This is a genomic window from Sphingobacterium sp. SYP-B4668 (assembly GCF_027627455.1).
GTDB lineage: Bacteria > Bacteroidota > Bacteroidia > Sphingobacteriales > Sphingobacteriaceae > Sphingobacterium.
The window spans coordinates 3,460,288-3,517,958 of sequence record NZ_CP115483.1; the positions used below are offsets into that span (position 1 = coordinate 3,460,288).

Below are 57,671 nucleotides of genomic sequence, written 5' to 3' on the forward strand. Positions count from 1 at the left end.
GTCATGGCCAAAGCAGGGTGCCCTTCCTTGCCCATTCCGAACGTCATATCTAAATATGGCTTAGTAGGTCGCGTCACTGCATCGACCTCTGCACTCACCTTACCATCATTGGAATTACTTATTTCGTAGTCTTTATAGACGAAAGGTTCATAGAGATCCCAGGTTACTTCAAATGTACTCATCCAAAAAGGATTAATCTTCACCTCATGTACAGGCATCTCGTCCTCCTTCCCGTTGGCACTGCCTTGTTTAAAGGTCCCTCCTGGAATCGCTTCCATTGTAAAATTCAACTTAGTTCCCTTTACATCTTGGGTGTATTTTTCAAATTTAGTTTGTGCACTCCCGTAGGACGCACACATTAAAAGTCCTAATGATAACAATATTCGCATATGACTACAAAGAAATAACTAGACAGATTCTAGGCTTAAATTAATTTGGAAAAACCTCAAAACTTACTTTTTCCGAAGAATAAAGTTACACTAATTGTACTTATTACACACACACAGGCCATAACAAATCTGTTACAGACTTTTGGAGCATTAAAAATCAAATAAATACTGTAGGATATAGAACCAAACAGTAGATGTCAATAGACCAATTATTATACTGACACCTATGGTTAGATTGGCAATTTTACTGTCCAACTTGAATTGATCAATAAGTATACTTGTCGAAACCAAGCAAGGCATAGACATTTCGAAAATACTGACGACACCGTAAGCATTCTCTCCTTTCATAAAAAAAACGAAACCTAAGACCAATACGGGTGCGATCAAAAGTTTATATAACAGCGATAGGGAAATACTTTGGATCTCTTCCTTCCACCCTTTGAATGTTAACTGTAATCCAACCGAGAATAAGGCTAGTGGAGAAACGGTAGCAGCAAGCTTATCAAACAAAGGGTCTAAAGGCTTCATATCAATGAAATGCGGTAATGACAAAGCACAAACGCATCCGATAAAGGGTGGAAAAGTAAGCAAGCGTCTCCCTGCCTCACGTACTCGCACAGCTAATGACGAATTTCGACCTTCCCGCCCAGCGATGTAGACGCCTAAGGTTGACAATAAAAAAAAGGTGGCCTGATCACAAATAATAGCGATAGCAAGATACTGCTCACCAAAGAAACTGGCGACCAATGGAAACCCTACGAAAGAGGTATTACTAAACCCAGAGACTAGTATCAACGTAAGCTTGGTCTTAGTCGTGTATTGTTTAAAAAAACCTACTACACGAAAGCAAATGATACTACCTAACAATACGATAAAAGGGCTAAATACTGGGAACACCATATCTTGCCCCCAAGAGATGTGGGGTAAATATTTAAAAGATACTGCGGGCAGAGCGAGATAGAGTACCCACGTGTTGATTCCTTTGTGCGCCTCCTGATGGATGAGCTTGGTCTGCCTTAAAGCATACCCGGCTCCCATACAGATGATTATCAAAACAAAATTTACCAAAATAACTTTAGCTTTTATTTGCAAAGGTAATTTTCTTTGTGATTACCTGCTAATCTCTCTTACATTTAACCAAGGGATGAAATGGCGGCTTAATATTTCGTCAATCAAAAGTCTATTTCAGATAAAATACATATTTTTGCACGACAACAACATTGGGCGCTTACTTTTATAATTTACTAGGAGATTGAAAAATATTTTTACACTTTTTATTTTGTACACCATTAGCACTTTTGCTATGGCGCAAGAGATCCAATACGCTGGATCTACCGATAGTGTATCTGTCCGTAAGGTGAGAAACCCGATAGTAATAGAGATTGAAGCCGAAAACGGTGGAATATTAGCAGAAAAGGATATTAGAAATACGACTTTCGAGGATGCCTACTACAGTGGCTTCAATCTGAGGGTGGGCTGGCAGACCCAAAAGTCCAAAGATGTTTATCATCAATTATACAATTACCCCATATACGGCATCGGAGCCTACACCAGTACATTTAAAACCAATGTATTAGGAAGTCCATATGCGATATATGGATTTATCCTCGTGCCAATACACCCAAAGGAAAATAGGCGTTGGTCTTATGAGTATCGAATTGCACTAGGACTATCTGGAAATTTCAAACCTTATGATGAGGAGAAAAATCCACTTAATCTAGTAATTGGCTCTAAAAACAATGTTTTTATAGATTTGGGATTTCGAGCAAAGTATAAATTGCACGAAAAATTCGATGTGGGTATCGGAGCGGCATTTCATCACTTTTCCAATGGTGCACTGAGATTACCAAATAAGGGTGTAAACTTACTCCCTATTACCGCATCTCTTTCCTATACTCCCAATCCCAAAAATGTAGATTTTTCGAGAGTCGAAGTCCCTCCGTTCGAAAGTAGCTTTTTATACCATATAAATATTGCTGGTGGTGTAAAACAAGTGGACAAAGAAAGTGATAAACGTTATTACAAATCCACATTAGGCGCATATATGAGCAGGCATGTGTCCTATAAATGGCGTATAGGAGCTGGCTTTGACCTATTTTATTCGGCATCGGGTAATGCTGTGGAAATTGCGGGTGATGAAAAAGGTAAACTGGGTTCGGTACTTTCAGGTGGTCCCGCATTTTATCTTGCCCATGTCCTGAACGAAAGACTGGTATTGAACGGCAATGTGGGCTACTATCTGCATAGAAATGCATTCAACGGCGAGATAAAAAAAGTGTACTTGAGAGCGGGAGCACGTTATTATGTTTATAAAAACCTAAATATGGGCGTGTCGATTAAAGCGCATATGGGAAAGGCTGACTACATCGAGTGGACAACAGGTTACACCTTTGGTAGAAAAACAAAATAAAAATCTATTCAATACTACACAGTATGTTCACTTTACTGCAAAAAAGTCCGTGATTCGACATCTATTTGAATCCATACTTTCTTGCAGCACAAGTAGATTTTATTGTAATCAAAGAATGACAGTGTAGCGTCCCGCTTAGAACAACAGCTTACGACTTACTTCTTTATCAATGGTAATGTAACCTGGATAATAAAAAGTTTGTCCAGCAATCGTTATAGCAGGTTTAATCTTTAAGGTCAACACACCCTTTGAATCTTGATTCCTAGATAGTGATTGGATAAAATCTTGAATTCCCGCGCCTTTCATGGATTCGTACAAATTTGTTCGAATTTTAATCGGCACTATAGCCGACTCATTTGGAGCTATATCTAATTTTTGAATTACCTCTCCTTCTGCCAAATCTGTATTTTGAAATGCAATCTTATATTGAAACTTATTAATGGCAGCTTTCTTCCCTGTTGGATTCGTAACCTTTAAACGGACGTTGGCATCCATAGGCACATCTTTTCTAAGCATCGCGATCGCTAATCCAGGAAGTGCGGATAAATCCACCTCTCCATCCTTAAATACTTGCTTGAAATTAGCTCCTGCCAATCTCAAACTATCAATCGACTCCAATTCATACTTACATTTACTCAGATTTTCGATTTCCCTTTTTTGACGATTCACGCCGCAACCCACCGTCAACAATACGAGTAGGCAAATTACCAAACCTTTAATTCTATTCATCATTTCTTATTTTTCCCAAAATTATAACTCACGCCAAGGGTAAATACAGCATTTCCTGCTTTCAAATATTCATTGCTCACCACACCGATATTAAAGCCGGTGGTATATTGAAGCTGCCAATTTTTATTTAAAGCCAAACGTGTAAAGAAAACTGGCTCAACAAAGATATTATCTTCTTGGGGAGCAGCAACATTATCTATTGAAAAATCTTTCATCGCAATCCTACTTAGACGAATGGCAGTACCGTAATTCAATTCTCTTCTAGCACCAAAGAGGTTGATTTTATCTTTTTTTATAGAGGAGTAATTGACCTGTACAAACATTTTTTCGAAATCCATATCCCTCACTTCAACGGGTATCATTCCTGAAGTTGAGGAACGTAAATCGGTCTCCAAGGTATTACCTATACCATATCCCGCATATACCTCAAAAACCTGCCGCTTTGATTTACCCAAAGGAGTAAAATATCCTATCCCACCTTCATAAAGGTATTGCTTAAACTCTTCATTCTGTCTTTTGTTGTTGACATAGGATCCATTTGCAATAAAACCGATGTGCTTAGTAATAGCAACACCTGCATTTCCACTGATATTACCTTTAAGATTGATATGTCCCGACAAATAGCCTTCTCCTTGCTTTGTAAACATCGGCGTTGCGGGGACATTGGGCATATACATAGACGAGCAACTCTCTAGGGAAAAGGCAATTAGGACTAAAAAAAAACTGGTAAAAATGTATCTATCCATACAGAAGATATTATTGTATAACTAACGACTGCTATATGTATAAATATTGTACCAAACATTCCTTAAAGCCCGTCAAAATTTTTCCGATAATATTTTCATGCCTCTTTTGGTTATACTTTCATTATGTTTTTTGGAGGTATTATGTACCGCTATCGCTCCAAATCGTGGCAGATGGCACAGAATGCGCAAAGAACGAAGAATAAACATCACACCTGGCTTAAGAATCGCTCACAATACAAATTTAAAGCGAGTTGTAATAGTCAAAAACAGAGTGAGATCAAAAGTATTTATTTGGATTAAAAAGAACTGGATGTAGATGAAGCATCGGTAATGAACTGAAATACCATTTACGCCTATGAGGTGAGGCATTAGTAGGCCGTCACTTAAATAGTACTGTGCTTTTACAAAAAATGCTATTTCCCACAATGATTTCAGATAAAGGTATTGGTAGCCTAGAAGATATGCTTAAAAAAAGGTTCGATCATAAAATGACCGAACCTTCGGGAGCCTCCTATCGGAATCGAACCAATGACCTACTGATTACAAGTCAGTTGCTCTACCAGCTGAGCTAAGGAGGCTTTTCAAACAAGTATATCCTTGTTTTTTGGTGAGGCAAATATCGCTATCAAAATTGTGTTTTGCAAAAACATCAACTATTTTCTCCTCGTACTAGGAGCAAATATCTGAAAACCAACGAGATTAATTTGGACATAATTTCAGGTCGATTGAGATTAAACTGTAATTATGTCTTTATTTTTTAATTATTAGCGACATTTTTTCCGAAAAAAACTCAAAAACCGCAAAGGCATAATGATTGTTGTCTTTATAGAAAAATCAATTAGAACATGAACTTTAATAACTATACAATCAAAGCACAGGAAGCCATACAAAAGGCTTCTGAAATCGCTTCTGGTAATCAACAGCAAGCGATTGAGCCGACCCATATCCTTAAAGCCTTGTTGACCGTTGATGAAAACATCATTGGCCATTTGTTAAAAAAACTAAACGTCAACATCTCTTATTTAGAAAGTGAGGTCGACAAACAGATACAAGCCTATCCAAAAGTAAGTGGCAGCAACGTGTACTTAAGTAGCGATGCAAACACGGTGCTCCAAAAAGCACAGTCGTTTTTAAAGGAATTCAACGATGAATTTATCTCGATTGAACATGTGCTATTGGGTATATTGACCAGCAGTAACAAAGCGGCTTCATTACTAAAAGATCAAGGCGTCAATGAGAAAGATTTAAAATTGGCAATTAAGGAACTGAGGGGAAATAATAGAGTGACCGATCAAAATGCGGAAGCCACCTTCAACGCCCTTAATAAATATGCCCGTAATCTTAACGAATTTGCCGAGTCGGGCAAATTGGATCCCGTAATCGGGCGAGATGAAGAAATTCGTAGAGTGATGCAAATATTGTCAAGGCGCACAAAGAACAACCCCATCTTAGTAGGTGAACCAGGCGTAGGTAAAACTGCTATAGCTGAAGGAATTGCTCACCGAATCATCAAAGGAGATGCACCAGAAAATCTAAAATCGAAGACGGTATTCTCCTTGGATATGGGGGCATTGATTGCCGGTGCTAAATATAAGGGAGAATTTGAAGAGCGCTTAAAAGCCGTAGTGAAAGAGGTGACTGATAGTGATGGTGATATTATTCTATTTATCGACGAAATCCACACATTAGTGGGCGCAGGAGGTGGAGAAGGTGCAATGGATGCTGCCAACATTTTGAAACCAGCATTAGCCCGTGGTGAATTACGAGCGATAGGCGCCACTACACTAAACGAGTATCAAAAATACTTCGAGAAGGATAAAGCGTTAGAGCGTCGTTTTCAAAAGGTAATGGTGGGAGAGCCAGATACCCAAGATGCAATTTCCATCTTACGGGGGTTAAAGGAAAGATACGAAACCCACCACAAGGTCAGGATTTTGGATGAATCAATAATTGCAGCAGTAGAGCTCTCCCAACGGTATATTACAGATCGATTTCTTCCGGATAAAGCGATTGACCTGATTGATGAAGCGGCATCTAAACTGCGCCTGGAAATGGATTCGGTACCCGAGGCTGTGGACGAATTGGAACGTCGCATTATGCAATTGGAGATTGAACGAGAAGCGATCAAAAGAGAACATGACGAAAGAAAAGTGAATGAGCTGTCGGAAACTATTGCTAATCTATCTGTGGAGCGAGACTCGTTAAAAGCAGCTTGGCAGTCAGAAAAGTCATTGGTGGACCGAGTCAATCAAGAAATTGCAAATATCGAGAACTACAAACTGGAAGCAGCGCAGGCCGAACGAGCGGGAGATTACGGTAAGGTTGCCGAACTACGATATGGTAAGATCAAAGAAGCCCAGGATAAAGTAGAGGTCCTCAAGACCGAATTGGCGGAGAAGCAAGCAAGTAGCCGCATGCTTAAAGAGGAGGTTACCTCTGAAGACATTGCTGATGTAGTGTCTCGCTGGACTGGAATACCTGTGAATAAAATGGTTCAATCTGAACGCGAAAAGTTGCTTACTCTTGAAGAAGAGCTACATAAAAGAGTGGCAGGGCAACATGAAGCCATCGAAGCAATCTCTGATGCGATTCGTAGATCACGAGCTGGACTAAGTGATGCCAAACGTCCAATTGGATCATTCATCTTCTTAGGCACGACAGGAGTAGGTAAGACTGAATTGGCGAAAGCCTTAGCAGAGTTTCTCTTTGATGACGAACAAGCTATGATTCGTATCGACATGTCGGAGTATCAAGAGAGACATGCCGTATCTAGACTTATTGGAGCGCCTCCAGGATATGTAGGCTATGATGAAGGTGGACAATTGACAGAGGCTGTGAGACGTCGTCCATACTCGGTAGTACTATTGGATGAAATTGAGAAAGCACACCCGGATGTATTTAACATCTTGCTTCAGGTATTAGATGACGGGCATCTAACTGATAACAAGGGCCGGGTGGTAAACTTCAAGAACACCATCATCATCATGACATCCAATACTGGTTCGCATATTATACAAGAGAACTTTTCAAGTCTTAATGATGAAAATAGGGAGGAAGTTATTGCGAGAACAAGAAGTGAGGTTTTTGATCTTCTTCAAAAGTCAATCCGACCGGAGTTTCTCAACAGGATAGACGAAGTGATTATGTTTACGCCATTAAGCCGAGAAGAGATTGGAGACATCGTACGTCTACAATTCAATAAGGTAAGGCATCAACTAGCGGAACAAAATATCTTTATATCGGCGACAGACGAAGCCCTGGATTGGTTGGCTCAGTTGGGATACGATCCAACATATGGAGCTAGGCCTTTGAAGCGTGTGATTCAAAAACGGATTCTCAATGAACTATCCAAAGAAATACTGTCTGGCAGGGTAGCTCGTGATACCGTGATACAATTAGATGTATTTGACGGTCAATTTGTCTTCCTAAACAAGGATAATTTAGAGCAAGGCAAATAACCGTACACAATAAAGCCCTTCTTAGTTCATAGGAAGGGCTTTATCACGTCTATTGATGACAAGTGCTACATAAGCAAATTCAACATTCGTCGTTCATCAATTTTGAAAATTTAAGATAGCCAATGTGTAGCGAGTCCGCATCCTGTTGTACAGTTGGACGGATGTTCAATTGGTATTTTGATTTAAAATCATCGGATAACAAATCTTCCACATCGTAGACATCATCAACATCTAAGCCGTATTTATCATCGATGTGGGAAGAGATATGGTGCTTCCAAAACACAGTTTTTTTGGCTTGTGCTATCGCTTCTGCTATTTCCTCTGCTACGACCAATTGTTTATAATGAAATTCGTCAAATTGGTCAGGCTTATACCCGCCTAAATTCACAAAGAACAATTTCCACCGTCTTTTCTCAGGCGATACTGTATATGAACTGACACTGATTTCATAACCATCTACGTAGTTTACTTCCCGCCAAACATCAACATGCATCTTTCCATTGGCTTCCTTCCAAAAATTTTCCATAGCCGGTACGAGTTCGGGCAATGTCGCGGCAATACCAAAGTAAATATCATGCTGCTCCACCTGTCTACCTACAGGCTTACAGCCTAAGAGAATCATAAATAATTTCATCGTCTTCATCGTTAATACTGATTAAGAATATTTTTGAAAATCTTTTTTCAACAGCTTTCTATGTAATAATAGCTAAAAAAGATTAAAATCTATCTATATGGAAACCTAACGAAAAAGCTGCTGCCTTCTCCAAGCCTACTGTTGAACCATATTTCTCCATTCTGCTCAACAGTATATTGTTTACATAGATAAAGACCTAATCCTACTCCTTTTTCATTTGAAGTACCATAGGTAGGACCAATATCTAACGAAAATAGTTGACTATACTTTTCTTCTCCCATGCCTTGTCCATTATCTTTTACTTCAATCAATGCGCCACTGGGCCCATCGACCAGCGAAAGTTGGACAGTACCTCCCCTTTCCGTAAATTTCAGAGCGTTCGCGATTAAATTGCGAATGATAATCCTGAGCATACCGATGTTGACTGTTGCTTTAACATGATCATCTATATTGGAGATGTACCGAATACCTTTGCGTGCTGCCTCCTGCCTGAACAAATCAAAAGTCTCTCCTACTGTGACACTTATGTTCTGATAGTCAAGAAGAATCTCTCCCTGATGAAGCTGGCCCTTTGACCAATGTAATATATTAGAAAGCATCTCCTGTATGTTGTATACTGAAGAAGAAAGTAAACTCTCCATCAGTTTACGTTCTTGATCAGTGATGGAATCCGATTTAATGATTTCTAAGTAAGCATTAATTGAATGGAGTGGTGTTTGAATATCATGCGAAAGCACTGAAAATAATTTTGTCTTCTTATCATTGAGGTCCTTCAATGCTACTGTATTCCGATTTGATTTAAGCCTCTCGCGGTAATATTCTTTCTTCAGATAGATCAACGATAAAGCAATGACGATGATATTAATGGAGACTGTAGAGCCCATATCGATAATCGTCTTCTGGACATTGCTATAGGTATGCAGCACTGATTCGGGATATAGATATTCGTACATCATGATAATCCAGACCGTTAAAAATATAAGCAAAACCCAAAATATATACAACCTCTTTGGAGAAATGATAATAATTAAAAAAATTAGCAGCGTGAAAGACAATAGAGAAGCTCCTGACACACCATCTGCATAAAAGTAGTTGATAGCAAATAACACGTTGAGTAATACTCCACATGCCAAGACACTATATTTGTATTGGCTTTTAAACCTAGAGAGGTAGTAAAGAAAACTCAAGAATCCTGTAATTAAGATGAATATGAAGGCTGTGACCTTTAATCCGACAATAAAATTAAAGGGTATATTATAAAAAGTTATAATAATCCCTAATAAGCACATTGCATTAAAAATTCTCATTTCAAGCGCAGTTTCATCATTCTCGCCGATAAGCCACCTCATCCGAGAACGGCACTTCTTTAAAAACTCCATATTGCTCTTAACATTTAGATAGCCTTCTTTTTCAAGGTCGGCACACTCACGTTTATTCATTAGATAGCACTGCAGGATAGATACAGTAATTAAGTATTGTATACGTAATGTTAGAAAATAATTTTGCAAATTACATCTAATTACGAAACGAAAATTAAAATCCAACCATGAAAACCTACCTTACTTTAGTACTTCTCGGCTTTTTGAGCATCTCCATTCCAACACTTGCTCAGAAAAACGACGATAAACTCACCAAGAAATTGACAGAAGCAATTGCCGAGTTCAAAGGCGAGGTAGGCATATATGTCAAAAAAATAAATAGCGACAAAGAGGTTGCTATTCATGCTGATGAAATATTTCCAACGGCAAGTATAGTGAAAGTCCCGATACTTGTTGGCCTATTCGATAAGATAAATAATGGCGAACTTAAGTACAAACAAAAATTCATATATCGCAAAGATCGAATATATGGAGGATCAGGTCTCATGCAGTTTTTTAAAGACAGTGTAGAAACGGACCTCGCAACCATGGCGTCACTAATGATCAGCTACAGTGACAACATAACTTCCATATGGTGTCAAGAATTGGCCGAAGGAACAAAAATCAACAACATCATGGATAAGCTAGGATTGAAAAATACGAAAGTCAATTCCCGAACTCCCGGTCGCGAGGCTGCATGGAAAGAATATGGATGGGGCAATACCACCCCAAGAGAAATGGCCAGTCTATTGATCATGATTCGCGAGGGACAGGTCATCAGCCCTTCCATATCGGACAAAATGTACCGTGTCTTAGGAAATGTATTTTATAATGAACGATCACTATCCCAAGTCCCTGCCCATATAAAAACCGCTTCCAAAAGCGGCTCGTTGGATGATGTCAGAAGTGAAGTAGTACTGGTGAATGCTCCAAGCGGAGACTATGTATTTAGCATCTTTACGAAAAATAACCTAGATAGAAGCTGGGAACAAACCAATGAAGCCGAGAATCTGACTCGGAGGATATCTAATCTACTTTGGAATTATTTTGAGCCTAAGCATCCCTTTCCTTTTCAATCCTTGCTAAACTAGAAAAAAGATTATAAAAAAGGCTGAATTAAAATCCAGCCTTTTTTATAATCTTTTTTCTATAAGATCGCCTGCCTAATACGGACCAGTTTGGTCAATAACCCCTCCAATAAATCTAAGTGCAACATGTTGGCTCCATCAGACTTAGCATGGGCAGGATCCGGGTGTGTTTCGATAAATAGACCATCGGCACCTACCGCGATTGCAGCTTTGGCAATGGTCTCGATTAATTGAGGCTTGCCACCGGTGACACCAGATGTCTGATTGGGTTGTTGGAGTGAATGTGTACAATCCATCACCGTAGGTACATCAAAAGATTTCATCTCAGGAATCCCTCTAAAATCAACAATCAAATCTTGATACCCAAATGTATTACCACGATCGGTCAAGAATACCTTATCATTACCTGAGTCTTTTACTTTATCTACTGCAAATTTCATAGAATCTGCCGAAAGAAATTGTCCTTTCTTAATGTTAACGACTTTTCCTGTCTCCGCTGCTGCAACCAGTAACTCAGTCTGACGACAAAGAAAAGCTGGAATCTGCAACACATCAACATAAGCTGCAGCCATTGCAGCTTCATGACTTTCATGGATATCTGTAACGGTGGGTACACCAAACGTCTGTCCCACTTTTTCAAGAATCTTAAGCGCTTTTTCATCACCTATACCTGTAAATGAATCTACTCGTGAGCGGTTTGCTTTACGGTAAGAGCCTTTAAAAATATAAGGGATATTCAATTTATCTGTTATGGTAACTATTTTTTCAGCAATACGAAGCGCGATTTCTTCACCTTCGATTGCACAAGGACCCGCCATTAAGAAAAAATTCTCGGACTGTCCATTTTTGATATTCGGTAAATATGACTGTATCATCTTCTAATAAAAATTCAATTTCTCTAATTTCCCAGCTCAGACATAAACTTAATGCGCATCAATTGAATATCCTCATAAGTATAGTCTTCCTCTCCTAACTCTTTCAAAGCCTCTTCGATAGCGTCTATCTCCGCCGTTCTAAAATAATCATATACCTCATCCTGACGATCTTGATCAATCATTTCATCAACAAAATAACCCAAATTTAATTTCGTACCTGAATTAACGATGGATTCCACCTCCTTTAGTAAATCTTCATAAGAAATCCCTTTTGAAGAAGCAATATCATCCAATCCAATCTTACGATCTATATTTTGGATAATAGATACTTTCAGAGCAGACTTGTTGGCCGTACTTTTGATAACCAAATCCTGTGGACGATCGATACCATGATCTTCAACATATTGCTTAATCAATTCAACAAAGGGAGCACCGAATTTGAGAGCTTTTCCAGACCCTACTCCATGGATTTGTCTCATTTCATCCATCGTAATTGGATAGCAGGTACACATTTCATCCAGTGATGGATCCTGAAAGATAACAAATGGAGGTAAAGATTTTTGCTTGGCAATCTTCTTTCTTAAATCCTTGAGCATCTTCAAAAGTTCGGCATCTAACGCACTGGCAGCTTGCGTAGGCTCTTCACTACCGTCTTCATCGGCCTTCTCCATAGGTCTATTCAAGATAAACTTAATTGCATAAGGATTCTCAATATAGCGACGGCCACCTTCTGTCAACATCAATAAACCGTAGTGGTCAATATCTTTCTTCAAGAAATTGGCTAATTCTGCCTGTCTAATAACGGATTTCCAGTATATTACTCCTTGTTCTTTTCCTTTACCAAACAAAGGATGTTCATCATGTTTATAAGCCGCTACAGGTTGATTGGTCTGTCCCATCAAGACATTTATGATGTGTTGATCGTCAAACTTCCCCCCTTGCTCTTGAATAAATTTCAAAATCATAATCAATGATTCCTCGGCCTCAAAGTAAGTCTTTTTTGTACGACAATTGTCGCACATACTATTACACCCCGCTTCGTCAAAATTTTCCCCAAAATAATGCAAGATTTGCTTTCTTCGACATACCGCTGATTCGGAATAATCGATAACCTCTTTTAATATTTGTGTACCAATTTCACGCTCCGAAACCGGCTTATCTTTCATGAACTTGGTCAGTTTCTCAATATCTTTTTCAGAATAAAAGGTCACGCATACGCCTTCTCCTCCGTCACGTCCAGCACGTCCTGTCTCTTGATAATACCCTTCCATAGATTTAGGGATATCATGATGAATAACGTAGCGCACGTCAGGTTTATCAATTCCCATCCCAAAAGCAATGGTAGCAACAATTACCTCGACATCTTCCATCAAGAACTTATCTTGAGTATCAGCCCTTGTCTTTGCATCCAAGCCAGCATGGTAAGGTAGTGCTTTAATCCCATTGATATTAAGTACCTCTGCAATTTCTTCTACTTTTTTGCGACTCAAACAATATATAATCCCTGTCTTTCCAGTGTTATTCTTGATAAAACGAACTATTTCCTTTACGACATTACGCTTCGGACGCACTTCATAAAAGAGATTGGTTCGGTTGAAGGAAGATTTGAACAGAGTTGCATCGTTCATCTGTAAATTTTTACGGATATCCGACTGCACTTTGGGTGTTGCTGTAGCCGTCAGAGCAATTATGGAAATACCTTCTCCTATACCATTGATGATTTGTCTTATTTTGCGGTACTCTGGCCTAAAATCGTGTCCCCATTCTGAAATACAATGCGCTTCGTCAACAGCAACGAAAGAAACGACAATATGCTTTAGGAATTCGATATTCTCTTCCTTGGATAAAGATTCTGGTGCGACATACAATAATTTAGTTTTGCCTTCGACCACATCCTGTTTGACTTTTGTGATTTCTCCTTTATTAAGAGACGAATTTAAAAAATGTGCTATACTATCGCTTCCGCCGAACGCTCGCAACTGATCGACTTGATTTTTCATCAGCGCAATAAGCGGTGATATCACGATAGCCGTCCCCTCACTCATAAGTGCGGGTAATTGATAACATATGGACTTTCCTCCTCCTGTGGGCATAATTACAAAAGTGTCTTTTTTATTGAGCACGTTAGTAATGATGGCCTCCTGATCTCCTTTGAACGTGTCAAAACCAAAAAAATCCTGAAGATTATCAAATAATGATTTTTCTATTTCCATTTATTAGGGAATAAAATATAAGATGGACTACAACCTTTTTTTAAGTTAAATAATAACTTATTTTTGTATAATAATGAACATATAAAAATAGACATAATTTTTGTGAAAAACAATACTGAAATTAAAAACATAGCGGTCCAAGCTATCGAACTTGAAGCACAATCGGTACAGAATCTAATAGGCCGTATCAATGATGATTTTGTGGATGTTATTCATGAAATATTAGCCCTCAAAGGACGAGTAATCGTCACTGGAATTGGAAAAAGCGCCATTATTGCGCAGAAAATAGTGGCTACACTCAATTCAACCGGCACCCCATCCATCTTCCTGCATGCTGCAGATGCGATACACGGTGATTTGGGAATTGTTCAACAAAATGACCTCATCATCGCCATCTCCAAAAGTGGTAATACGCCCGAGATCAAAGTGCTTGTCCCATTCTTAAAACAATCTGAAAACAAATTAGTGGCTATTGTCGGAAACACCACATCCTTCCTTGCGCAACATGCTGACTATATCCTAGACACCACGGTTAAGCGAGAGGCTTGCCCCAATAACTTGGCTCCAACATCCAGCACTACTGCACAGTTGGTAATGGGTGATGCGCTCGCAGTAGTATTACAGGAATGTCGAGAATTCTCAGACCGTGACTTTGCAAAATATCACCCTGGAGGTGCATTAGGCAAGCAACTGTATCTAAAAGTAGGCGATCTTTCTGAACTGAACGGTAGACCTGCGGTAGGCGCTGATACCCCAGTAAGGCAAATCATCATTGCAATAACGCAAGACAGGCTGGGCGCAACAGCAGTCATCGAGCAAGAACACATCATAGGAATCATAACCGATGGAGATATCAGAAGGATGTTAGAGTCATACGACGACCTATCTCACATTACGGCTAAAGACATCATGGGGAAAAACCCAAAATCCATTGACAAACTAGAACTTGCGGTGAATGCTTTATCGATTATGCGTACGCACAACATCACTCAACTGCTGGTGACCAACGAGGACAAATATGTAGGAATAATACACATACAAGATTTGCTAAAAGAAGGGATTATTTAAGGATAGACCGGCCAAAGTTTCGCTTTTTCAGCTCCTGATTTGTTGATATTTACGCTGTGCAGGTACTACTAAAATACAGTCAGTAGCTACACAAAACAAATTTAAGACATGGATACACCCCCTTTTCGTAATATTATTGTTAGAAACAGACCCTATCCCCTATTTTTAAGGATAGATGAGTTAAATTTGGTACATAGATTGATAATTAAGAATACACAACTAAAACAATTGAAATATGAAAAATTTCTTCGCCATGATAGCAGTCGTGATTGCATTTGTTGGATTTACCTCAATGCAAACAGGTAAGGGTGAGTTTAAATTCGAAAAAGAGACCCATGATTTTGGAAGCATCCCTGTAGGGAAACCCGTATCCTATGAATTTAAGTTTACGAATGGAGGTTCAGAACCTGTTATTATCTCAGATGTAAAACCAGCATGTGGTTGTTCTGTTGCGGAGTTCACAAAAACACCGATTAAACCAGGAGAGTCAGGTGTTGTAAAAGTGACTTACAATGCTGCTTCAAAAGGCCCTTTTACAAAAAGCTTTACAGTGACTTCCAATACAAAGACACCTGTCAAAACGCTTTATATCAAAGGAATCGTGGAATAAAAAAAATCAAAATAACGCAAAAAGGCACCTTAATTAGGTGCCTTTTTGCGTTATTCCCCACTATCTTCATGTCAGGAATCTACAGTCGCACATATAAAAATTGATATATTGATTAACCTATCTTGACCATCTATATCTAAATATGGAATACTAATCGCTAAACAGCAAAAAATTTGTAGATTTGACCATCAAATTTTAGAATAGCTTTACTATGCCAGTAATTTCACAGAAAGGCATCCATATGCCCGCGTCACCAATTCGCAAACTTACTCCATTTGCAGATAAGGCAAAAAAAGAAGGGAAGAAAATCTATCATCTCAACATTGGTCAGCCAGATATAGAGACTCCGCAAATCATGCTCGATGCAATCAAAAACATTGATTTCAAAGTATGGGCCTACACTCCATCGGAAGGAACTGCAACTTATCGAAATAAACTAGCAGAATATTACAACAAGTTGAACTATAATATTTCGGCTTCGGATATCCTAGTGACCAATGGTGGTTCTGAAGCGATTACGATTGCTATGCAGGCTTGTCTGAATCCTGGAGAGGAAATCATTATCCCTGAACCTTTTTACGCGAATTACAATGGTTTTGCCAATTCCTCAGATATTGTTATTACCCCTATCATGTCATATATTGACAACGGATTTGCCCTCCCCCCCATTGCTGAGTTTGAAAAGCTGATTACAGAAAAAACAAAGGCGATTGCCATATGTAATCCCAATAATCCGACAGGCTACCTTTACGCTCGAGAAGAACTGGAGGCATTGAAAGCACTATGCTTAAAATATGACCTATTTCTTTTTTCAGATGAGGCCTATCGCGAATTTTGTTATGACGGAAAAGAATTCATCTCACCCATGCACTTAGAAGGATTGGAACAACATGTCGTTGTATTCGATACTGTCTCTAAACGTTACTCTGCCTGCGGAGCACGTTTAGGTTGTTTACTGACTAAAAATAAAGAACTCTATAATGTAGCCTTGAAATTTGCGCAGGCGCGTTTGAGCCCACCTGCAGTAGCCCAAATCGCAGCAACTGCGGCCGTGGATACACCAGATAGTTATTTTGAAGCAGTTTCCAAAGAATATACCGCACGTCGTGACACCTTGGTGAGCGGTTTAAACAAAATAAGCGGTGTATACTGTCCCAATCCGGGAGGGGCTTTTTATGTGGTAGCCAAATTACCCATCGACAATGCTGATAAGTTTTGCCAGTGGATGTTAGAATCATTCTCCTATGAGAATCAAACGGTAATGTTGGCACCGGCAACAGGCTTCTATAGTACACCAGGAGCAGGTATCAATGAAGTACGCATGGCATATGTGCTGAATCAGTCCGATTTAAAAAGTGCAATACGCTGCTTGGAAGAAGCATTGTCTCAATATCCGGATAGAACTACCTAAGCTGATCAGAATAGAAACTATTGAATCCTGTGATTTTATCCATCACGGGATTTTTTTATTTAAACAAACCAATTTATCAGAATCGACACGCTTCATCCCCTGCAATTTCCAGCGCAGAGAGAAAAGAAAAAAAGCACTCCGAGCACAAAACACAACATACTCAAAATCAAAACACTACAAGATGAAAAACACCTATTTGCATACGTGCGATGAACTCACGATAAAACAATTCACAAGTTAATACGTTATATTTTGTAGTTGTAACGATTTAAATTAGATAGTATGGATAAATTGAAGAAATTTGAGTTGATGGAAAAAATTGTACGCGAGCTAGATGGTGTGCGCAACAGTCAACAAGCTGTATTAGAGAAAATCGGCAAAATTGAAGTTGATAATATAGAACTTGGGGATAAAAATTTGGAAAAGATACTTCCTGAAATCTATCAACGAACCGCAGATAATTCGGACGCTATTCGAGATCTTTTAACGTCATTTCAAGAAAAAACGGACGAGTTTGGAGAGCAGAATAACGTGGAAAAACTAAAAGAACAGCAACAAATCAATAGTCTTAAATAGACTATGCTTTTAATACTTATGGAATACAAGATGGGCTGTACATAATGTACAGCCCATCTTGTATTCCATATTTCTGACAAAAAATTAGATAGCGCTTTTTGAAGCTTTTCTTTGTTCGTATTCTTTGATTACAAAAGCAAGCTGCTCCTCCTGATTCATATCTGAATTATCCAATACAACTGCATCTTCCGCTTGACGTAGTGGACTCTCAGCGCGTGTGCTGTCAATATGATCACGGTGGGCCAGATTCTCGATTACTTCCGCCATAGTCACCTGCTCACCTTTTGCACTTAATTCAAGATATCGGCGCTCGGCACGTACAGATGGATCCGCTGTCATGAAAATCTTCAAATCTGCATCCGGAAATACAGTTGTTCCAATATCCCGTCCGTCCATAATAATGTTCCGTCGTTTGCCTAGCTTTTGCTGCTGCGCCACCATTGCACTGCGCACCGTTTTCAAGGCACTCACTTCACTCACCATATCGGAGATATACATCTGTCTAATTTCATCCGAGATATCTTCGTTATTGAGATGAATTTCAGTTTTTTCGGTATTGGGTATAAAATCAATGTGAATGTCTACCAATGCCTGTTCTATGGCGGCATCGTCTTCTAAGCCGATTTGATTTTTTAAAAAATACAACGTCACCGCACGGTACATTGCTCCGCTATCAATAAAAGCAAATTTTAAGCGTTTAGCTAACGCTTTTGCTAAGGTACTTTTTCCACAAGAGGAGAATCCATCAATAGCAATAATAAAATTATGGCGACCGGTCATTGTTTAAACGTTCCCTCCTATTATTACACCTGGCTTATTTACAAAAGATACTTTGGACAGGTTTGAGTCTACAATACTTTCGGGTAAAAAAATATACTTTTTATCATATATCACCCCATCGATGTAATAACTCACCCAATACTCATTTGTCAATCCGAAGACTTCTTTATCAATCGCTTCAATCTTTGCAAAGGACAGGGGGGCCACTTCGCCAACAAAATGTCTTAAAGTAGTAGTCTTTACATCCCGTCCATCTTTCACCCCGTATCCCTTGGAGCTGACCAATACATTACTTAATGGGACAGCCTTCTCATTTATCAGATACACTTTCCAATCCTGTGATGTTGGGGTATCTCCTTCTAAGACTACTGAAATCAATATATCTTCAACAATATTATCTGGGAGGTCTTTTTTCATCAGAATATTATTTTTTAAACGTTAATGGGCGACTAAAAACAGATGTCTAAATATGAAGAATTCACCAACTAGCAAATCACATTTTTCATTGTTTTTAGGCATTCTGTCCCTATTTTTTTGTTGCTGTTTTTTTCGCCTTTGCAGTTGTAGCCTTTTTAGGAGCAGCTTTCTTTGTGCCCGCTTTGGCAGCCTTACCCTTCGGGGCATCTGCCTCAGCCCATTTCAGCACATCCTCATAAGTAATAGACTCTACAGCAGTGCCTTTAGGTATCTTAAGATTTTGCTTTCCGAAACGCACAAAAGGTCCCCATCTGCCATTTTCAATTTTTGCTTCTGGATTTTCGTCAAATATTCGAATCACCTTCTCTTTATCCTTTTGGCGCTTATCTTTTATAATCTCAACAGCTTCCGATTCAGTCACATCGTGTGGGTCTTTCCCTTTAGGCAAGGAATAGAACGCACCGTCATGACGAATATATGGTCCAAATCGCCCTATGGCCACCGTCATATCTTTTTCTTCATATTCACCTACTTTTTTGGGTAACTTGAACAGCTCCAAAGCATCTTCAAAAGTAATGGTTTCAATCATTTGCCCCTTTCGCAAAGATGCAAAGCGAGGCTTTTCCTCATCATCGGCACTGCCGATCTGGACTAATGGTCCAAACCGACCGACACGCACAGTCACGGGTTTACCTGTTTCAGGATCGACTCCAAGTTCGCGTTCGTGTGTTGCACGTTCTGCATTTTCTAATGTGTCCTGCACCTCACTATGAAACGGAACATAAAATGTCTTCATCATTTCGGTCCATTCGGTCAATCCTTGCGCGATATCATCAAATTCCTTCTCTACCTTTGCGGTGAAGTGATAATCCACGATTCCCTTGAAATGTTCGACCAAAAAATCATTTACCAACACACCAATATCCGTCGGAAACATTTTAGACTTTTCGGCTCCCGTTACTTCTGTTTTGGTAACCGTACTCACCTCACCATGTTCCAATGTCAAAAATTGATAGCTCCGAACCCTTCCATCACGATCTTCCTTCACGACATATCCTCTATTTTGGATTGTAGAAATCGTCGGTGCATAGGTAGATGGTCGTCCAATACCCAATTCTTCTAATTTTTTAACCAATGATGCTTCAGTATAGCGTGCTGGCGGTCTTGAAAACCGTTGAATGGCATTCATCGTCCTCAATTGCAATTGCTGTCCATTCTCTAAAGGAGGGAGCAATGCGTTTGAAGCGTCATCATCCAGACTAACATCATTATCATCGTCAATAGACTCCATATATACCTTTAAAAAGCCATCGAATTTCATCACCTCGCCTGAAGCCACTAGCAATTCCTGCCGCGTGGACACTGAAATCTTGCCGGTTGTTTTTTCAAACTCTGCCTCACTCATTTGAGAAGCAATGGCACGCTTCCAAATTAATTCATACAGTCTAGTTTCGGAAGAATCGCCATCGATAGTATGTTCCGAAAAATAAGTCGGACGAATAGCTTCGTGAGCCTCCTGAGCTCCTGCCGCTTTAGTCTTATACTTTCTTAACTTATGATATTTAGCACCATAAGCTTGGGTAATTTCAGTCTCCGCTGCTTGTATGGCCGTATCACTTAGATTTACCGAATCGGTACGCATATAAGTAATCCGTCCAGCTTCATAGAGCCGTTGGGCCACTTGCATAGTTCTTGCTACTGAAAAACCTAGCTTACGACTGGCCTCTTGCTGTAACGTTGAAGTTGTAAAGGGCGCTGAAGGACTTCGTTTGGTAGGACGTTTATCTAAGGAAGCTACAGAAAACGAAGCGCCAATACAGTCCCTTAAAAATTTTTCTGCATCAACCTCTTGTTCAAAACGCTGAGGTAATTCAGCCTTAAACTGCTCCTTTCCTTTTCCAGTCACAAAAATTGCAACAATTTTAAAAGATGCCTCTGCCTCAAATTTATTGATATCGCGTTCTCTCTCCACAATCAACCTTACAGCAACAGACTGTACACGCCCCGCGGAAAGAGATGGTTTTACCTTGCGCCACAATACGGGCGACAATTCAAAACCTACCAAACGATCTAATACACGGCGCGCTTGCTGAGCATTGACTAGATTATAATCTATGGAACGGGGTGTTTCAATAGCCTTTAGTATAGCGGGCTTGGTAATTTCATGAAAAACAATCCGTTTCGTATTCTGTTCTTTTAATCCTAAAGTTTCATATAGATGCCAAGATATAGCTTCCCCCTCACGGTCCTCATCGGACGCTAACCACACCATTTCTGCTTCTTTTGCTAATTTCTTCAACTCACTGACAACCGCCTTTTTATCTGAAGGCACCTCATACTTTTGTTTGAAATTATCTTCGGTATCAATCGCGTCATCTGTCTTCACCAAATCCCGGATATGCCCATAACTGGACTTTACCAAAAAGTCTTTACCCAAATAACCTTCAATTGTTTTTGCCTTTGCAGGCGACTCTACTATGAGCAAATTTTTAGCCATCTATATTTATTGATTTCTGCAAATAAAAGTATTTCTTTAAGAACTGACAACTGTTCTCGATATTATATTGGAGCAAACTTATAAAAAAATATGATTCTATTATTGTAAAAATAATACATCTAAGAGGTAAAATGCAGCAAATATGACTGAAGCAACGCCATTTGTGGTCATAAAAGCTCGTCCTACTCTACTTAAATCAGTAGGGCTTACAATGCGATGCTGAAAGATAAGCAGGGCTGCATAAAATGCCAGACCAGCGTAGTAAAACCAGCTGACGTTCATGTATAAAACAGGCAACAGCACAAATACAAAAGATAGGACATGTAATACTTCGGATATTCGCAGGGCACCTCTTGTTCCAAAACGTACAGGAATGGACTTCAATTGATTCGCTCTGTCGAATGCTTCATCTTGCAAAGCATAGATGATATCAAATCCGCCAGCCCAAGTCATCACAGCAATGCCGTAAAAGACAGGAACTATATGAAATTGCCCGGTAACAACAAGATATGCGCCTATAGGAGCTAATCCCAACCCGGCTCCGAGCACTAGATGACACAATGGCGTTACCCTTTTTGTATAACTATAAAATAAAACCACAAAAAGTGCAATTGGAGACAAATAGAAACATAAAGAATTGATGAAAAATGTAGCTCCAACAAAAATTAGGCTATTCACAATGGTGAATATCAAGGCCTGATTGGCAGTAATTCGCCCAGCAGGGATATCACGTGTAACCGTTCGGGGGTTATCGGCGTCGATGTACCGATCAAGATATCTATTAAAAGCCATCGCAGCATTCCTTGCAGTCACCATACAGACCAACATCAAGATCAATTTGATCCATTCAAATGAATGTGAGGTGGTCTTGACGGCTAAGAAAAAACCAATCAAAGCAAAAGGAAGAGCAAATACACTATGTGCAAATAAGACTAACGAAAAATACTTTTTCATATAGGGATTAAGGCAAGGTATCGATTTCAGGAATCACAAATCTACCGTTGATATCATCAATAACGGCAAGAATATCCTCGCATCCTGTCTTGTACTCAGCAGATGTCAAAAAATGAGGAGGCACCTCTTCAAACCATTCCAAGAGCGCCTTTCTGAATTTAGCTATATTGACATCCGACTTGACTGCGGACTGCTTATCTGATTTTGTAAAAACCAACATAAAAGGAATACCACACTCACCTAACCAACAACAAAATTCTAAATCTATTTTCTGTGGTTCCAATCGGCTATCTACCAACACAAATACACATTGAAGATTCTCCCGACGGGTTAAATATCTGCGGATAAATTTTTCCCACTCTGACCGATTACTTTTGGAGGTTTTGGCAAAACCATATCCCGGCAAATCCACCAAATACCAATCGTCATTGATAATAAAGTGGTTGATTAGCTGTGTCTTTCCTGGCTTTTGAGACGTCTTAGCGAGTCCCTTTTTATTTACCATGGCATTTATCAAGGAGGATTTACCGACATTCGAACGTCCAATGAAAGCGTATTCAGGAATCTTAGGCTCTGGAAGTTTGTCTACTCTTGTATTACTACAAATGAATTCAGCTTTTTTTACTTGCATAACGCAAAGGTATGATTAATTGCTTGGAAAATTAAACACCGCTAATTATCAAAAATCTCCTAAACATTTTTAGTTTGTGAGATTAATTAGCTTAATTTAGCGGACATAAATAAATTAACATGCTTGACATTCAAAACATAGTCAAACAATATGCTGACCACAAAGCCTTAGATAACGTATCCTTATTTATACCTGCTGGTAAAATATTTGGTCTCTTGGGGCCAAATGGAGCTGGCAAAACGTCCCTTATCCGAATCATAAATCAAATCACTGCTCCTGACCAAGGGCAGATTCTATTTAATGGTGAAATCCTCAATCCCAACCATATTGGACAAATTGGGTATCTACCGGAAGAGAGAGGCCTTTACAAAAAAATGAAGATAGGAGACCAAATGCTCTATCTCGCTCAACTGAAAGGCTTAACAAGATCAGAAGCGTCGCACCAAATTAAATATTGGTTTGAAAAGTTACATATTGAATCTTGGTGGGACAAAAAAGTGGAGGATTTAAGTAAGGGAATGCAACAAAAGGTACAATTTGTAGCTACTGTAGTACATCAACCCGCGCTCATCATCCTGGATGAACCATTTTCAGGGTTTGACCCCGTAAATGCGCAGATTATTCAAAATGAAATCTTAGAACTCAATAAAAAGGGGGCAACTATTATCTATTCTACACATCGAATGGAGACAGTGGAAGAGCTATGCGATAATATCGCGTTGATTAATCAATCAAAAAAAATCTTAGATGGTTCGGTTAAAGAAATTAAAGAAAAATATAGAAATCAGACCTATACTATCCAATATGATACCCCCAATGGCCCATTGGATAATGACCACCTCTACCAGATTGTCAATCATTTGGAGCGGGAAGAACCAGCTATGAAAATGACAATAAAACTAAACCATGGTATCAAATTGAATGACACGCTTTCCTATTTAATCCCTCGCATTAATATCCACCAAATCATCGAAAAAATCCCTTCTATGCACGACATCTTCATTGAGAAGGTCACGCTTTCTCCACAAATCGCCGTCACACATGAATAAAGTCTTACTAATCATTAAACGTGAGTATTTCTCTAGGGTAAAGAAAAAAAGCTTTTTGTTACTCACCTTCCTAGTACCCTTGTTCTTTATTGGCATGTATGTTTTGATATTTTATCTAACAAAGAAAAGTTTTGACGATTCACATGCTACAGTATATATAATCGATCAAGAGAACCATACAGGGGAACTATTAAAGAGCAATAAGAATATCACCTTTATTGCTTCTTCGGTATCGCTCGAAGAACAGCGAAAAGGCCTAGACGCAGACAAGGACAACACTGGAATCTTAGTGATTCCAAAAGATTTTTATCAGAGCTCTCGTATAGAATACCTGACTGTTGGCAAGTCGGGGATAGCAACCCAATCGGAAATAGAAAGTCAGCTTAAGCAAATAGTCAGAAATTATGAATACAAAAAAGCAGGAATAAACATCCAGACACTGGACAGCATAAATCCTCAAATCCATCTAATAGCGAAAGAGTTGACCCAAACGGGGAATGACAAAGCAAGTCACACCGAGGTGGCTATGGGCATCGCTATGGCATTGTCTATCTTAATCTATATTTCACTCTTCCTTTATGGTGCACAAGTGATGCGTGGCATCATCGAAGAAAAAAGCAACCGGATAGTAGAAGTCATTATATCCAGTGTAAAGCCATTTCAATTGATGCTCGGAAAAATCATCGGCATTGGCATGGTGGGGCTCACCCAATTTATTCTATGGCTATTGCTCACGGTTTCGTTGACTGCCATCGCTACATCTACCATTATGACGAAAGAAGACCTAAGCAGTGCTGTCGGCAATCAACCGAATACCCAACAGACCTCTGCTTTAAGTCAGTCTGGTTTTGATTTACAAGATGCGATGCAATCGATTAATTTCACAGAGCTCATTATTTGCTTCTTCATCTTCTTCATAGGTGGTTATCTATTGTATAGCGCCCTCTTTGCAGCAGCAGGATCTGCTGTAGAAAGTGAGACAGAAGCTTCACAATTTACCATGCCAATCACTATGCCATTATTGCTGACATACATTCTCTCTTTTGGGGTATTGGTCAACGATCCAAATGGTCCTGTAGCTACTTGGCTAAGTTTCATTCCGCTTACCTCACCGATTGCTATGCTTGTACGTATTCCATTCGGAGTACCGCTCTGGCATATTATAGTCTCCGCACTATTACTCATTGGCGGTTTTCTCTTTACTACTTGGGTAGCTGCCCGTATCTATAGAGTGGGTATATTGATGTATGGAAAGAAAGCAAGTTTTAAAGAAATGATTAAATGGTTCAACTACAAAAGATAAAGGGTATAAGGGGGGATTGGAATAGTAATCCCCTCACACTAGAATCGAATATTGTACCCCAGTGAAATCCGAGCAAAAGGATAAGTTTTATCCAAATCTGGGTAGTCTTTAAATTCACCTTCCAACCTATAATAGCCCGAATTGACATTCAGGGAGAGGTCCTCATAGAAACGAATTCCAAAATCGGCAGCAAAGGTATGCAGGTAGTAAGTAGAAGCGTTTCCACTTTTCTCCCAAGTATATGAATAGCCGCCATTATACGCAGCGGCTATCCTGAATCTTCCGAATAGATTTAACTCGGAGTCAAACTTGACCGAAAACCCTGACCCATAATTATAATTTCGGCTTTCCCCGTAAAGAAGATGCGGATCGGGAATAGCAGATAGTAAGACAAAACCCGCACCCAGAGATGTTTTCAATAAATTCTTTCGTCCTAAAACAAAAGTAGAAAGTACGTTGTAATTGACGCTTTGTCCTCCATAGAAAAAAGCTTCATTATAAATAAAATCATAGTTGGCCGTAATAGTCCCGTAATGTTTTCCAGGCAACTTGATAACAAGAGGTTCACCATATAAGACACCATAAGCATTGACAGCGTTAACAAATGAACTATCATCGCTGCCCACTTCTAGGTTGACAAAAAACTCCTCAAATGGCTTTTTATATTCACTGTCACCTGCTGAATAAAGAATCCTTAACCTTCCATAAGCAGCATTCTTCCCTTTTTCCAAAAGACTAGACACTTTGCTGTCAAATCTTCTAATCCCCATATCTACTTCGGCGGTAACGACAGAAGAATCGGCTAGATTTCGTCTATCGTATTTCCCCCATTTTCCATCAATCAATCTATTCAACCCATTGATGGGATTAATCAAAAAAGCTAAGGCTTCATTGACATGCTTATGAAATCCATCGGCAGGTTTTGCCAAAATATTATTGGCAATTCGGTGCGTCATTTCCCCCAATACAATTCCGCCTGTAGTCGTATTCACCAAGTCGTTAATAGACGGTGCTTGAGTCTCGCCCCCCGTTTCCCATATGTAACTACCTGCAAATGTTGCAATAGATGATGATAGAAAAGAATATCCATTACTTCTAAACGAATTGAAGTATAGCTGTCCATGATAAGGATGAGCTATCTGATTAGTCATAAACTCATTGTCGTCCCATTTCCAAGCTTTTATACGCTGATGATCCAAAAAATTCTGAAAGCTGATATGTGAGTAAGGATCTTTACGGATGAAGTAGTTGAACGATGCTGGAAAGGCTTGCGTAGCGGTCCATTCAGCAGCAGCTCTCCAAAAATTTTTCTTGCTCTCGTAAATGGTATCGACGTAGTTGGGAAGTAGCAAACTGTCTCGTAAGGCTTTTTTTAGCTTCAGCTCGCGCCACGTACTATCTCCCAGTTGTGTAGCTAGAGGAAACTCTTGGGCAACAACAGATTGCTGATACAGGAGAACAACAAGTACCGCCGTGATACAGCTGTAAAACACTCGTCTGTAACTGTATATCTGCATAACCTTGTTGCTAACAATACAAATTTAAAAATAAATCCAACTTTGAAGTAATTTGGCAAAAACAACTCTATGGAAATTATCGAACAAAAAAGGCCCTGGTTTAAAACCGGGGCCTTTTTCTGTGCATAAGTACTAGACTTATTTCAAATTATCTCTGTAGACAGTGGCTTTTTTAACTTCTTTCTGAATATCTTTTCTCGATGAATCAAAAGACAATAATTTTTCGTAGTCTGCAATAGCTTTATTATAAGCATCTGTGGCTGCTGCTTTATTATAATTTGCAGCTCCCGTTGTACCTACCAAAATACCTAAGTCGCGATAAGCAATAGCTCTATTTTGGTACAATTTAGAATCACTGGAGTTAAGCGCAATAGCTTTTGAATAATCTTCTGTAGCCGTTTTTAAAAGTTGCTCTCGGTTAGCATTTGACAATTTAGAATCCACTTGCACAGCCAAATTATTAGTCGCTTTGGCCTTATAATAATATGCGGTGCCATTTTTGGCATCCAATGTCACTACTTTACCAAATGTATCTGCTGCTTTTTTGAAATCCCCATTGTGAAACTGAGAATATCCTAACATATAAAGGACATTAGGATCACTTCCTTCTTTTGGAAGAGCTTTTTCCAAATGTGTCGCCGCTCCTTTAAAGTCACCATCCAAAAGCGCCTTTTGTCCTAATCTTACATTAGGATTACTATGTTCCGTTTCCTTCTGCTGAGCATTAGCGCTAAAAGCAAAAAAAGCCATTGCCAAAGTCGCTAATCCTAATTTGGCATTTTTCAAAGTGATGTTTAAGAAATTAAGTCTCATATTTGTATTAAATTATCTATAAACCTTGTATGGAACATCCCGACCATCATTTGCGAATACAAAACTGCATATATGGGACATTTCATATTTAATATTATTTTGTAAAAAACATAGGGTGCGTACTATAGAAACACCCCACCCCTGTAATAGAGTAAAAATGATTCAAATAGTTTAAAGCTGCAATCAGAAGTTATGCACATTTCCACATTTTACATCCGCAGTCCTAACTTATATAACTTCCATTCATGCAATCTTAGTATATTTACTTCAATTCTCCTACTGATACTATGACATAAACATATCAATAGACTGCCTTTTTTTCAGTCCGTCAGTTATAATATAGCACAAATGGTACCAATTTTAATCTTGGCACCACGCTTGCACATTAGAATTAGAAGATTTTTTCTAGTTTTAAAACGAACACACCTGACAGCCTGTCTGTTTAGACCCTTAACAATATCATATGAGCAAATTCGAACCCTTTGATTTTAATCAAGCGATTCCTATCATAAATGAAGATACCGAGTTTTTCCCATTATTATCCCAACAAGATGAGGATGAGATGAGCAATGCCGACATTCCTGAAATATTGGCCGTTCTTCCCCTTCGCAATACGGTCCTATTCCCTGGCGTTGTAATCCCTATTACGGTAGGGCGAGACAAGTCCATCAAATTAGTTAAAGATGCTTATAAAGGTGACAAAACGATTGGTGTTGTGTCGCAGAAAGACATGACCATCGAAGACCCTAGTTTTGAACACCTTAACAAGGTTGGCACAGTGGCCAATATCATTAAAGTACTACAAATGCCTGATGGTAATACCACTGTAATCATACAGGGCAAACAACGCTTTCGTCTAAACGAGGTGGTGCAGTCGGATCCCTACTTAAAGGCAAAAGTTGAGCGCTTTAAAGAGGAGAAACCAAAGGTAAACAAGGAGTTCAAAGCCTTGATATCTTCTATCAAAGAACTGGCCCTGCAAATCATTCAGCTATCTCCGAATTTGCCAAGTGAAGCTGGAATTGCCATCAAGAATATTGAAAGCCCTACATTTTTAGTCAATTTCATTGCTTCGAACATGAGTCTTGAAATGGAATCTAAGCAGGAACTTCTAGAAATGAAGGATTTTGACAAACGAGCCAAACAACTATTGGAATATTTGACTACAGAAATCCAACTATTAGAGCTTAAAAATCAAATCCAAAATAAAGTACGTGTCGATCTCGATAAACAACAGCGTGATTATTTTTTAAATCAACAACTGAAAACAATCCAAGAGGAACTTGGAGGGAGCACCCCCGACCTAGAACTCGAAGAATTAAAGAAAAGAGCCCGAACCAAGAAATGGAGAGATGATGTTGCCAAACACTTCAACAAAGAAATTGAAAAGCTAGCACGCATCAACCCGGCAGCAGCTGACTATTCCGTACAATTGAACTATTTGGAATTGCTCTTAGACCTTCCATGGGGCGAACATACAAAGGACAACTTTGACTTGGCACGTGCGCAACGTGTATTGGACAAAGACCACTATGGATTAGAAAAAGTAAAACAACGTATCGTAGAATATCTAGCCGTCTTGAAGCTAAAAAACGATATGAAAGCCCCTATTCTTTGTCTAGTAGGCCCTCCAGGTGTTGGTAAAACTTCCCTTGGAAAGTCAATTGCCAAAGCTCTAGGACGCAAATATACCCGCATGGCCCTAGGGGGTGTACGTGATGAAGCTGAAATCAGAGGTCATCGCAAAACATATATTGGAGCCATGCCTGGTCGCATCATCCAATCTCTTAAAAAAGCGGGAACCTCTAATCCTGTATTTGTCCTTGATGAAATCGACAAAATTGGGGCTGACTTCAAAGGCGACCCATCGTCTGCACTTCTGGAGGTGCTCGACCCCGAGCAAAATACAGCCTTCTACGATCACTATGTAGAAATGGACTTTGATTTATCTAAAGTGATGTTCATCGCCACTGCTAACTCATTAAGCGGCGTGCAACCTGCCTTATTGGATCGTATGGAGATAATAGAGGTAAATGGATATACAATAGAAGAAAAAATTGAAATCGCGAAAAAACACCTACTTCCTAAGCAGCGGGAAATGCACGGCCTCCAGACAAAAGATATCACTATCCGTCCGAAAGTCATCGAGAAAATAATAGAGGACTATACTCGAGAATCTGGAGTTCGAGGTTTAGAAAAGAAAATAGGATCAGTAGTAAGAGGCATCGCAACGCGTATTGTAATGGAAAAAGCATTTAATCCTAGTATTTCTGAAAATGATGTGGAAGACATATTGGGTGCTCCAATCTTTGATAAAGATATGTATGAGAATAACGAGGTTGCAGGAGTGGTAACAGGATTAGCATGGACCTCGGTCGGTGGTGACATTCTGTTCATAGAATCTAGTATAAGCCCAGGCAAAGGGAAATTGAACCTAACTGGTAATTTAGGCGAGGTTATGAAAGAATCTGCCAGTATAGCTATGGCTTATTTACGCTCACATGCCGAGGATTTTGGAATCAATTATAAAGTATTTGACCAATGGGATGTCAATATACACGTGCCAGCGGGAGCGACACCAAAAGATGGCCCCTCCGCGGGCATTACTATGTTGACAGCCTTAACTTCATTATTTACGCAGCGACAGGTCAAGGCTAAGTTGGCGATGACTGGTGAAATTACTCTCCGCGGAAAAGTACTTCCTGTGGGTGGTATTAAAGAGAAGATACTGGCAGCCAAGCGCGCCAATATCAAAGAAATCATACTTTGCAAGTCTAATCAAAAGGATATTTTAGAAATAAAAGAAGATTATGTCAAAGATCTCAATTTCCACTATGTGACCGAAATGTCGGAAGTCATCAAGCTTGCCCTTTTAGATAAGAAAGTCAAGAATGCCAAAAAACTAGACATAGGATAAAACACTCATAGAAAGATTATAAGTAGATATTTTATATAAAGGAACCCCTGAAGCGGGCGCATCAGGGGTTCCAAACCAATTATTAACCTAAATTATGAAATGTTTATGCATTTCGATATAATAAACGAAAATCGTGAAGGTTTATTGTTCATATATTTACTCTTTTTCACCTAGATCGAAATAGTTGCAACAGCAGTGCTGTCGTCAAGAGAAAACTCATTGTAAATCCAATCCATGAGAAAATTGGAATTCCCCAAAGTAAATAACCAACTTTACCATGCGCCATAATACTAGACCCGATGCCAAAAGTCATGGCTAATATCGCCAATATGACCTTATTACCCAGCCTATGCAAGATAATTTGAAAACTATCGAACTCTTTGATGTGATGATTCAAAAGTATCTTATCATGCTTAACCTTATCCAATAAATAAGATAAATCTTCGGGAACGTCCCCCATTATCCCTTTAACAAACTTAGCCTTTTCAAGAATTTGCTTCTTGATATTGTGAGGTGATATTTTTTCCTTAGCAATCTTATCAGCAAAAGGGCTAATACTTTTAGGAATATTGAGATCTGCATTTAATTGATGTCCCACCCCCTCTAAAAGAATAACACCTCGAAGGAGGATATACACAAAGTCTGGCATCAAAATGTGATTACGCTGCAAAATGTTATTTACCATTCTCATCATGGATGAAACAGATAAATTCGCCAAAGAATTCTGTTCTAATAGTTCAAAAATTTCATACGCATCCCTCTCTAACCGACGTTCATCCTCTATATGATGAACCACTGCGAGTTTTTTAATATTCCGAATCAGGTCTCTTGCATCTTTCATCAAAAAATTAATCACCATAGATTCGATGACGGATCTATCTTGGGGAATCATAAACCCCATGGCCCCAAAGTCGATAAATACAACCTGTCCCATCTTGTTTACAAAAAGGTTGCCAGGGTGTGGATCGGCGTGAAAGAAGCCATGCTCCAACACCTGCTCCAAATAAAGATCTAACCCATTTTGTACAATAGCATGGGGATTCACACCTATAGACGCTAATCCTTCTATGTCATTAATTTTGACCCCATCGATGTATTCCATACACAGAATTTCATCATCAGAATACTTCCGGAAGATTACCGGAATATAGATGGCTTCATTTCCTTTGAAATTAGTACGAAAGCGTTCAATATTGTTTAATTCATTGACAAAGGATAGTTCTTTCATAATCGAACTTTCGAAGGATAGTATAATCTGGTAAAGATTCATTTTATGGATTACCTCATATTTTTGCTCCAAAAATTTAGTCAGATCCTTGATGAACGCCAAATCGGCGGAAATTGTATCCTGAATATTGCTTCTCTTAATTTTAAGAACAACCTCTTTCCCCGATTTTAATTTTGCTTTGTATACTTGTCCAATGGAAGCTGCGGCCAGCGGAATCGAATCAATAAAATCAAAATGCTCGTCAGCGTCGATATCAAAGTGTGCACGCAACCTAGCCACGACATCTATTTTTTCAGCAGGAACATCATCCTGGAGTTTCGCTAGTTCCATTCGTAACTCGCTCGGGATAATATCTTCACGATTACTGAGCAGTTGTCCCAATTTAATAAAAGTCGGACCAAGCTCTTCAATAGCCAGTCTCACCCTTACATTAAAATCTTTTTCAAAAATTCGCTCTGTGTGTGTACTCCAATGCAGGACGCTATCAGGCACGATTGAATCAATATTAGATCGCGATATCAGTTCACTAAATCCATACTTAGATAAGATTTGGGCAATTTTACCCACTCTCTTCCATTTATACATACCATATACCATACTTAATTGAATACTATTGGGAGTCAATTACTTCAACATATTAAAGATAAACATTTCTACCAGACGAAGACTTCCGTTAATCTTTTCCGCTTACGCTTCCATCTACACCGAGTACCGACACCACCTTGTCTCCCAATCTGGTAATATCCGATTTTAAACCGACCATCACCGTGAGTGCATGAATAGGTGTATTTTGGATTTTGGTAAAGCTGCGGACGTATCCAAGCTCAAGACCAAGGAAAAAGCCCTTAAACTTATAATCGGCTCCCACTCCTAATTTGGATGAAATGTTGAATTTGGATTTTTTCTCTATTTCAACAATGGAAGTCTCTGGCCTCACAAGAGCCCGCGGTTCCAGAAAAAGACCAAAGCCTGGCCCCAGATAAGCATAAGTATTCAACTGACGATATTGCTTACGCATGCCAGCAGACAAGCTGAGGTTGTAAAACGTAGCATCACCATTACTAATCCTATATTGGGTGAGCTCATCTTCAATTTCTTGTTTATAGCCAAAAGATAGCGTATACAAGACTGGCAAAAGATAAAAACGACTATCTTTTAGCGAGATATCCAACCCCATACTTCCTGAGAATTTTGGGCTCAGTATGTCTTTAGTCTTTCCCATTGGAAAAGCCATACCCGTCCCTCCGAAATAATAGATTTTACGATAATGTATGGTATCAGAACTAGATTGGCCGAATACACCAATGCATATAAAAACCGATAAAAGTATTAAAATAATCTTTCTTGCCATCTATAAAGAGTGTCTTTATCAGGAAACACCTTAGCGCGAAAAAAGTTTGCGTATCAACTAAATAACTTCTCATAAAAAGCTCTTTGCCTGTGGGCCTTGATTAAAAAGTAGATCTATACTACTCATATTAGGCATAAATCCATTTTTGGACTCAAACACCTGATAATAAGGTTTAGGATTTTCGAACAGAGATTCTTTCTTTGGCATAAAAGACGACCGTAAATCCAAATCATCAGGATACGCGCCCTGATAACTCGTAGTCTCTAAAATAGACCTATTAATCTTCATCAATCTCAATATTAACGTCAATTGCTGATAGTTGAAATCAAATAAAAACTCATACTTCTCCGTATAAAGTTTAGCAAAATCATCTTCATAGAATTCAAAATATGCCGAACTTCTATAAGCTGCTTGTATGCTCAGCCAGTGTAATCGCTGCCATGGATGATCATAATTGATTCGGATATCTTTCATCGCTACATGATTTTTTCGTTTGTGGATTATAGGTACGACAAGATCAAGCTTACCATTAGCCGTTGCAATACTGGCTCTGGTACGATAAGTTTGTTTGGGATAATGTTCATATTTCTCCAATACAATGGGTACATCCTGTTTTTGAATAACATGAAAATAAGAAACCGGTGGCAAATAGCATACTGGAAGAATGAGTTGGTTGACCATAAATTGAAAATAGAGCTTTATTTTTAGGCAAAAGTAACTTAAATTAAGGATATTTGTAAAAAATAGCTTTTCAAGAAATACAGCATGAAGATAAAAATTTTGTCAGGTATCCTTTTTTGCCTTTCGATATTACCTTTTGGGGTGCTGTATCTGCTTTCAGACTTTTTCTACTATCTTCTATTTTACGTTGTCAAATACCGTAAAAAGGTAGTTCTAACAAATCTAAGTAATGCTTTTCCAGAAAAAACAAAGCAGGAACGACTACTAATAGCTAAGAAATTTTATCGTTTTTTTCCGGACCTCATTGTTGAAGCTGTAAAAATGAGAACGATTTCAGCCAAGGAGGTAATGAAGCGCATCGAACTCATTAATCCAGAAGAAGTCTATCGTCACTTCGATAGTGGCAAAGCTGTCATAGGAGTTACCGCACATTATTGTAATTGGGAGCTTGGGATACACCGTGTCAGCCTGATGACTGACAACCCTGTTTTGATAATATACAAGCCGCTTAATAACAAAGATTTTAACCATATATTTAATAGTATAAGAGGTCGATTTGGTGCAACAATGGTCCCTATGAAACAGATTTTGAGGCATATCGTCAAGCTTAAAAAACAGCCTCATATCAGTATGTTTGTAGCCGACCAAACACCAGTATACCAAGATTCGGACTATTTTCTCCAATTTTTGAATCAAGAGACGTTGGTCTATACTGGTACGGAGAGAATTGCCAGACTTACACATAATCCAGTTGTCTTTTGCCATATCGGACGAAAAGAAAAAAGAGGACATTATTACTGCAAATTTACTACTTTAGTAGAAGATGCCTCTCAGTATGAAGAACACGAAATCACGAAGCTACATAATCGATTTACAGCGGATATTATCCGAGAACAACCCGAATATTGGCTATGGTCGCACAGACGTTGGAAGCGAAAACGTAGAATGTAATGAATTATCCTAAAGTTGCCCTTGTCATTCTAAATTGGAATGGAGAGTTTTTCTTGGAAAAATTTCTTCCTTCTGTATATAATAGTGCCTATCCGAATATCGAGTTTATCATTGGAGACAATATGTCTACTGACAAATCAGTAGCTTTTGTCCAAGAGTACTATCCGCAAATCACCATTATTCAAAATGATCAAAACTATGGCTTTGCGGGAGGATACAACAAAGTCTTGGAACATGTAGAAGCGGACTACTACATCTTGCTGAACTCAGACGTCGAAGTCACTGAAAATTGGATAGCTCCAGTAATCGATATGCTGGAATCCAATTCGGATATGGTAGCAGCACAACCCAAAATATTGGCTTACCACGAAAAAACAAAGTTTGAACATGCTGGTGGTGCCGGTGGTTTCATTGACAGTTACGGATATCCGTTTTGTAGGGGACGTATCATGGATCAATTGGAATCAGATAATGGTCAGTATGATGATGAAAGGGAGATCTTTTGGGCATCAGGTGCAGCCTTTTTTATTAAAAGCCATGCGTGGAAAGAAGCGAAAGGCTTTGATGCAGATTTTTTCGCCCACATGGAGGAAATTGATTTGTGCTGGCGCTTAAAAAAGATGGACTACAAGATTGGATATTGCTCCCAATCAGTCGTGTACCATGTCGGTGGAGGCACCCTCAATACCAGCAATCCTAAAAAGACGTACCTCAATTTTAGAAATAACCTCGTCATGCTACAAAAAAATCTCCCATTTTGGACTGCGATATGGGTTATTTTTGCTCGGCTTTGGTTAGATTTGGCCGCTTTGATTAAATTTTTGTTAGAGAAAAAGTTCAAAGACGCGTGGGCGATAAGCCGATCACATCAATATTTTTTCCTAAATATTTTCAAAACAGCAGAAAAACGTAATGAACAAACACGATTCGAAAATACAACGGGAAAATACAAAGGTTGCATCATTTGGGATTTCTTCGTGAATAATCATCGAAAATTCTCTGAGCTTCCCGACAAAAATTTCAAATAGGACCTCAGACGTCGACGTTCCGCAAAACGCATAAAAGAGCATAGATTTTAATTCAATATTTTTGCTATTAAAAAAGCACTATAATTGCTTTAGAGGCATTATTTTTTGTAATTTCGCTAGATATGTCAGCAGTTGAAATTCAAGAAAAAATAGCACAACTCACTCAGGAACTGAATCATTATAATTACCAGTATTATGTTTTGGCGCAGTCCTTGATTTCGGATTACGATTTTGATCAGAAGCTCAAAGAATTAGAGGCCCTTGAACTGCAATATCCTCAATTTGCTGACCCTAACTCTCCAACACAACGTGTCGGAGGAGACATTACTTCTAAATTCAACACTGTTAAACATCGTTGGCCAATGCTTTCGCTTGGCAACACATATAGTCAAGATGAACTTCGCGATTTTGACCAGCGGGTACGCAAAATAATTGGTGATGATTTTCAATATGTATGCGAATTAAAGTTTGACGGTCTCTCTATTAGTCTGACTTATCAAAATGGCAGATTAGTGCAAGGTGTGACCCGAGGCGATGGTACACAAGGAGATGATGTGACAACTAATATCAAAACTATCAGGAGCATCCCACTCACACTCAAGACTACAGATTTTCCTGAGGAATTTGAAATTCGAGGAGAGATTTTCATGCACAAATCAGCCTTCCTGAGATTAAACAAGGAGCGTGAGGAAAATGGAGATCAGACTTATGCAAATCCTCGAAATTTTGCAGCTGGGACTATAAAATTACAGGATTCTGCAGAGGTCGCTAGACGACCCCTTGACTGTTTCCTGTATTTCTTATATACTGAAAATCGTCGAAAACAATTCACTACGCATTGGGAAAGCCTAGAAGCTGTGCGCAACTGGGGCTTCCATGTCTGTGACCACACCAAATTGTGTAACGACATATCCGAAGTATTTTCATTTATTGATTATTGGGATACCGAAAGACATAATTTGAGCTATGAAATAGATGGTATCGTAATCAAAGTCAATGACTATGCTCAGCAAGAAGAATTAAGTTTTACTGCCAAAAACCCGCGTTGGGCTACTTCCTATAAATTTAAGGCTGAACGTGTGGAGACGATTTTAAAATCTATCAGTTATCAAGTAGGACGTACTGGCGCTGTTACGCCAGTAGCTAATCTTCAACCGGTACTACTAGCTGGTACCACCGTCAAACGTGCGTCTCTACATAATGCTAACGAAATAGCAAGACTTGATCTTCATACACAGGATACCGTATATGTTGAGAAGGGAGGAGAAATCATCCCAAAGGTAATTAGTGTCAATCTAGAAAAGCGCCTACCAGATGCATCTCCCTTCCACTACCCCACTCTTTGCCCAGAGTGTCAATCCAAACTAATTCGAGAAGAGGGCGAGGCCGTGCATTACTGTCCAAATGAAGACGGCTGCCCACCACAGATTGTGGGTAAGATGCAACATTTTATTGGACGTAAAATGATGGATATAGAAGGACTTGGGAATGAAACGATCGAGACATTCTTCAAGAAGGGCCTGCTTAGCAATGTAGTCGACATCTACGCACTGAAAGAGCATGAAGAAGATCTGCAGCAAATGGAACGCTTCGGTCAAAAATCCATAGACAATATGATAAAGGGGATTGAAAAATCCAAACAGAAACCTTTTGAAAAAGTTCTTTTTGCCTTAGGAATTCGACATGTTGGAGAGACTATTGCAAAGAAACTAGCTTCATACTTTAAAAATATAGATGCCTTGACCACTGCGACTATTGAAGAGATTGCTTCAGTACCAGATATTGGAGGTAGAATAGCAGAAAGTGTCCATCATTACCTCAATGCTCCCGCACACCGGAGCCAAATTGAAAAATTGAAGGAATATGGTCTCCAATTCGCAATTGAGGAAAAAGAAGTCGTATTGGAAAGCAATAGTTTGGAAGGAAAAACATTTTTGATATCCGGTGTATTTGCAGATTTTTCTAGGGAAGAGCTAACGGCGATAATTGAAAATCATGGTGGCAAAATGGTTGGTAGCATATCTGCAAAACTCAATTACCTTGTTGCGGGAGACAAAATGGGTCCAGCCAAACTCATCAAGGCGGAAAAACTACAAGTTCCAATTATTAACGAGCGTGATTTATTAGCCTTAATAAATATGTAGTATGGAAGGAACAAAAAAAAAACATATTTTATATTACTAACATCCACTAATCAAAAACAACACAATGAACGAGCTTCACGGAGCAGGAGTCGCATTAGTCACTCCGTTTAATGCAGAAGGATCTATTGATTTTGAAGCCCTAGCACAACTTATTGAGCTTCAAATCAATGAAGGTATGAATTACTTGGTTTCTTTAGGAACTACAGGCGAAGTCGCTACACTTTCTAAGGAAGAACGAAAGCGTATCTGGGATTTTACTGCCAAGCAGGTGAATGGCCGTATTCCATTGGTTGCCGGTATCGGGGGAAACAACACTGCTGAAGTGGTTGATCAAATTCTTGAATTTGACAATAGCAGCTATTGCGCAATCCTTTCAGTATCTCCCTACTACAGCAAGCCAACTCAAGAGGGAGTTTACCAACATTATAAAGCCGTTGCTGAAGCGTCTAAACTACCTATTATCCTGTACAATGTCCCAGGACGAACCGGAAGCAATATGACCGCTGAGACAACAATACGATTGGCTGAAGATTTCCAAAATATAGTTGCAATTAAGGAGGCATCGGCTAACTTTGCACAATTCAGTGCTATCTTAAGAGACAAGCCTCAGCACTTCCTGCTTATATCAGGTGATGACCCAGCTACCCTTCCCATGATGGCTATGGGTGCAGTCGGTGTCATATCTGTAGTTGGTAATGCTTACCCCGCAAAGGTAGTGAGTCTTACCAAGTATTGTGCACATCATGATTATGTAAGTGCTAGAAAGGTCCATAGCGAACTATTGGAGATTACCGATCTATGTTTTGTTGAAGGAAATCCATGCGGAGTAAAATATATCCTACAACAAATGGGTATCGGTCAAGACTACGTCAGGTTACCACTCGTACCTGTAGGAGCTAAAGTACAGGGGGCTATTGACCAAGAAATGGAGAGAATTAGATAAAGCTAAGTCTACTCTGACCAGCATCTGTCAATATCTGAAAAAGTTAGGAGTACCAAAAGGGAGATTTTGAAAATCTCCCTTTTTATTTTTGGGGAAGCTCCTATTTATCAAGTATTCTCTTTACATTAGTTCAAGACTTCGAACAATCCAAATGGAAGAAAACAGTATCCAACAAAAAAAATCAGGATTCAAAAAATTTATTTTGATTCTTGTCCTCATCCTTTTAGCCATAGGCTCAGGAACTATTTACTATAAATATTATTTCGTATTTGGCGAAGGTGTAAAATCTGGTAAATTGAACTTTGCAGTAAAAAAAGGAAACATCTTCAAGACTTATGAAGGAAAATTGATACAAGAAGGGATTGGCCAGGGAAAGACAGGCGGATTAGCTAGCTACGAATTTGAATTTTCCATTGTTGACGATTCCGTCTTTCAAGTATTGGAGCTAAACAGTGGGAAATTCTTCGACCTCCATTACAAAGAATACCATGGTGTATTACCTTGGCGGGGCAATACCGTATATGTCGTCGATAAAATCATCAATATGAGATAGTTTCTCAAAGGAATAAATACACACACTAATTTACCAGATACGGTATCGGATCTTTAAGTCTAAATGAGAAACGAAGATTTTGTCCATCCCTTTGGACAACAATATGAACCTGCTTGCCTTCATCCTCGGTCAGTAGGTGTTGTATTTGATCTAGAGACAATGCGCCCGTCTGTCGTTTGTTTATACTGACAAGCATATCCCCCTTCTTCAAGCCTGATTCTTCCGCTGGTGATCCCTTTCGGATGTTTGTTATGGAATAAGATGATTTCAACACAAACTTGTATTGGAGATCGCTTGTCTCAGCTTTATAAATGGGCTTGGTTTTACCCAATTCTTCGCTTTCTTTGGGAATATTTACCCTTACCCAGTCTTTGACCCACACTAGCCCATCATGCTTAATATCCACGCCACTCATATCCACTAAAAAAGGCTTATTATAATATTTCCCCTTTTTGAGATACAACATCTGTGAAGGGTAATCAAAGATTACTGTAAACCTCCTTAATACTTCACTTCCGATCGAGCCAATTCGCCCCGGCACCAAACGAGCAGACCGAAGTGCAGAGCTATCTGGAAATGAAGCCGTTGGCGTCCTAAATCTAAATTTTCCAATATCCAAACTATGTATCCTACTCATCTTACCGTGGATATCTCCGTTGAACCCCCTACCAATAAATTCGTCAATATTAGGTTCATTCAATATAAATCCTGGAATCCGCGACGGGAAAATAAGCAGTGCATCACTATTTCCCATGTCTACAAGCATTTTAGCGGGGATCATACTTTGCTTCAGTCGTACAGCAGTATAGATATAGGGTCTGCTATTCTCAAGTTCGATTGGAAATTTTTCAAACTTTCTAATCTTACTCTTTATCAACGATGAATTTCTATAGAGCGTCATCCGGCTCCTTGTGTAATCCATCTCCACCGGATAATCCTTAAAGAAGTGACTGCCCAAAATCCCATTTACAGGGACACCCACATATGTCGAAAAATTGAATTCTTGATTCAATACCACAAATATGGTATGCGCAGTATCGAGCACTTGCCCCCCAACCTCTAGACGATTGCCCGCAGCGACTATAGCATCGATGCCTTCGTTTTCGCCTAATCCATTAAATTTCAGTCGTTTTGGATTATTGAGCGTTATATGATCATTATCTATCCCGAATAGAATCGTTTCTTTAACGCCTGTGTCCAATAAAAAAGTGAGGTCCACGCCATTAATCTTAATTGGGACCAAAACCAAATTACGAACAAATTTAAAAGGTATAATCACCCTATCCGCCGTACGATCAAAGTCAAAATGACCTTGTCCATGGGATAAAAGCGAGTCTAAAATAAGTAATATGAAGACCATACACCTCATATTATTGGAGACTTATGTTTATAATTTTAGTTTATGCAAGTTAGAAGAAAAAAGCAATCCTTCAAAGAAATCGATGTCTTTTAATCTCCTGCATGGCAGGGCTAAGTTGAAGAATAATATCTGAAGCCACCAGTCCCTCTTCACCAATTTCATCCATTACGCGATCACCTGCAGCCCCGTGCAAATAAACCCCTAAAACGACTGCATCCATGGGTTCATATCCCTGTCCCAGCAACGAGGTGATTATCCCGGTCAGCACATCCCCACTGCCACCAGTCGCCATTCCAGGATTACCTGTAGAATTAAAATAAAGGTGACCATTCGGATTAACAATCATTGAATTGGCTCCCTTAACCAAAACAATCACTTGATATAATGAAGAGAATTCTTTCACTTTCTCAATTTTGTCTATATCATTTGACCATTTTCCAATTAGTCTTTCTAGTTCCTTTGGATGCGGAGTCATAATCGTATGAAAGGGCAAGCAAGACAACACTTCTCTTCGAGAGGCGACAAGATTCAATGCATCGGCATCAAGCACCAATTTTGAAGAAGGCGACAACGATTGGAGAAATTCGAAAAAAGCCGTTTTGGTTTTCGACTCCTGTCCCATCCCCATCCCGACGCCCACGGCAGAAAAGCTATTCACCGTTGGAAAAATCGATATTAACTCCTCTTCAGGATCGGTGAGGACCATCACCTCCGGCACCGCGGTCTGTAAACAAATATATCCACATCTTGGAACATACACCGTGCACAATCCACATCCAGCTTTCATTGCTGCTAGACAGCATAGTGACATTGCTCCGATTTTGCCATAGCTCCCTCCTATCAATACCACGTGACCAAAACTACCTTTATGACTATAGCGAGTTCTCATTTTCACGAGTGAAGCGACTAATGCCTCGTCGATGTAGTAGCTGTGTGACACCTGACTGTCTAAGGCATTTTTATCTAACCCAATATCCAACACCTCAAATTCACGGGTAAAGTGATGATTATCGGGCAGCAATAACGCCATTTTAGGTGTTTGAAAAGTATATATCTTATCCGGCTTAACCGCTATCGCAGCCGACTCATTTACATGGTCTGCTAGGAGTCCAGATGGCATATCAACCGACAGTACAAGATTAGGATGCGCATTAATACGATCAACCAGTAATCGATACTCAGTAGACAGAGGTCTAGACAGCCCCACCCCAAAAATACAATCAATAATTATCTCTTTATCAGATAAATATGGGATATTATCTAAATCGAAAAATGAAATATATGTGTTATCAATTTTACTTTGATTAGCAACATTATCAGAAGAATAACGTGCTGACTTTAAGATATGAACCTTTACCTTTTCACCCATCGATAACAATAAACGAGCAATTACCAATCCATCCCCCCCATTGTTCCCTCCTCCGCAAAGTAAAGAAAAGGTCCTTTCCTTTTTCTGACTCAAGTCCCTAAGCACTGCCTTCACTACTTCTTCAGAAGCCCTTTCCATTAACTCCAATGAAGAGATCCGTTGTGCAATTAGGGTCTGGCAGTCTACCTCTTGAACTTGGGCCGCTTTCAATATTTTCATAATGATCTATAAATCCTAAAAATTCACATAGCTAACTGGTTGTCATAAGCTTTATATTTCTAACATCTTATTGATGTAAAGAATCATTACCATCAAATAAACAAACATTTATGAAATAACCACATTTAGTCAGCAAGATAGCTGGTCTTCACCGTAATATTTGCAGTTTTACTTCTAGAGGTGGTATTAAATGCTCCCCCATAAGAATACTCTTCATTGTCATTTTGACCAGTAATTTGAAAAATCCCTAAATCGGCCTTAACCAAATCCCCTAAACTGGATCCAGCTTCTTTGGCGATGTTGTCTGCTCGCTGACGAGCATTACTAGATGCTTGGGAGATAAGTTCCAACTTAAGATCTTCCAGCTTCGAATAGTAATAATTTGGGGTATTCGAGCTTAGTTCTAATCCCTGAGATATCAATGTAGAAATTTCTCTAGATGCAGCATCAACTTTTTCCAGGTTTTTAGATTCCACGCTGACGTTTTGAGAAAGGCTGTATCCTGAAAACTGATTATAACTTCGACCATTCTCATCACTCGAATAGACAAAATCTTTCGTAATACTCACCGCATCGAATTGTATCTCGTCAGCCTTAATACCCTGCTTAATTAAAAAGTTACGTACCACTTCCCTATCTCGGGTCAACAAATCAGATGCCTCGCTCAATTGCATCGATTTACGGCTGTAGGTAGCTGTCCACTTCACTAAATCGGACTCAAAATCTTTCTTTGCGTTTCCTGTTACGTTTATAGTATTAGTACTCTTAAACTTATACTTGTAAGCGCCGCTTAAAATGAGGCCAAAAACGACAATGGATAATCCCGCAATAAGGGTGATAATGATTTGATTTGTCTTCATGATAAAGATTGGTTTTGAATTCCATAACATTGTTGCAAAAAACGTTCCATAATACCCCCTATTTTATTTATAATTGAGGTCTAATTCAAAAATCAAACTCTTATTCCACGATGAAACTCAGATTTTCAATTCTTACGCTAGCCCTATTTTCAACAAGCGTGTTTGCGCAAAAGAAACCTATCGACCATAGCGTTTATGACAATTGGAAAAGCATTGGGACTGCTAATCTAAGCCCTTCGGGGGCGTATATTTACTATACTATCAACCCGCAAGAGGGAAACTCTACACTCTTTTTGAAAGATCATAAATATAGGGAGATCCTAAATATTCCAAGAGCAACCAATCCACAATTGACAAAAGACGAATCGTATTTAATATCCCTTATCAAGCCTAGATTTGAAGATACAAGGGAGGCTAAAATCAAAAAAAAGAAGGCTGATGACATGCCTAAAGACTCCATCCTTATCCATGCAATCAAAACGGGGATTCAATACCGATTCCCAAATGTAAAATCTTATCAACTACCGAAAGAAAGTATTACGCATTTGGTCTTTGTTTCTGATGTTAAATCCAAACCCTCACAGGATACGACTCAAAAGAAAAAGGAAAAAGAAAAAATAGTTCCTACTCTACATTTACTTAATCTGTCAACAGGAGACACAATCAATTTTGCCTCAGTAGATCAATACAAGATAAATGAAGCAGGCACTAGAATTGCCTTTTCAACAAAAATAGATGAAAAGGACTCGCTATCCTCTGTACTAGGTGTATACTTATATGACATCCCGTCTCAAAAAATATCCAAGATTACGAGAGCAAAAGGAATTTACAAGGGATTTGAATTCGATAAGAAAGGTGAACAATTGACCTATATTGGAGACCATTCCAATTCCAAAGCGTTATTAAAAGCTTTCAACCTCTACCTTTTCAAGTCAGGACAAGACACCTCTACGCTTCTTATACCGACGTCGGGAAACGGCATTCCTCCCAATTGGCAGATAAGTGGGGAATCAAGTTTAAGCTTTAGTGACAATGGTGACAAACTATTTTTGGGTATTGCCCCCACTCCGCGTGTAAAAGATACGACCTTAGTGGATTTTGAACATGCCAAACTAGACATTTGGAGTTGGAAGGACGACTATCTTCAACCTATGCAACTTGCCAATTTAAAGCGTGACCTTAGCAAAAGCTACGCAGCTGTTGTATACCCTGCACAGGGAGCTACGGTCATTCCACTCATAGATCCTACTTTTTCCAGAATCTCCTTCAGCGACACTAAAAATAATGAATGGGCATTAGCTACATCCGATTTTGGCAGAAGAATAGCCTACCAATGGGACCTCGCGACTAAACAGGACATCTATGCAATCTCCACCCTCACCGGCAAGAGAAAACTTGTAAAAGAGAACTTATTAGGTCAGGCTTACTTGTCTCCAGATGGTTACTTTATTATTTATTTTGACCTCGAGAGCAGCAATTGGTACAGTTATAACATTACGAATGAAACGACCATTCATTTAAACGAAGGACTTCCTGTCAACTTCGCTGACGAAGACAATGACATGCCTGCAAAACCAGGTTCATATGGTATTGCAGGCTGGTCAAGTGATGGCAAATCAGTTTACATCTATGACAAATATGATATTTGGAATTTTAGTCTTAGTGAACAAGATAGGTTGGTATCTACTAATGGATATGGTCGTGCTACCGGCACAACTTTTCGATATTTAGACCTGTCACCAGTCGACAATCGAAAATCGACCTTCATTGATGCCACAAATAAATATTATCTAACCGCATTTGACCATCAAACAAAGGAAAATGGAGTTTATCAGGTACACATCAAAAAGAATAGAAATCCAGACAAAATTATGATGGCCCCTTTTGCATTTAAACGGTTTTCAGCCTCCCTCGATCAAAAAACCATCGTGTATACAAAAGAAAACTACCAAAACAGTCCAGACCTCTATCTTGCAACTAATTTTGGTTCCGAAATAGCTATTAGCCAAATTAATCCACAGCAACAAGAATACAACTGGGGAACAGCCGAACTCGTTCATTGGACTACCCCAAATGGATTTGCTGCCGAGGGCATTCTCTACAAACCTGAGGATTTCGATCCCCGTAAAAAATATCCTATCATTGCTTATTTCTATGAAAAGTTATCCGATGGGTTATATACTTATCAAGCCCCAGCGCCAACCCCTTCGAGACTAAATATTTCGTATTTCGTAAGCAACGGTTATTTAGTATTTGCACCCGACATTCGTTACGAAATAGGCTACCCAGGGAAATCAGCAGAAGAATATATCAATTCAGGAATGCAATATCTCGCACAAAATTCTTGGGTTGATGCCACCAAGATGGGAATCCAGGGACAAAGCTGGGGTGGCTATCAAGTCGCGCACCTCATCACCAGAACAAATATGTACGCCGCAGCTTGGTCAGGAGCCCCGGTTGTAAACATGACTTCTGCATATGGAGGCATAAGGTGGCAAACGGGAATGTCTCGTCAATTCCAATATGAAAACACACAAAGTAGACTCGGAAAAACACTTTGGGCAGACCGAGAGCTATATCTGGAAAACTCCCCCCTATTCCACATGGACAAGGTGAACACCCCCGTGGTCATTATGGCCAATGATAACGATGGCGCAGTGCCATGGTATCAAGGGATTGAAATGTTTACGGCATTAAGAAGGCTACAAAAGCCCGTATGGATGCTCAACTATAATGGAGAAGAGCACAATCTAGTACAACGCCAAAATCGAAAAGACATTCAAATTCGGGAGGCTCAATTCTTCGACCATTTTCTAAAGAACAAACCCGCCCCTAACTGGATCTCAAAAGGGGTTCCCGCGATAGAAAAAGGAATAGATTGGGGATTTGACTTAGAGTAAATCAGTCGCTTAAAAACGCAAGAAGGGCAATCACATGGCTGCTCTTCTTGTGTTTCACCTCCGATCCTCTAATAAAAATTGAGCATAAAAATCTGGAATACCACTATCTATAATTGCCTGCGCAACGCTTTCGATTTTATAATTCAGTCGGGATACTTCGATCTCCATATGATCTTCAAACAATGAAATGACCACATATGTCGCCTTTCGTCCCTCTTCTCGACTTCTCCCCACCGAGCCACAATTCAAAGCCGTACGACTTTTCCCTTGAGCATCTGTCAGCGTTCTTTGATATACTATATGTGTATGCCCCATGACCAACAGATCGGCGTCCGTCTTCTCAAACATCGATAACAAATCCCTTTCATCATGATTGGCATATATATACTCTTCATTACTTCGAGTAGAGGCATGCACCAAATGAATACACCACTCCCGGATTCCAATCTTAAATGTCAGTAACATTGTGTAGGGTAACTGTCGAAGGAATGATTTGTTACACTCCTTAATTTGTTCTTTGGAGTTTACAATAGCAATCTCACGAAAAGCAGTTTCTTCAGATGAATGATGGCCTAAAGGTACTATCTCCAAGTCCCATGCAATACGCTCGTCATGATTACCAAGTATACAAGGAATACCTAGCCGCTTTATGTTCTCGATGACTTCATTTCCCCACGGTGCGAAATCCACCAAGTCACCCAGACAATAGATTTGATCAATATCCCGCGCCTGAAGATCCGTCAATACCGCATCCAAGGCGGGCATATTACCATGAATATCACTAATTATTGCAAACCTTGTCATATATTAAATCCCCTCATTGATAGCATCCCAAAGCTTAATTCTTTTTTGTAACGCCACTTTAGCTACAGATTTAATTTGCTCCCATATGTCTGAGTTATCTCCTGCCAACTCTGTAATCATTTGCATCGCTAATGGGCCATGCTCGTCTCCATCCAAGGAAATGTGTCGATCAAAGTAATAAATTATTTTCGCAAGGTCCACATCAGGATCGTGCTGCTGGATGCGCAGTAACATAGGGCCAAACATCTCGGGTATAAGATCCTCACGCCCAAATGTAAATGCAGATGCTATCTCATGCGTCTCTCCATTCTCAATGGTATCGAATGTAAAGCTCAAAAATTCCTTTATGCGAACATCGATTGCAGCATCTGCTATAGCAAGTCTTATCTGTTTACTTCTTGCCTTTTCTATAAATCGGTTTATCCCAGTGAGATCCGCGCCAATTGTTTGCATAGCGTCTAGATACATTTCAAAATGACTTAGTCGAGTTCCATCCAAATATTCATCTGATTCCTCTGCGAGAACGATTTCGTTAATCAAATATCGGGTATTCGGATATTCAGACGCAAACCATGGCGTTTGGGTACAGGTCAATTTAATTTGTAATGCCTTCAATAAAGACATAAAATCCCAGACCGCATATACATGTCCTTCTGTAAACGTCCTTAATGCCTCCAAATTATGCAATCTTTCGTACAGCGGATGTTTCAGCAACATATTTCTTTCCTCTGCTATATAGGCCTGTATCTCTTCAATTTTATTCATATTTTCTTATCTTTTTTAAAATTAAAATCGATCCAAAAATACAAAACAATCCATTGTACTTATGTCGGTAGAATCTCATGAAAGTAAAAAACAGAAAATCGGTCACTACTAAGTTCTACCCCCCCTTTCCAAGAAAACTCCACCAGACAAACGCAAAACCTCCACTACAAAGAACAACCAAATAAAAAAAATCCACCATCACCACTAGACAACTAAAGAAATACAATAAAAAAAACAATAATTCATTAATAAAAAGCACACTTTTCACAAAAAAAACAAATAAAAATAAGTTTTTTTCAAAAAAATATTTTTATTTTTATCAAAACAACATACTTTTACAGTGTAAATTTCAATCAACAATCAGATTATTTCAATAACATACAATAATTCAACACTAATTCTAAATGTCAGACTTAAGATTTCAGGCCGTAGAAGCAGCAGGCAGCAGACCTAAGACCTCTACTGAACCCCTAGCTTTACAAAAAGCGACAGCAATTTATGGTAAGAATGTATTTACCATAAATAAAATGAAGGATTTTTTACCTAAAAACTCGTACAAGCAGTTGGTAGAAATCGTTGACGCAGGTACAACCATTGATCGTGATCTAGCTGAGCACATCTCTCAGGCTATGAAATCTTGGGCTATCGCTAATGGTGCTTCGCACTATACTCATTGGTTTCAACCTTTGACGGGATCTACAGCAGAAAAGCATGATGCATTCTTTGAACCAGATAGTGATGGCAGTGCAATTGAAAAATTCACCGCTGATGCTTTAGTTCAACAAGAACCCGATGCATCAAGCTTTCCAAACGGAGGCATTAGAAATACATTTGAAGCTAGGGGTTATACTGCTTGGGACCCTTCGTCTCCGGCTTTTATTTTCGAAACTGGTGGGGGGAAAACGTTGTGTATCCCTACAGTCTTTGTATCCTACACGGGCGAATCTTTAGACTACAAAGCTCCATTATTAAAAGCCATCAATGCGATCGATAAAGCCGCAGTTGAGGTAGCTCAGTATTTTGACAAGGCCGTCACTAAAGTCATTCCATCATTAGGAATTGAACAAGAATATTTCTTGGTGGACCTAGCTCTATACAATGCTAGACCAGATCTTCAAATAACCGGCCGCACACTATTCGGGCATATCTCTGCTAAAGGTCAACAATTGGAAGACCACTACTTTGGTGCCATTCCAGAACGTGTACTGGCATTTATGGTAGACTTAGAGAACGAATCTTTAAAATTAGGAATCCCATTAAAGACTAGACACAATGAGGTCGCACCATCGCAATTCGAATGTGCACCTATGTTTGAAGAGATCAATCTAGCAATAGACCACAATCAATTGTTGCAAAATGTAATGGATCAAGTAGCTTTACGCCATAACTTCAAAGTCCTATTGCATGAAAAACCATATAGTGGTGTCAATGGCTCAGGAAAGCACAATAACTGGTCATTAATCACCAATACAGGTGTAAATTTACTTTCACCAGGCAAGACACCTAAGAACAACTTGATGTTCTTAACATATTTTGTCAATACAATTAAAGCTGTTCACGAGCATGCTGATTTACTACGCGCATCGATTGCGAGTGCTAGTAATGATCATCGTTTAGGTGCTAATGAGGCTCCTCCAGCAATCATTTCCATTTTTCTCGGATCGCAGTTAGATGATCTATTGGAAGAAGTTGAATCTGCTCGCGTGGCTAAGAAGGTAAAAGCCGAAGCTAATTTGTGGCACGGAATTCCAAAAGTACCAGAATTGAGACTAGATAATACCGACCGGAACCGCACATCACCTTTTGCATTTACAGGCAATAAGTTTGAATTCCGTGCAGTCGGATCCTCTGCCAATTCAGCCCTTCCAATGACCGTATTGAATGCTATAGTTGCCAATCAACTTACCGAATTCAAAATTGAAGTTGACAAGCAGATAAAAAAGGGGACTAAAAAGGACCTTGCAATCCTTAACGTAGTCCGTAAATACATTAAAGAATCCAAAGCGATTCGCTTCGAAGGAAATGGTTATAGCGAAGAGTGGGAAAAAGAAGCTGCCAATCGTGGATTATCAAACATCAAATCTACTCCAAAAGCACTAGATGTGTATGTAAGCGAGGCTTCATTAGCCTTGTTTGAAGGATTAGGTATATACACACACCGCGAAAGCGAGGCTCGTCACGAAATTCTATTGGAGAATTTCTACAAAAAACTTCAGATTGAAGCTCGTGTAATCGGCGAAGTGGTCAACAGCTTTATTGCTCCAGCAGCTTTCACTTACCAAAACGACTTAATTACTAACGTTAAAGGTCTTAAAGACCTAGGATTAGCAAAAGAAGCATACAGCTCTCAACTTAATCTTATTGAGCGACTGTCCAAACACGCCAACACTATTCTTGAAGAATCTGAGGCTATGCGTCAAGAACGTAAGAAAGCCAATGCATTAGAGGATATTCGTGAAAGATCGATCGCTTACGATGAAAAAGTAAAACCCTACTTTGACAAAATTCGTTACCATGTCAACAAATTGGAGCAAATCGTTGATGACAGCAAATGGCCATTGCCTAAGCTGCGTGAGTTGTTATTTATAAGATAGACTAACCGAAGACTCAATAAATACACAAAAGCCACCCAGTTTTGGATGGCTTTTGTTCTTATCATAGCAGGGCACTATCTATCGGGCAAACATTCGCTAGGCTTTATGCTTAATAATCAATGTTGACGGAGCATCGGTAAGCCATCTACTTTTAGATTCCACAAGTTTCTTCCAACTTTTCAAGCTCACGAGCAACAGCTGCTGTTCAGATACAAATTTCTTATCGATGATGCGTTCGTGCATTAGAGTAATTTGATTAGACGCCATATGTTCTATGGCTCGAATCGCCTCCTTGACATATGAATTTTCACGCACACTTCCCTGGACATCCAAAATCACAATCTGGGCATTGCTGTTCGTGATAAATTTCTTGGCGTAATCAATTAAAAAGGAATCCTCTTCACAAAAAACAGGAACTAGTATCCGTCTAAATTCCGTCTGTCCTTTATCTATCAAAACTCCTACAGACACATTGCTTCCACTTAGTATGGATGATGTACGATCATCAAAGGCTGCGTACTCAAAAATCTGCTCCCTTCCAGACATTTGATTGATGATACGTTCAGGATTGATAATGCGCGTTGTAAAGCCCAAGATTTTACCCAAAAGACTTCCCTCAAAAATAGACTGTCCGACTCCAATCAGAAGAAAATCATAATTCCCTTCATTAACAGTATCGATAATATCCGAATTAATATCATTCGAAACTTTAAAATGCGTCGTCAAGGGTTGCTTTAAATCTTCAGATACAGCGACCAATGGAGTAAAACAATCTTTTTCCTCCCGTTCCCAATCGTACTGAGGAAGCATATTGTCTGCCGAAAGATGTAGTGCTGTCAATGTATTGAGTTTTGTATTTTTCTTCGTCATACTATGCGCCAAACGCAATAGTGAGACGCCTGTTTCTGGGTTTCCAAAAGACAACAAGATATTGTATTTAGTTTTTTCACTAATATAATCAGGCGCTATATTTGTCTGCTTACGAAAATACCAATTGATGAAATCAAGAGCTGGCCCGGTCATAAAAGTCGTTACCAAAGCCATAACCACCATCATTGCAAATATCTCAGGGGACAACACCCCTAAGTCATAGCCAATATTAAGAACAACGAGCTCCATCAAGCCTCTGGTATTCATCAGCGCACCTATAGTAAAGCTATCACGCCAATTCTGCCCTACAAAACGTGCTGCTAGAGCACTCCCCGCAAATTTTCCGATCACGGCTACGGCAATAATCCAGCCAGTAGTCTTCCAGAGCTCTGCATCATTTAGCAGGCCAATCTCGGTACGCAATCCCGTATAGACAAAAAACAAGGGGAGCAAAAGCACCAACGCGACATCTTCCACCTTCTCTATAAAAATATGTCTAAACTTTTTATTCTCTGGCATTATCGCTCCCGCCATAAACGCACCAAACAAAGCGTGCACCCCAATCACTTCACTCATATAAGACGAAACAATAAGGACCAAGAAGAAAATAGCCACTATAGGAGCTCCAAGATTATCTCGCTGTGCATGAAGGTCTCCAATGCGTTTTAAAAATGGACGCACTAATTTAATCATAATGATTACATAGATTATTGCAAGACCTATCACATAAAGTGCACTAACGAACGACCCGGCTTTCACGATAGCAATAACGATTGCCAGAATACACCACGCTGTGATATCATCCGCTGCAGCACAGGTCAAGACCACGGTACCTAATCGGCTCTTCTGAATACCTCTTTCCTGTACGATACGCGCTAACACTGGAAAAGCCGTTATGCTCATCGCAATACCCAAGAATAATGCAAAAGATAAGAATTGGACATTATCAGGTGCATAGTCCAAATAAATAAAATAAGACAAGCCCATGCCAAGCGTAAAAGGTATAATAATACTCGCATGACTAATCACCACAGCATCATGCGCCTTATTTCTTAAGATATTCAAATCCAGTTCCATTCCAACGACAAACATAAAGAGGACTAAACCGACCTGACTTAACATTTGGAGGTTACCTAAGGATTCCTTAGGAAAAAGCATCGCTGTAATCTCGGGAAAATACATGCCAAAAAAAGATGGCCCCAAAATAATCCCAGCAATAATTTCTCCAATAACAGATGGTTGACCTATTTTTTTGAAAAGCCAGCCAAACAGACGCGCCACTACAATAATCGTTATAATCTGAGCAAGCAATACAGCTAGAGGATGTTGCAAATTATGCGAAAGTGTATCCACAAATTCATACCAATGACCTTTTCCCGTGTCAGGCATCGTAATAGTCCGCCCCTCTTCTCTATCTAACCCAAACTTACATGTCCAGTACATAATCATCGAACAGAGACCGATAATACTGATGTAAAAAAAACTACTTCTAAATCTCTTCATTTTACCTATCTATTTTTCTATACCCTTCGTCCTAAGTCGAGCTTCGCCTTGTAGTAGCGCTACACCAACCAAGCTCTTGATAAAAATGACAACTCACATATCCACTGGCAACGTATATTCGTACAAGATGAGATTTTTCGGTCAAAAAGGACATAACACCGTGACTAAGATGTAATAAAAATAGAAAAAAATGGAATAAGCTATCGATTCAACCGCTCTATAAATCGTGCTCGGTACGTACTGGAAAGTTGAAAACTAAGAGGGCTATTATCTGATTTAAGCGTTGTCAATATCATATTATGTGTGTAAGATTTGACAATATGCAAAGCAACAATCTCTCTTTTGTTAACTCGGCAAAAGTCGTTCTTTGGCAGCACTTCCTCCAGTCTAGCAAAAGTGACATTTTTGACACAAATAGTACGGCCATCCTGCATATACACATCTTTATCACGACTATCAATTGTCGAATTTACAATGTAATTAATCTCAGATGGCTTCAATAAGTACTTTCCCTGATCAGTATTAAATGCTACCCTAATCGTTTCATCATCCCTAAAACGCGTACGGGCTTTAATTATAGCGTGCTCCAAACGCTCTTTATTAAGTGGCTTTCTCACATAATCAACCACGTTCAAATCAAAAGCATCAGCTGCATATGCAGAATAAGCGGTGACAAAAATAACCATCTTATCACTCAACTTTTCAGCAACCATCAGGCCATTGACCTTAGGCATCTCAATATCCATTATGCAGAGGTTGAAGTCGAGTATATTTCTTTCTTCTAAAAACTTTGTTGGACTATCATATACCTTCACGATCTCTATTCCGGGAATCTGCTCAACTATCAATTTGAGAAACCTTAACCCAGGAAGCTCATCATCCAGTAATATGCATTTTAGTACGCTCAAGTTCTCTAAGATCTAATGTAAGATGGGCAGTAAATATATTGTTTTCTGTAAAACGCTCCAATTTAAAACAATTTTTATACAATATGCGCAGACGATGTTCAAAAGCTTCTATTCCCATCCCCCCATTTTGCTTGGTCAATTGCCAATGCTCACTAGCAGTATTGGAGACCGTAAAATGAAAAAGCCCATTATCCGAAAGCTCGAAATAGAACGAAATGTAAGCCTCAGCACTTTGAAGATCTGCATGCTTAAACGCATTTTCGATAAAATCTAAGCACAACATAGGGGAAATGAGCTTTTGCTCATAATATTCATGAGAAGTCGCAACTTTAGTTTTTACCCTGATATCAAAAAGCGGACTGACTTTGATTTTGTTGATGTCAATTAAACTCCTTGAGAAATCTATTTCAGATTTAATGGAGACATAGTCATCTCGTCCTTCATAAAGGATGTAATCAAGTACATTGGCCAACTTATCTAATGTATAATAAGTTTGGTATGCATGTGATTGTACGGAATTCAAAATATTCTTAAAAAGATGGGGGTGCAACTTAGATTCTAAAGACTTCAGGTGCATACCATCAAATCTTTTCTCAAGCTGTGCAAAGTGCTGCTCAACATGCTGCAGCCTATTCTTTTGAAAACGGGATTGTTTCAGTAACATGCCTATAATTATCAGCATTATTACGATAATAATCCCATAAAAATAAGGTGAAGCAAAAAAAGACATAATGCAAAGCTATTAAATATTTTTTTTAATTGCACGAACAGGATAAGACATTAAGAGAGTTGCGAATAATTCTGTCTTGATTATTTAGATACAACACATGCATACTTCTAAATAAAATCGCTATTTTTATGACAAAAAGAACATGCAACTAGTCGATGAATACATCCAATCAGCATCCGTCCCCTTGCAAGGCAAGCTGCAGCAAATACGAGAATTGATAAAATCATTGGTTCCTGAGGCCGTTGAAGGTTTTTCTTACAAGATGCCTTCTTATAAATTAAATGGCAAACCTTTGCTATACTTTGCCCATTACCCTGGACATATAGGCTTATATGCGACACCAACGGCCAATATCAAATTTGAGAAAGAGTTAAGGAATTATAAACAGGGAAAGGGACCTATCCAATTTCCGAATGACCATAGTCTCCCTCTTGAATTAATTAAGAAAATAATCGTCTTCAGAAGAAACGAAAACGAGAAGCAATGACTACTTCAATTTCATAACCATATTATCCGCTCCTTCAATAGATATATCCGCCTTTCCTGACTTATTTGCAGATTCCTTATAGTGGATGTGATTATGTGCACCTTCTACAGAGACAGAGTCGACTTGATTAACATTTATCATATTTTGCGTCCCTTCAACTTCAATTTTCGCTACATTGTCTGCTTTAACATTATTGCTGGCGCCTTCCACATTCAATTTCGCAAATGAACCAAGAATGGTTACCTTGTTACTTGCACCTTCGATACTGACAATTTCGTCACCTGTACACTTAATTGTACGGGTATTGTTCATACCTGTCACTTTAATCTCTTTTCCTTGCTTTTGAATATCTATTGGATGGCCACCAACGGACATATTTGCATATACCCCACTGCTAAGAAAGAGAATACCTGAGCAAATCATTACTATTGACTTTTTCATTGGACCTTGTTTAATGTTCACATTTTGCAATAATCCATTACAAAAAACAGACCAGTATTTCCTAATTCAATTTTTTCGCTCTAGTTTTAACCAATACTTGTCTTTTATAGCTCATCCTTAGTTCTTTCACCCTGTGTAGATACCTTAGTCTCACTGTCGTATTGATATTGGTATTTACTCAAAAGTAGTATTTTTTTTTAGCAGAGATAAGCTACTACTAGTTTATCATCTTTTCTTTCAGAAATTTTAATTTGGCATATCTAAAGGTTCCTCTTGTACTGGCTATCATCATGCCCAAAGAAATCTCCTTCTTATCATGCGCAATTGGGAATAGACAAGATCGATAAGCTTCTCTATCTTCTAGTGATTTATCTAACACCTTAAAATTAACTCCATCCTTTGAATAGGCAAGGTACAGGGCTTCGCCTTTGGAGGATTTAACAATACCTATATTGATAAGCATAAAATAGTATCCATCTATCATACAAGCCTGTATATGCCACGGCGCATAAGCGACATTCTTCTTCAACCATGGCTCATTGTCGAAATTTACAAACTCACTTTGTTGGAATGTCGTAAAATCCAAGCCATCTATGGAAGATCTCCTCAATACATAAGAGGGCTTATCCCCAGGAAAATAATTACTGCTGTTGTTATTCAATACCTCATAACTCACAAATTGTTTTCCATCATATAGATAAGTTGGCGAGAGAAGAAGATTATTAGGTGGCGAGTGGGGAAGAGCACTGGTGTAGCAAACTTCCAGCGGATCCCAATGCACACCATCTGTAGAGGTCTGCCTCACAATAGCCCTCTGTGGGTCCCCCCCTTTTAGCTTTAGTTGGTTATTGGCACTGGCAGCTCCACGTCCCTTTAATCCACCCGCAGTCACCCAACTACTCCTATAGAACAAATAAAATCTATCATTAACATATTCAATATCAACATCCGACCAGTAGCCTTGTGTGTTCGTATCATTGGGGTCGCCACCGAAGCTTTCCTCAGGAGCTGGACATTTGACCAAAGGATTTTGCAACCCCATAGGAGTCGACCAGTGTACAGCATCATTAGATACAACAACTGTCGGATTCTCGAAGGTAGATGGTTTAGAAAAGGAACTTACAACGCCAAAATACGGGGTAAATACCATCCAATATTGATATCCGTTAAATCCATTCGGAAAATAGTGAATATCAGGATGGGCATATGCTTTTCGATTTGCAGAAAGATTAAACATACGATCAGGCGCATTTTGTCCATAGTATGTTCCATCTATCGCTACATCAATAGATACCTCCTTAAAAGCCTCTACAGTGTACATTTTCTCTTCTAAAGGGGGAACCTTAACTTCATCGGGAATTAACACCGCATCATCACGACGGCATCCGATTATAATGAATAGAATCAAAAGGGCAACAAGCGCCCGCTCGTTGCAGTAGACAGATACCATGTTCGTGAATATGTTGTTAATAATTTGTAAAGGAGACGAAATTACAAAAATAAAATATAAAAAAAGGGACCCCAAAGGATCCCTCTTAATATCTAACAAATTGACAACGGTTTAAAACTCTATTTTACTGCGTCTACAACTGCTTTAAAAGCGTCTGGATTGTTTAAAGCTAAATCAGCAAGAACTTTACGGTTCAAACCTATGTTTTTAGCATTTAGTTTACCAATCAATTGAGAGTATGAAATCCCATGTTGACGTGATCCAGCGTTGATACGTTGAATCCATAAAGCTCTAAATTCGCGTTTTTTGGTTTTACGGTCGCGGTATGCATACTGTAAACCTTTTTCTACTGTATTCTTAGCAATAGTATATACTTTGCTGCGTGATCCATAATAGCCTTTGGCTAATTTAAGGATTTTTTTACGTCTTCTTCTCGAAGCTACTGCGTTAACCGAACGTGGCATATTTTTAAAATTTGTTTGGTAGAAGGTGTCATGTTTTACAATGAACTTACAACCTCATACCCGGTTAAAAAATTATTGTTAATTAAAATCGAATAAAACTTATTTTCCGATAGCAAGCATACGTTTAACATTGCCCATGTCGCCATCAGAAACATAACTAGTTTGTGTCAAGTTACGTTTACGTTTTGTGCTCTTTTTTGTCAAGATGTGGCTTTTGAAAGCGTTCTTTCTTGCAATTTTACCTGTTCCAGTCAACTTGAAACGTTTCTTAGCGCTGGAATTGGTTTTTACTTTTGGCATAATACTTATAAATTTTATATCAATCTGTTAGATGCTTTTTTACTATTTTTTAGGAGATGTTACGGTTTTAGGCGCTATCGTCAAAAACATTCTTTTACCTTCCAATTTTGGCAATAACTCTACCTTACCATAATCTTCCAAGGCCTGTGCAAAACGTAGTAACAAAATCTCTCCCATCTCTTTATGGACGATTGCACGTCCCTTGAAATGAACATAAGCTCTGACTTTTTCGCCGCTTTCTAAGAAACGCATCGCGTGCTTAAGCTTAAAATCAAAATCATGCTCGCTGGTGTTAGGACCGAATCGAATCTCTTTGATTACAGTC

The 57,671-nt window shown here is 39.1% G+C and carries 49 protein-coding genes and 1 tRNA gene (2 of these 50 only partly in view); 18 read left to right on the forward strand and 32 right to left on the reverse strand.

Annotation, left to right across the window (positions count from 1 at the left end; translation table 11 throughout):
* Window positions 1-389 carry the 5' end (the start) of a formylglycine-generating enzyme family protein gene (locus OQ289_RS14290; protein WP_270087536.1) on the reverse strand. 574 nt of this gene lie to the left of the window's left edge, so only the first 389 of its 963 coding nucleotides appear in the window; its start codon is at window positions 387-389; its stop codon lies beyond the left edge, outside the window.
* 150 nt (window positions 390-539) lie between these two features.
* Window positions 540-1,457: an AEC family transporter gene (locus OQ289_RS14295; RefSeq protein WP_270087537.1), complete on the reverse strand. Its 918-nt coding sequence runs from the start codon at window positions 1,455-1,457 to the stop codon at window positions 540-542.
* Between the two features lie 235 nt (window positions 1,458-1,692).
* Here OQ289_RS14295 and OQ289_RS14300 point away from each other — a divergent pair, with 235 nt between their 5' ends.
* Window positions 1,693-2,799: an acyloxyacyl hydrolase gene (locus OQ289_RS14300; protein ID WP_270087538.1), complete on the forward strand. Its 1,107-nt coding sequence runs from the start codon at window positions 1,693-1,695 to the stop codon at window positions 2,797-2,799.
* A gap of 135 nt (window positions 2,800-2,934) precedes the next feature.
* On the opposite strand, the gene OQ289_RS14305 is transcribed toward OQ289_RS14300, so the two are convergent.
* The 3 genes from OQ289_RS14305 to OQ289_RS14315 form a co-directional block, all read right to left on the reverse strand.
* Window positions 2,935-3,531, reverse strand: a complete 597-nt coding sequence (locus OQ289_RS14305) for a hypothetical protein (protein ID WP_270087539.1) — start codon at window positions 3,529-3,531, stop codon at window positions 2,935-2,937.
* Window positions 3,528-4,274 carry a hypothetical protein gene (locus OQ289_RS14310; RefSeq protein ID WP_270087540.1) on the reverse strand — a complete coding sequence of 249 codons (747 nt, stop codon included), beginning with the start codon at window positions 4,272-4,274 and terminating at the stop codon, window positions 3,528-3,530. The genes OQ289_RS14305 and OQ289_RS14310 overlap by 4 nt, the downstream gene beginning before the upstream one ends.
* A 505-nt stretch (window positions 4,275-4,779) precedes the next feature.
* Window positions 4,780-4,852 (reverse strand) — tRNA-Thr (locus OQ289_RS14315).
* A 267-nt stretch (window positions 4,853-5,119) separates the two neighbouring features.
* On the opposite strand from OQ289_RS14315, the gene clpB reads away from it, so the two are divergent.
* On the forward strand, window positions 5,120-7,732 hold the full coding sequence (clpB, locus tag OQ289_RS14320; protein ID WP_270087541.1) for an ATP-dependent chaperone ClpB: 2,613 nt from the start codon (window positions 5,120-5,122) through the stop codon (window positions 7,730-7,732).
* Between the two features lie 79 nt (window positions 7,733-7,811).
* Here clpB and OQ289_RS14325 read toward each other — a convergent pair whose 3' ends face one another.
* On the reverse strand, window positions 7,812-8,366 hold the full coding sequence (locus OQ289_RS14325; protein WP_270087542.1) for a DUF1543 domain-containing protein: 555 nt from the start codon (window positions 8,364-8,366) through the stop codon (window positions 7,812-7,814).
* A gap of 89 nt (window positions 8,367-8,455) precedes the next feature.
* Window positions 8,456-9,805 (reverse strand): ATP-binding protein, encoded by a 1,350-nt coding sequence (locus OQ289_RS14330; RefSeq protein ID WP_270087543.1) that lies wholly within the window; start codon window positions 9,803-9,805, stop codon window positions 8,456-8,458.
* A 107-nt stretch (window positions 9,806-9,912) separates the two neighbouring features.
* On the opposite strand from OQ289_RS14330, the gene OQ289_RS14335 reads away from it, so the two are divergent.
* Window positions 9,913-10,815, forward strand: coding sequence for a serine hydrolase (locus OQ289_RS14335; RefSeq protein WP_270087544.1), 903 nt, complete (start codon window positions 9,913-9,915; stop codon window positions 10,813-10,815).
* A gap of 56 nt (window positions 10,816-10,871) precedes the next feature.
* On the opposite strand, the gene kdsA is transcribed toward OQ289_RS14335, so the two are convergent.
* Window positions 10,872-11,687, reverse strand: a complete 816-nt coding sequence (gene kdsA, locus OQ289_RS14340) for a 3-deoxy-8-phosphooctulonate synthase (protein WP_270087546.1) — start codon at window positions 11,685-11,687, stop codon at window positions 10,872-10,874.
* A gap of 23 nt (window positions 11,688-11,710) precedes the next feature.
* The gene (gene recQ / locus OQ289_RS14345) at window positions 11,711-13,900 is read right to left on the reverse strand and encodes a DNA helicase RecQ (RefSeq protein ID WP_270087547.1); all 2,190 of its coding nucleotides are present in this window, start codon (window positions 13,898-13,900) and stop codon (window positions 11,711-11,713) included.
* A gap of 102 nt (window positions 13,901-14,002) precedes the next feature.
* On the opposite strand from recQ, the gene OQ289_RS14350 reads away from it, so the two are divergent.
* The 4 genes from OQ289_RS14350 (at window position 14,003) to OQ289_RS14365 (ending at window position 17,565) form a co-directional block, all read left to right on the forward strand.
* Window positions 14,003-14,968, forward strand: coding sequence for a KpsF/GutQ family sugar-phosphate isomerase (locus tag OQ289_RS14350; protein WP_270087548.1), 966 nt, complete (start codon window positions 14,003-14,005; stop codon window positions 14,966-14,968).
* Between the two features lie 235 nt (window positions 14,969-15,203).
* Entirely contained in the window at window positions 15,204-15,578 is a 375-nt protein-coding gene (locus tag OQ289_RS14355) for a DUF1573 domain-containing protein (RefSeq protein ID WP_033562921.1), read from the forward strand.
* Between the two features lie 211 nt (window positions 15,579-15,789).
* Window positions 15,790-16,989, forward strand: a complete 1,200-nt coding sequence (locus tag OQ289_RS14360) for a pyridoxal phosphate-dependent aminotransferase (protein ID WP_270087549.1) — start codon at window positions 15,790-15,792, stop codon at window positions 16,987-16,989.
* A 282-nt stretch (window positions 16,990-17,271) separates the two neighbouring features.
* On the forward strand, window positions 17,272-17,565 hold the full coding sequence (locus OQ289_RS14365; protein WP_033562923.1) for a hypothetical protein: 294 nt from the start codon (window positions 17,272-17,274) through the stop codon (window positions 17,563-17,565).
* An 84-nt stretch (window positions 17,566-17,649) separates the two neighbouring features.
* Here OQ289_RS14365 and cmk read toward each other — a convergent pair whose 3' ends face one another.
* The 5 genes from cmk to yihA all read right to left on the reverse strand — a co-directional run bounded on the left by cmk (window position 17,650) and on the right by yihA (window position 22,844).
* Window positions 17,650-18,345 carry a (d)CMP kinase gene (cmk, locus tag OQ289_RS14370; protein WP_270087550.1) on the reverse strand — a complete coding sequence of 232 codons (696 nt, stop codon included), beginning with the start codon at window positions 18,343-18,345 and terminating at the stop codon, window positions 17,650-17,652.
* A gap of 3 nt (window positions 18,346-18,348) precedes the next feature.
* Window positions 18,349-18,762 carry a hypothetical protein gene (locus OQ289_RS14375; protein ID WP_270087551.1) on the reverse strand — a complete coding sequence of 138 codons (414 nt, stop codon included), beginning with the start codon at window positions 18,760-18,762 and terminating at the stop codon, window positions 18,349-18,351.
* A gap of 109 nt (window positions 18,763-18,871) precedes the next feature.
* Window positions 18,872-21,259: a type I DNA topoisomerase gene (gene topA / locus OQ289_RS14380; RefSeq protein WP_270087552.1), complete on the reverse strand. Its 2,388-nt coding sequence runs from the start codon at window positions 21,257-21,259 to the stop codon at window positions 18,872-18,874.
* A 99-nt stretch (window positions 21,260-21,358) separates the two neighbouring features.
* The gene (locus OQ289_RS14385; protein WP_270087553.1) at window positions 21,359-22,213 is read right to left on the reverse strand and encodes a 4-hydroxybenzoate octaprenyltransferase; all 855 of its coding nucleotides are present in this window, start codon (window positions 22,211-22,213) and stop codon (window positions 21,359-21,361) included.
* A 7-nt stretch (window positions 22,214-22,220) separates the two neighbouring features.
* Complete coding sequence (gene yihA, locus OQ289_RS14390; protein ID WP_033562928.1) at window positions 22,221-22,844, reverse strand: ribosome biogenesis GTP-binding protein YihA/YsxC; 624 nt, start codon at window positions 22,842-22,844, stop codon at window positions 22,221-22,223.
* Window positions 22,845-22,963: 119 nt separating this feature from the next.
* Here yihA and OQ289_RS14395 point away from each other — a divergent pair, with 119 nt between their 5' ends.
* Together OQ289_RS14395 and OQ289_RS14400 are read left to right on the forward strand one after the other, a co-directional pair.
* Window positions 22,964-23,893, forward strand: a complete 930-nt coding sequence (locus tag OQ289_RS14395) for an ABC transporter ATP-binding protein (RefSeq protein ID WP_270087554.1) — start codon at window positions 22,964-22,966, stop codon at window positions 23,891-23,893.
* Window positions 23,886-25,196 (forward strand): ABC transporter permease, encoded by a 1,311-nt coding sequence (locus OQ289_RS14400; RefSeq protein ID WP_270087555.1) that lies wholly within the window; start codon window positions 23,886-23,888, stop codon window positions 25,194-25,196. Before OQ289_RS14395 ends, OQ289_RS14400 begins: the two co-directional genes overlap by 8 nt.
* A 38-nt stretch (window positions 25,197-25,234) precedes the next feature.
* On the opposite strand, the gene OQ289_RS14405 is transcribed toward OQ289_RS14400, so the two are convergent.
* Together OQ289_RS14405 and OQ289_RS14410 are read right to left on the reverse strand one after the other, a co-directional pair.
* The gene (locus OQ289_RS14405) at window positions 25,235-26,713 is read right to left on the reverse strand and encodes a DUF3943 domain-containing protein (RefSeq protein ID WP_270087556.1); all 1,479 of its coding nucleotides are present in this window, start codon (window positions 26,711-26,713) and stop codon (window positions 25,235-25,237) included.
* A 138-nt stretch (window positions 26,714-26,851) separates the two neighbouring features.
* The gene (locus tag OQ289_RS14410) at window positions 26,852-27,499 is read right to left on the reverse strand and encodes a tetratricopeptide repeat protein (protein WP_270087557.1); all 648 of its coding nucleotides are present in this window, start codon (window positions 27,497-27,499) and stop codon (window positions 26,852-26,854) included.
* 490 nt (window positions 27,500-27,989) lie between these two features.
* Here OQ289_RS14410 and lon point away from each other — a divergent pair, with 490 nt between their 5' ends.
* Window positions 27,990-30,443: an endopeptidase La gene (gene lon, locus OQ289_RS14415; protein ID WP_270087558.1), complete on the forward strand. Its 2,454-nt coding sequence runs from the start codon at window positions 27,990-27,992 to the stop codon at window positions 30,441-30,443.
* A 166-nt stretch (window positions 30,444-30,609) separates the two neighbouring features.
* Here the strand turns inward: lon and OQ289_RS14420 are convergent, their stop codons facing one another.
* From OQ289_RS14420 to OQ289_RS14430, 3 genes are all read right to left on the reverse strand, one after another.
* Complete coding sequence (locus tag OQ289_RS14420) at window positions 30,610-32,256, reverse strand: ABC1 kinase family protein (RefSeq protein ID WP_270087559.1); 1,647 nt, start codon at window positions 32,254-32,256, stop codon at window positions 30,610-30,612.
* Between the two features lie 88 nt (window positions 32,257-32,344).
* Window positions 32,345-33,022, reverse strand: coding sequence for a hypothetical protein (locus OQ289_RS14425; protein WP_270087560.1), 678 nt, complete (start codon window positions 33,020-33,022; stop codon window positions 32,345-32,347).
* A 69-nt stretch (window positions 33,023-33,091) separates the two neighbouring features.
* The gene (locus OQ289_RS14430; RefSeq protein ID WP_270087561.1) at window positions 33,092-33,703 is read right to left on the reverse strand and encodes a WbqC family protein; all 612 of its coding nucleotides are present in this window, start codon (window positions 33,701-33,703) and stop codon (window positions 33,092-33,094) included.
* Between the two features lie 84 nt (window positions 33,704-33,787).
* On the opposite strand from OQ289_RS14430, the gene OQ289_RS14435 reads away from it, so the two are divergent.
* The 5 genes from OQ289_RS14435 to OQ289_RS14455 all read left to right on the forward strand — a co-directional run bounded on the left by OQ289_RS14435 (window position 33,788) and on the right by OQ289_RS14455 (window position 39,322).
* Complete coding sequence (locus tag OQ289_RS14435; RefSeq protein WP_270087562.1) at window positions 33,788-34,654, forward strand: lysophospholipid acyltransferase family protein; 867 nt, start codon at window positions 33,788-33,790, stop codon at window positions 34,652-34,654.
* Window positions 34,654-35,682 carry a glycosyltransferase family 2 protein gene (locus tag OQ289_RS14440; RefSeq protein WP_270087564.1) on the forward strand — a complete coding sequence of 343 codons (1,029 nt, stop codon included), beginning with the start codon at window positions 34,654-34,656 and terminating at the stop codon, window positions 35,680-35,682. Before OQ289_RS14435 ends, OQ289_RS14440 begins: the two co-directional genes overlap by 1 nt.
* 122 nt (window positions 35,683-35,804) lie before the next feature.
* The gene (gene ligA / locus OQ289_RS14445; RefSeq protein WP_270087565.1) at window positions 35,805-37,826 is read left to right on the forward strand and encodes an NAD-dependent DNA ligase LigA; all 2,022 of its coding nucleotides are present in this window, start codon (window positions 35,805-35,807) and stop codon (window positions 37,824-37,826) included.
* Between the two features lie 64 nt (window positions 37,827-37,890).
* Window positions 37,891-38,769 carry a 4-hydroxy-tetrahydrodipicolinate synthase gene (gene dapA, locus OQ289_RS14450; protein WP_270087566.1) on the forward strand — a complete coding sequence of 293 codons (879 nt, stop codon included), beginning with the start codon at window positions 37,891-37,893 and terminating at the stop codon, window positions 38,767-38,769.
* A 151-nt stretch (window positions 38,770-38,920) separates the two neighbouring features.
* Entirely contained in the window at window positions 38,921-39,322 is a 402-nt protein-coding gene (locus tag OQ289_RS14455) for a hypothetical protein (RefSeq protein ID WP_270087567.1), read from the forward strand.
* Window positions 39,323-39,347: 25 nt separating this feature from the next.
* Here the strand turns inward: OQ289_RS14455 and OQ289_RS14460 are convergent, their stop codons facing one another.
* From OQ289_RS14460 to OQ289_RS14470, 3 genes are all read right to left on the reverse strand, one after another.
* A complete protein-coding gene (locus OQ289_RS14460) occupies window positions 39,348-40,682 on the reverse strand; it encodes a PDZ domain-containing protein (protein ID WP_270087568.1) in 1,335 nt (444 codons plus the stop codon).
* A 70-nt stretch (window positions 40,683-40,752) separates the two neighbouring features.
* Window positions 40,753-42,270, reverse strand: a complete 1,518-nt coding sequence (locus OQ289_RS14465) for an NAD(P)H-hydrate dehydratase (RefSeq protein WP_270087569.1) — start codon at window positions 42,268-42,270, stop codon at window positions 40,753-40,755.
* Between the two features lie 125 nt (window positions 42,271-42,395).
* Complete coding sequence (locus tag OQ289_RS14470) at window positions 42,396-43,130, reverse strand: SIMPL domain-containing protein (protein WP_270087570.1); 735 nt, start codon at window positions 43,128-43,130, stop codon at window positions 42,396-42,398.
* A 110-nt stretch (window positions 43,131-43,240) separates the two neighbouring features.
* Between OQ289_RS14470 and OQ289_RS14475 the strand changes: the two genes are divergently transcribed.
* Window positions 43,241-46,030 (forward strand): S9 family peptidase, encoded by a 2,790-nt coding sequence (locus tag OQ289_RS14475; RefSeq protein ID WP_270087571.1) that lies wholly within the window; start codon window positions 43,241-43,243, stop codon window positions 46,028-46,030.
* 54 nt (window positions 46,031-46,084) lie between these two features.
* Here the strand turns inward: OQ289_RS14475 and OQ289_RS14480 are convergent, their stop codons facing one another.
* Both OQ289_RS14480 and OQ289_RS14485 read right to left on the reverse strand, forming a co-directional pair.
* On the reverse strand, window positions 46,085-46,834 hold the full coding sequence (locus tag OQ289_RS14480; RefSeq protein ID WP_270087572.1) for a metallophosphoesterase family protein: 750 nt from the start codon (window positions 46,832-46,834) through the stop codon (window positions 46,085-46,087).
* Window positions 46,835-46,837: 3 nt separating this feature from the next.
* Window positions 46,838-47,599, reverse strand: coding sequence for a DUF3050 domain-containing protein (locus tag OQ289_RS14485; protein ID WP_270087573.1), 762 nt, complete (start codon window positions 47,597-47,599; stop codon window positions 46,838-46,840).
* Between the two features lie 404 nt (window positions 47,600-48,003).
* Between OQ289_RS14485 and OQ289_RS14490 the strand changes: the two genes are divergently transcribed.
* Window positions 48,004-50,193: a glutamine synthetase III family protein gene (locus tag OQ289_RS14490; protein WP_270087574.1), complete on the forward strand. Its 2,190-nt coding sequence runs from the start codon at window positions 48,004-48,006 to the stop codon at window positions 50,191-50,193.
* Window positions 50,194-50,289: 96 nt separating this feature from the next.
* On the opposite strand, the gene OQ289_RS14495 is transcribed toward OQ289_RS14490, so the two are convergent.
* The 3 genes from OQ289_RS14495 to OQ289_RS14505 all read right to left on the reverse strand — a co-directional run bounded on the left by OQ289_RS14495 (window position 50,290) and on the right by OQ289_RS14505 (window position 54,138).
* Window positions 50,290-52,566: a cation:proton antiporter gene (locus OQ289_RS14495; RefSeq protein ID WP_270087575.1), complete on the reverse strand. Its 2,277-nt coding sequence runs from the start codon at window positions 52,564-52,566 to the stop codon at window positions 50,290-50,292.
* A gap of 200 nt (window positions 52,567-52,766) precedes the next feature.
* On the reverse strand, window positions 52,767-53,474 hold the full coding sequence (locus tag OQ289_RS14500) for a LytR/AlgR family response regulator transcription factor (protein WP_270087576.1): 708 nt from the start codon (window positions 53,472-53,474) through the stop codon (window positions 52,767-52,769).
* Window positions 53,443-54,138 (reverse strand): histidine kinase, encoded by a 696-nt coding sequence (locus OQ289_RS14505; protein WP_270087577.1) that lies wholly within the window; start codon window positions 54,136-54,138, stop codon window positions 53,443-53,445. Before OQ289_RS14505 ends, OQ289_RS14500 begins: the two co-directional genes overlap by 32 nt.
* A gap of 208 nt (window positions 54,139-54,346) precedes the next feature.
* Between OQ289_RS14505 and OQ289_RS14510 the strand changes: the two genes are divergently transcribed.
* A complete protein-coding gene (locus OQ289_RS14510; RefSeq protein WP_270087578.1) occupies window positions 54,347-54,691 on the forward strand; it encodes an iron chaperone in 345 nt (114 codons plus the stop codon).
* Here OQ289_RS14510 and OQ289_RS14515 read toward each other — a convergent pair whose 3' ends face one another.
* The 5 genes from OQ289_RS14515 to infC all read right to left on the reverse strand — a co-directional run.
* Entirely contained in the window at window positions 54,692-55,132 is a 441-nt protein-coding gene (locus OQ289_RS14515) for a DUF3060 domain-containing protein (RefSeq protein ID WP_270087579.1), read from the reverse strand.
* 217 nt (window positions 55,133-55,349) lie between these two features.
* Window positions 55,350-56,582 carry a hypothetical protein gene (locus OQ289_RS14520; protein WP_270087580.1) on the reverse strand — a complete coding sequence of 411 codons (1,233 nt, stop codon included), beginning with the start codon at window positions 56,580-56,582 and terminating at the stop codon, window positions 55,350-55,352.
* 119 nt (window positions 56,583-56,701) lie between these two features.
* Window positions 56,702-57,046 carry a 50S ribosomal protein L20 gene (rplT, locus tag OQ289_RS14525; RefSeq protein WP_002993965.1) on the reverse strand — a complete coding sequence of 115 codons (345 nt, stop codon included), beginning with the start codon at window positions 57,044-57,046 and terminating at the stop codon, window positions 56,702-56,704.
* A gap of 99 nt (window positions 57,047-57,145) precedes the next feature.
* Window positions 57,146-57,346: a 50S ribosomal protein L35 gene (gene rpmI / locus OQ289_RS14530; protein ID WP_002993964.1), complete on the reverse strand. Its 201-nt coding sequence runs from the start codon at window positions 57,344-57,346 to the stop codon at window positions 57,146-57,148.
* A 42-nt stretch (window positions 57,347-57,388) separates the two neighbouring features.
* Window positions 57,389-57,671, reverse strand: partial view of a translation initiation factor IF-3 gene (gene infC, locus OQ289_RS14535; protein ID WP_033562952.1) — the 3' portion only. The gene runs 251 nt beyond the window's last position; 283 of the gene's 534 nt are visible here — the last part of the coding sequence; the start codon falls outside the window, past its right edge; it ends in the stop codon at window positions 57,389-57,391.

Coding starts and splice junctions, on each gene's coding strand:
- OQ289_RS14480 (WP_270087572.1), bottom strand. CDS start 46,834: ATGACAAGGTTTGCAATAATTAGTGATATTCATGGTAATATGCCCGCC.
- OQ289_RS14300 (WP_270087538.1), top strand. CDS start 1,693: ATGGCGCAAGAGATCCAATACGCTGGATCTACCGATAGTGTATCTGTC.
- yihA (WP_033562928.1), bottom strand. CDS start 22,844: ATGCAAGTAAAAAAAGCTGAATTCATTTGTAGTAATACAAGAGTAGAC.
- dapA (WP_270087566.1), top strand. CDS start 37,891: ATGAACGAGCTTCACGGAGCAGGAGTCGCATTAGTCACTCCGTTTAAT.
- recQ (WP_270087547.1), bottom strand. CDS start 13,900: ATGGAAATAGAAAAATCATTATTTGATAATCTTCAGGATTTTTTTGGT.
- OQ289_RS14465 (WP_270087569.1), bottom strand. CDS start 42,270: ATGAAAATATTGAAAGCGGCCCAAGTTCAAGAGGTAGACTGCCAGACC.
- OQ289_RS14395 (WP_270087554.1), top strand. CDS start 22,964: ATGCTTGACATTCAAAACATAGTCAAACAATATGCTGACCACAAAGCC.
- OQ289_RS14310 (WP_270087540.1), bottom strand. CDS start 4,274: ATGGATAGATACATTTTTACCAGTTTTTTTTTAGTCCTAATTGCCTTT.
- rpmI (WP_002993964.1), bottom strand. CDS start 57,346: ATGCCAAAAGTAAAAACCAATTCCAGCGCTAAGAAACGTTTCAAGTTG.
- OQ289_RS14385 (WP_270087553.1), bottom strand. CDS start 22,213: ATGAAAAAGTATTTTTCGTTAGTCTTATTTGCACATAGTGTATTTGCT.
- OQ289_RS14335 (WP_270087544.1), top strand. CDS start 9,913: ATGAAAACCTACCTTACTTTAGTACTTCTCGGCTTTTTGAGCATCTCC.
- rplT (WP_002993965.1), bottom strand. CDS start 57,046: ATGCCACGTTCGGTTAACGCAGTAGCTTCGAGAAGAAGACGTAAAAAA.
- kdsA (WP_270087546.1), bottom strand. CDS start 11,687: ATGATACAGTCATATTTACCGAATATCAAAAATGGACAGTCCGAGAAT.
- OQ289_RS14485 (WP_270087573.1), bottom strand. CDS start 47,599: ATGAATAAAATTGAAGAGATACAGGCCTATATAGCAGAGGAAAGAAAT.
- OQ289_RS14505 (WP_270087577.1), bottom strand. CDS start 54,138: ATGTTACTGAAACAATCCCGTTTTCAAAAGAATAGGCTGCAGCATGTT.
- OQ289_RS14490 (WP_270087574.1), top strand. CDS start 48,004: ATGTCAGACTTAAGATTTCAGGCCGTAGAAGCAGCAGGCAGCAGACCT.
- lon (WP_270087558.1), top strand. CDS start 27,990: ATGAGCAAATTCGAACCCTTTGATTTTAATCAAGCGATTCCTATCATA.
- OQ289_RS14420 (WP_270087559.1), bottom strand. CDS start 32,256: ATGTATAAATGGAAGAGAGTGGGTAAAATTGCCCAAATCTTATCTAAG.
- OQ289_RS14355 (WP_033562921.1), top strand. CDS start 15,204: ATGAAAAATTTCTTCGCCATGATAGCAGTCGTGATTGCATTTGTTGGA.
- OQ289_RS14405 (WP_270087556.1), bottom strand. CDS start 26,713: ATGCAGATATACAGTTACAGACGAGTGTTTTACAGCTGTATCACGGCG.
- OQ289_RS14425 (WP_270087560.1), bottom strand. CDS start 33,022: ATGGCAAGAAAGATTATTTTAATACTTTTATCGGTTTTTATATGCATT.
- OQ289_RS14430 (WP_270087561.1), bottom strand. CDS start 33,703: ATGGTCAACCAACTCATTCTTCCAGTATGCTATTTGCCACCGGTTTCT.
- OQ289_RS14360 (WP_270087549.1), top strand. CDS start 15,790: ATGCCAGTAATTTCACAGAAAGGCATCCATATGCCCGCGTCACCAATT.
- OQ289_RS14325 (WP_270087542.1), bottom strand. CDS start 8,366: ATGAAATTATTTATGATTCTCTTAGGCTGTAAGCCTGTAGGTAGACAG.
- OQ289_RS14400 (WP_270087555.1), top strand. CDS start 23,886: ATGAATAAAGTCTTACTAATCATTAAACGTGAGTATTTCTCTAGGGTA.
- OQ289_RS14375 (WP_270087551.1), bottom strand. CDS start 18,762: ATGAAAAAAGACCTCCCAGATAATATTGTTGAAGATATATTGATTTCA.
- OQ289_RS14455 (WP_270087567.1), top strand. CDS start 38,921: ATGGAAGAAAACAGTATCCAACAAAAAAAATCAGGATTCAAAAAATTT.
- OQ289_RS14515 (WP_270087579.1), bottom strand. CDS start 55,132: ATGAAAAAGTCAATAGTAATGATTTGCTCAGGTATTCTCTTTCTTAGC.
- OQ289_RS14470 (WP_270087570.1), bottom strand. CDS start 43,130: ATGAAGACAAATCAAATCATTATCACCCTTATTGCGGGATTATCCATT.
- OQ289_RS14495 (WP_270087575.1), bottom strand. CDS start 52,566: ATGAAGAGATTTAGAAGTAGTTTTTTTTACATCAGTATTATCGGTCTC.
- OQ289_RS14330 (WP_270087543.1), bottom strand. CDS start 9,805: ATGAATAAACGTGAGTGTGCCGACCTTGAAAAAGAAGGCTATCTAAAT.
- clpB (WP_270087541.1), top strand. CDS start 5,120: ATGAACTTTAATAACTATACAATCAAAGCACAGGAAGCCATACAAAAG.
- OQ289_RS14520 (WP_270087580.1), bottom strand. CDS start 56,582: ATGGTATCTGTCTACTGCAACGAGCGGGCGCTTGTTGCCCTTTTGATT.
- OQ289_RS14510 (WP_270087578.1), top strand. CDS start 54,347: ATGCAACTAGTCGATGAATACATCCAATCAGCATCCGTCCCCTTGCAA.
- OQ289_RS14435 (WP_270087562.1), top strand. CDS start 33,788: ATGAAGATAAAAATTTTGTCAGGTATCCTTTTTTGCCTTTCGATATTA.
- OQ289_RS14305 (WP_270087539.1), bottom strand. CDS start 3,531: ATGATGAATAGAATTAAAGGTTTGGTAATTTGCCTACTCGTATTGTTG.
- topA (WP_270087552.1), bottom strand. CDS start 21,259: ATGGCTAAAAATTTGCTCATAGTAGAGTCGCCTGCAAAGGCAAAAACA.
- ligA (WP_270087565.1), top strand. CDS start 35,805: ATGTCAGCAGTTGAAATTCAAGAAAAAATAGCACAACTCACTCAGGAA.
- OQ289_RS14365 (WP_033562923.1), top strand. CDS start 17,272: ATGGATAAATTGAAGAAATTTGAGTTGATGGAAAAAATTGTACGCGAG.
- OQ289_RS14475 (WP_270087571.1), top strand. CDS start 43,241: ATGAAACTCAGATTTTCAATTCTTACGCTAGCCCTATTTTCAACAAGC.
- OQ289_RS14440 (WP_270087564.1), top strand. CDS start 34,654: ATGAATTATCCTAAAGTTGCCCTTGTCATTCTAAATTGGAATGGAGAG.
- cmk (WP_270087550.1), bottom strand. CDS start 18,345: ATGACCGGTCGCCATAATTTTATTATTGCTATTGATGGATTCTCCTCT.
- OQ289_RS14460 (WP_270087568.1), bottom strand. CDS start 40,682: ATGGTCTTCATATTACTTATTTTAGACTCGCTTTTATCCCATGGACAA.